Below are 55,748 nucleotides of genomic sequence, written 5' to 3' on the forward strand. Positions count from 1 at the left end.
GCGAAAGAGTTCGAGGCGCGGGGAATTGAGCTGCTGATCGCACACTGACCGCGACGGGGGGCCGCGGCGGGGGATCGGGTCAAAAAGCGAAATGGGCCGAAGCATAAGCTCCGGCCCGCCACTCGCTAAACTCACAAAAATACTCGCACCCCGAACCCTACAGGTCCGTCACGAGGCCGTCACCAATCGCCCTTGACGACATGGGAAAAACCTTGCCCCTGCCGTGCCTTTGCGGACAATTGGAATGCCCTGCTCCACTCACACATCAAGTTAGTCGCGCGAGAGCGGCGGATGGTTCAAAGAAAATCAGCAGCCGTCTGTACGAACCAGACCATAGCCGAATGCTGTATCGCGGCCCGGTGCTCCCAGATCCTCGACCTGACTGCGCAGTTGCTGGACCACAGCCGCACGCCCACGCGCACCCCGTGCGCTTTGCTGCCCGGCAAGTGCGGTCACGATGCCCGCCGCAAAAGAGGTGCCGGACTGATAGCCAAAGCCCCCCGGCGCGGGCAGATACAAATCTACCCCCGGTGCGGAAAAATCTGTCTGGCTTCCCTGGTTTGCGCGCGAATAGAGGCGCCTTTTCGCATCAAGCGCCGTCACCGCGATGACATGAGCATCAGCGGCGGGAAAGCCCACGACGCCTTGCCCGTTGTTTCCAACCGGCGCAATCATCACGGCACCTTGCGCATCGGCCAGGCCAAGGACGGTTGCCAGTATATCGTTCTGCGGCCCGGTGAATGGCAGCCCGATCACCGGAACCTGCTTGCCCAAAAGCCAGTCCAGCCCTTCGGTGATAGTGTCAACCTGCGCCAGATCGCGACTGCCAGAGGCACCAAAAGCGGTTACAGCGTAAAGCTGGGCACCAATGGCAAAACCCGCACTGCCCGGCCCACCCGGTGGCGCGACAATCAGGCTGGCCACGGCGGTTGCGTGGTTTGTGCTTCCGGCAGGCTCTCCGGCGGGCAGAACCGAATGGGTCACAATGTTTGCGCCCCGCAAGGCGGAAGCATCCAGGGGGCCATCGATCAGGCCGATCTTTTGCGCCTTTGGCAATTTGCAGCCGGCGCGGTTGTCTGACCCGATCAGATCGCCCGCATAAAGCCTCGGCTCTGACGATTGCGTATAAAGGGTGTTCCAGCCGGATTTGACGGCAATCTCCGCTTTCCGCAGCTTGCCTTGCAGACTGGCCAGCGAAAATTGCCCGCCACTGTCCAACGCCAGCGTGCCAATGCCAAGGTTGCCATGCGCTTTCCGACGCAGAACCACCCCGCCCATGTCGGCGGCCAGCGCAGAGGCTGCATCCAGTTGCGCCTTGCTGCCAGCCAGCAGGATTTCGGGGTTTCCGCTAGGCGCAAGAACAGCTTGCCCGGCCCGCAAAACCGAACCGCCCCCGCCCGCAGTTCGACCGGCACCCTCGCCCGCCTCGCGGGCAAAACCGCGTGGCGGTTTTTCAGGGTCTGGCGGGGTATCTGGGTCATCGTCCTCTCCTGTCGGATCGGGAGAAACGGTCGATTGTGCCAGAACAAGGTCTGATCCCTGAGCAAGGTCAGACACATGCGGCAGGCCGCCGCCAAAACTCGTCAGGAATGCCAGGATCAGGGCAAACGAAGTCATTCAGGTAAGCTCACACTTTCGACAAGGCTTTGCATGGCGCGCAGCTTGTCGGCAATGGCATCGAGATTCGCCCCCGCGGTCACATCCAGCCGATAAAGGCCAATTGCCGACGGGCCATCTACGATTTCCAGGTTATTATTCTGGAGAAGGTCCGTCACCTCGGCAAGAGTTGCGCCAGGGACGAAGGCAACGGTCAGGTCACCGCGCCCCGGATCCCCAGAGGCCTGCTGATACTCTGTCTGGCCAGGGGGCAGAACCAGCATAACGGCAAGGGCGATTGCGGCGGCGGCAACGGCACCACCTGCAAGCTGCCACCTACGCGTGCGCTGCGCGGACGCCTCACGGTCAATGTCGCGCATCAGCCGGGCCAGCCCGAATTCGGCGGGCGATGCCGGCTGTGGCATGGCTTTCATGGCGTCGCGCAACTGGCCAAGCAGGGCTGCCTCGGCGGCCAGTGCCGGATCATGGCGCAGGCCCTTTTCAACGCGCGCCCGATCTGGCCCTGCAAGCGTGCCATTCACCAGAAATGGCAAAAGCTGCTCGACAGGTTCCTGCATTCCGGCTGTGTTACTGGTCATCGCGCTTCATCCCAAGTTTGGTTGAGAGGCAGCGCAGCAATAGCTGCTTGGCATGAAACACGCGCGACTTCACCGTCCCCTCGGGAACGCCCGTGATTTCTGCCACCTCTGGATAACTCATGTCTTCCATGAACGTCAGCTCTATTGCAGCCCGGTGGCTGGGACTGAGGGTTTCCAGGCACTGCCGGACGGCATCCCTGTTTTCCATCGCCAGCACGCAGGCCTCGGGGTTCGGGCTTTCATCGGCGCTTTCTGGCACGTCTTCACCAAAAACCAGCCGGTTCTCTCGTCTGTAAACATCAACCACCTTCCTGTAGGCCATGGCGAAAAGCCATGTTCGAACCTTGGACCTTCCCTCGAAAGCCCCGGCATCGCGCCAGACCTGCAAAAAGACGTCATGGGTTATGTCGGATGAACGCTGCTGATCGTTCAATCGCGACGAGACAAATCGGTAAAGCGGGCTTTCCATCTCGCGGTAAAGTTGCGCGAAGGCGCCGCGGTCGCCCGATGCGATGCGTTTCATCAAGGCGGCTAGGACAACATCACTCATACAAGCCAATTACGCTGCGCCCGCCGTCCTGACCAGCCCAAGCAGATTTAGCAGGCGGAATCGAACGCAGCGTGACTGCATGTGGTTGTGACGCCCGTTTCCGGCTAGGCGAAAGCGAGACGTCCAGCTAGCCTTGGCCTGAGATAGGGGAGAAAGAACCATGGATATGTGGGCGCGTTTGGGGGCGGTTGTCGGCGGTGCCATGGTGCTGTTGCGGCGGCTGGGGGCGCCCAGCATGGCGGCGGTGGGCACGGCCCCAACAATTCCCGAGGCGCGCAAGCAAGGGATCATGACGCTGAAGATGCCGACGGCCCAAGGTTGGGGGCCGGGCCAGTTGCCGCAGGCCGCACAGGGGCTGAAGGTGAACGCCTTCGCCAGCGGGCTGGAGCATCCGCGCTGGATCGAGGTGCTGCCCAACGGGGATGTTCTGGTGGCCGAGGCGCTGTTGCAGACCGACCCGCCAAAAACGGTGATGGACCGGGTGATGCAAGCCACCATGCGCCGCGCCCGCGCGCTGGGCCACAGTGCAAACCGCATCAGCCTTTGGCGCGATGCCGATGGCGACGGCGTTGCCGAACAACGCGAGGTCTTTTTGGAAAACCAGAACCAGCCCTTCGGGATGGCGCTGGTGGGCGATACTTTCTACGTTGGCAATACCGACGGCATCGTCGCGTTTGAGTATCAGCCCGGATCGACGCGCCTGAACGGGCCGGGGAAAAAGCTGGTCAGCTTTAAACCCGCCGGGCATTGGACCCGCAGCCTTATCGTCTCACCCGACCGCAAGCGGATCTATGCGGGGGTGGGGTCACTTTCAAACATTGCCGATGAGGGCATGGAAGCGGAAGAGGGCAGGGCCGCAATCTGGGAGCTGGACCTTGTGACAGGTCAGGCGCGGATCTTTGCCGGCGGCCTGCGCAACCCCGTCGGCATGGCGTGGGAGCCGGTCGGGGGCAAGCTGTGGACTGTGGTGAACGAACGTGACGGGCTGGGCGATGAAACGCCGCCCGACTATCTGACCTCGGTTCAGGACGGCGGGTTCTATGGCTGGCCCTATTGCTATTGGGGCCAGACGGTTGATGACCGGGTGCCACAGGATGCGGCCTTGGTCGCGCGCGCGGTTACGCCCGACTATGCTCTGGGCGGGCATACGGCATCGCTTGGCCTGTGCTGGATGCCTGCGGGCACGCTGCCGGGCTTTGGCGACGGGATGGTGATTGGCCAGCACGGGTCATGGAACCGCTCGAAACTCAGTGGGTATCGCGTCATCTTCGTGCCATTCCGTGACGGCCACCCAAGCGGCCCGCCGCGGGATATTTTGTGGGGATTTCTCTCGCCGGATGAAAAGGTTTCCTACGGGCGCCCGGTCGGTGTGGCAATCGGGCCAGACAAAGCCTCTATTCTTGTGGCCGATGATGTGGGCGATGTGATCCTGCGGGTCACCGGGGCCTAGAACGGCGCGCCTTTGGTGTGCCCTTGCAGTGGTCAGTTTAAAACGGCGCATCCCCTTTCTGGTGCTGACCAATTGAGGTTGCAGGTTTCGTTTGTGCGGAGCGGGCCCCAAACGGTTGCGTCGCTGTGCGTTTTCGCAGATTGATTATAAGCGTGCTTATTATATGTCGCGCTTATGGAAAATCGTAACGACAGTCTGGGAATCCTTTTGCACGAAGCGGCGCGCGCCGTGCGCAAGGCGTTTGAACGCCGGGTCAGTCGCCATGGCCTGTCGTCCGCCCAATGGCGGATGCTGGTCACGGTGACCAAGTGCGCCGAGGCGACAACGCAGGCCCGGCTTGCCGACCTGCTGGAGATCGAGCCGATCAGCGTCTCGCGTCTGGTGGACCGGATGGAAGCTGCTGGCTGGGTAGAGCGCCGTCCCGATCCGCTGGACCGTCGGGTCAGGCTGGTCGTGCCGACAGACCGTGCCCGCGCCGTTCATGCCGAAATCCGCGCCATGGCCGATGAGGTTTATGGCGAGGCGCTGGGCGGCCTGACGGGCGAACAGCGTCAGGCGCTGCTGGGGGGGCTTTCCCGCGTGATCGCCAATCTGAATGAAGCTGCCGGGCAGGTGGCGCAAGGAGTTGAGCAAGATGACAACCGATAACGCGGCCCCCGCTGATGCTGTGTTGCCGCAGCGGCGGTCACGCCTGAAGCGAAACCTGCTGATGGCCAGTGTGCCGCTGGTTCTTCTGGTGGCTGCGGGCGGCTGGTGGATGACATCGGGTGGCAAAGAAAAAACCGACAACGCCTATCTGCATCAGGCGCGCCTGTCGGTTGCGCCGCAACTTGGCGGGCGGGTGATTGCGGTCGAGGTGGCCGACAATCAACCCGTCAAGGCCGGGGATCTGCTGTTCCGCATCGACCCCGAGCCGTCGCGGATCGCGCTACGGCGCGCCGAAGTGGGCTTGGACGCCGCGCGGCTGGATGTACAGCGCTTGAAGGCCGCTTATGCAGAGGCAGTGGCGCAGGCCAAACTGGCCCATGACACTGCGGATTATCAGGCAAGCAATCTGACCCGGCAATCTGCCTTGGCAACCAAAGGTGTCGCGACCGATTCCTCGCTGGATGACGCCCGCCACGCAGCCAAAGCGGCGGCAGAGCAGGCCGCAGCGGCGGATATTGGCGTGCAAGCCGCCCTTGCCGCCCTTGGCGGTGACCCGCAGGCTGCCGTGGACGACCACCCCGAAGTGCAGGCCGCTTTGGTTGCCCGTGAAGGCGCCGCCTATGACATGAAACAGACAGAGGTTCATGCGCCCGCCGATGGCGTGATCTATCAGGCCTCGTCCTTCCGCACGGGTCAGATGGTTTCGTCTGGTCAGACGGCCTTTACTCTGGTCGAGACTGGTGAGACTTGGGTCGAGGCGAATTTCAAGGAAACCCAACTGGCCGATATCCGTGTTGGCCAGCCGGTCGAGGTGGTGCTGGACGCCTCTCGTGGAACGCGGCTGGAGGGCAAGGTGATGGCGATCGGTGCCGGAACGGGGTCGGAGTTTTCGCTGTTGCCCGCCCAGAATGCGACGGGAAACTGGGTCAAGGTTGAACAGCGCGTGCCGGTGCGCATTGAATTGACAGATCTGTCAAATGCGCCGCTGCTGGCTTCTGGCCTGTCGGCAGAGGTGGTGGTGAACACCAGTTCGGTTGATGCCCCGGCCGGAGCCGCCGTTGCAGGTGCCGTGACGCAATGAGTGCTGCTGCCGACCAAACCCCTGCCGAGGTTCCACACAAGGGCCTGATCACGCTGGCAATCATGCTGGCCACGATCATGCAGGTGCTGGACACGACCATCGCCAATGTGGCGCTGCCGTCGATGGTGGGTGATCTGGGGGCCTCGCAGGATACGATAAGCTGGGTTCTGACCAGCTATATCGTGGCGGCGGCGATCATGACACCGGTGACAGGCTGGCTGTCGGACAGGATCGGCAAGCGAGAGCTGTTTCTGGTTTCCATCGTTGGCTTCGTGGTCGCCTCGGTCGCCTGCGGTCTGGCGTGGAGCTTGCCATCGATGGTGCTGTTCCGCGTGTTGCAGGGCGTGTTCGGGGCCGCCGTGGTGCCGCTGTCGCAGACCTTCCTGCTGGACATCAACAGCCGCGAAAAGGCCGGTCAGGCCATGGCGATGTGGGGCGCCGGCATCATGGTGGGGCCGATTGTCGGCCCGGCGCTGGGGGGCTGGCTGACCGAGTTTTACAACTGGCGCTGGGTGTTTCTGATCAACCTGCCGCTGGGGTTGATCGCCTTTCTGGGCAGTGCGGCCTATCTGCCACGCAGTGTCGTGCGGTTGCGGCGGTTTGATATCATGGGCTTTGCCATGCTGTCGCTGGGCATTGGGGCCCTGCAAATGATGCTGGATCGCGGTGGCGAGGTTGACTGGTTCAACGCCTATGAAACCTGGATCTGGTTGTTCCTGTCTGTGGTGGGCTTTTGGGTTTTTGCCGTCCATATCCTGACGACCGACCAGCCCTTCCTTGATCCACGCATGTTTGCTGACCGCAATTTCGTGACCGGGCTGGTGTTCATCTTCATCGTCGGCATCATCCTGCTGGCCAGTCTTGCCCTGTTGCCACCGATGCTGTCGCGCCTGTTTGGTCATTCGGCACTTCAGACCGGGTTGGTGATGGCCCCGCGCGGGGTGGGCACGATGATTTCAATGCTGGTCGTGGGGCGGCTGGTGCGGCTGATCGACCCGCGCTTGCTGGTCTCGGCGGGGCTGGCGCTGATTGCGGTCTCGCTTTGGGTGATGATCGGGTTTACGCCGCAGATGGATGATCATCTGATCGTGGTTTCTGGCGTTGTGCAGGGGTTGGGTCTGGGTTTGGTGTTTGTTCCCTTGTCCACCGTGACATTCGCCACCATCGAGGTGCGGTTCCGGGCCGATGCGACCAGCCTTTACAGTCTGGTCCGCAATATCGGCTCTTCCATCGGGATTTCCGTGGTGACCTTGATGCTGACGCGGAATGTTCAGATCAACCATATGGAGCTTGCCGGGGCCTTGACGCAAACCAGCCCGGCCCTGCGGCAGGCTTTGCCCGGCGCGCTGGTTGGGGATGCCCAGTCGTTGCAGATTCTGGATAACATGGTGAATGCGCAGGCGGCGATGATCAGCTATATCAACGATTTCAAGCTGATGCTGATCATGACACTGGCGGCCATCCCGCTGGCCCTGACCCTGCGGCGACCGGGGGCACAATCTGGTCCGGCCCCGGCTGTTCACGCCGATTGAAAAACGGGGCCTTTCGGCCCCGTTTTGTCAGAAATCCAGATTTTCCACCGTCAGGGCATTGGCCTGAATGAATTCCCGTCGCGGTTCGACCACATCGCCCATCAGCTTTGAGAAGATGTCGTCCGCCTCGGCCAGATCATCAACCTTGACCTGCAACAGAGTGCGCGCCTCCGGGTCCAGCGTGGTTTCCCAAAGCTGTTCGGGGTTCATCTCTCCCAGACCCTTATAGCGTTGCAGGGTCAGGCCCTTTTCGCCTTCGGTCAGAATCGATTTCAAGAGGTCGATCGGGCCGTGGATCAGTTGCTCACGCTCTTTGCGCACCAGACGGGCCGGGTCACGATAAATGTCTCGGCTTTGCCCGGCGATCTGGCCCAGCCTGCGCGCCTCGCCGCTGCGCAGGACGGCACCGTCCAGTGTGCGCAACTCTTCCACGCCGCGCAGCACGCGCGACAGGCGGATGCCATGATCCTGCGTGATACGGCCAGCCCAGCCCGTTTCATATTCAACCGCAACAAGATCCAGCCGATGCGCAACAGATTGCGCCACAGCCGCCAGATCATCATCGGCGCGGCCCGGGTCAAAGGCACCGGCCAGTGCCGCCTGTTCCAGAATGCCGCGCGGATAATGGGTCGGAAAGGCATCCAGCACCCGGCGAAAGCTGCGTGCGCCTTCGACGACGCGCGCCAGATCTTGCCCGGCGATCTCTTCGCCGTTCGACAGGCGCAGCACCGCGCCCTCCAACCCCATTTCGATCAGATAATCATCCAGCGCTGCTTGGTCCTTAAGGTAAACCTCGGACTTGCCGCGCGCCACTTTGTACAGCGGCGGCTGCGCGATATAGAGATAGCCGCCCTCGATCAGTTGCGGCATCTGCCGGAAGAAAAAGGTCAGCAACAGCGTGCGGATATGCGCGCCGTCCACGTCGGCGTCGGTCATGATGACGACCTTGTGGTAACGCAGCTTGCCGATGTCGAACTCATCCCGGCCAATGCCGGTGCCAAGCGCGGTGATCAGGGTGCCGATTTCCTGGCTGCCCAGCATCCGGTCAAACCGCGCGCGTTCCACGTTCAGGATTTTCCCGCGCAGGGGAAGAACGGCCTGATTGGCGCGGCTGCGGCCCTGTTTGGCAGAGCCACCGGCGGAGTCACCTTCGACCAGAAACAGTTCCGATTTTGCGGGGTCGCGTTCCTGACAATCGGCCAGCTTGCCGGGCAGGCTGGCCACATCCAGCGCGGTCTTGCGGCGCGTCAACTCGCGCGCCTTGCGGGCCGCCTCACGCGCCAGCGCTGCCTCAACGATCTTGCCAACGATGATCTTGGCGGGCCCGGGGTTCTCCTCGAACCATTCGTTCAGCTTTTCGTTGACCAGATTTTCCACCGCCGGGCGCACTTCGCTGGAAACCAGCTTGTCCTTGGTTTGGCTGGAGAATTTTGGGTCCGGCACCTTGACCGACAAGACGCAGGTCAGCCCTTCGCGCGCGTCATCGCCGGTGAAATCAACCTTTTCGCGCTTGGCGATGCCGGAGGTTTGGGCATAGCCGGTGATTGTGCGGGTCAGCGCGCCGCGAAAACCGGCCAGATGGGTGCCACCATCACGCTGCGGAATGTTGTTTGTGAACGGCAGTACGGTTTCATGGTAGCTGTCGTTCCACCACATCGCAACCTCTACCCCGATGCCGTTCTTTTCGCCGACCATATAGATCGGTTCCGGCATCACGGCCTGTTTGGACCGGTCAATGAATTTGACAAACTCGCGCACGCCACCGTCATAAAACAGCTCGACCCTTTGTGGCTCTGCGTGGCGCTCATCCTCAAGGATGATGCGGACACCAGAGTTCAGAAAGGCCAGTTCGCGCAGGCGGTTTTCCAGTGTCTTGAAACTGTAGTCGAGGTTGGAGAACGTGCCGTCCACGCGGTTGACCTTGGAGCTGGCCAAAAACCGCACGCGGGTGCCACGCTGGCCCGGCGCGGAGCCAACCTCATGCACATGCACAGTGCATTCGCCATCCTCAAACCGGGCGTTATACTCGGTATCGTTGCGCCAGACGGTCAGTTCCAGCCATTCCGACAACGCGTTGACCACCGAAACGCCCACACCGTGCAAACCGCCAGAGACCTTATAGGCATTGCCGCTGTCATCGGTGTTGTTGAATTTGCCGCCCGCGTGCAACTGGGTCATGATGACCTCGGCCGCCGAAACGCCCTCTTCCTGATGGATGTCCACCGGAATGCCGCGCCCGTTGTCGCGCACCGAAACGCTGTCATCGGCGTGGATGATCACCACCACTTCGGTGGCGTGACCGGCAAGGGCCTCGTCGATGCCATTATCGACGACTTCGTAGACCATATGGTGCAGGCCCGACCCGTCGTCCGTATCGCCGATATACATGCCGGGGCGTTTGCGAACCGCCTCCAACCCCTTGAGAACTTTGATGGAATCGGCGCCGTATTCGGCTGGCTTCATGGGCGCGCTGGCCATGCGTCGGGAACCTCTGATATTGCTCGCGACTTATAGCGGTTGGGGCATGGAATGTCACCCCTTCGACACAAGATTTGGGGTCACAGGAAGGGGATTACAGCCGCCACGCAAAGCAGAAGGCAACCGGAGATCATGTTCAACCGACGCACACTTTGCGGGCTGGACAGCAACTGCCGGGCGCGGTCCAGAAACAGCGCAAGGCCCAGGTTGCCCAGCATCGGTACAAAGGCCGAAATCGCGATGATTGCGGTGATGTCGAAGGCGGTCAGCTTGCCCAGATCGAAGAATCCGGGCAGGGCGCCCATATAGAACAGGATGGCCTTGGGGTTGCCGATCACCGCCGCAACACCCACCGAAAAGCCCGCCCAAAGGCCGGGCTTGGTCAGGCGGCTGTCGGCGTTCATGGTGGCTGCGGGTTTGCGCACCAGCATGATCCCCATAATCAGGAATACCGCGGCGGCGACCCAGCGCAGCAGGCTGAGGAAATCGCCATAGACACTTTCGATCCAGCTTAGCCCCAGTATCGCTGTCAGCGGCCAGACCAGATCGCCAAGCGCCACGCCAACGGCCAAAGGCCAGGCAGCACGAAACCCGCCCGACAGCGCCCGCGCTGTCAGCGCAACCCAGACCGGCCCCGGAACAGCCCACAGGCCCGCCATGCCAAGTGCATAGATCGCCAGTTGATGCAGCGAGATATTCATTCGGCGCTGTCCGGCAAGGTCAGGCTGCCATCTGCGGCCATGGGCCAGAACGGGTTCATCGCCACCTCCCACACATGGCCCCAAGGGTCGGCCCAATAGCCCGAGTATCCACCCCAGAATACCTTTTGCGGGGCCTTGAGTGCCGTTCCGCCAGCGGCAAGGGCGGCGGCATAAGCGGCATCAACCTCCGCCTCAGTTGCAAAGTTCTGGGCCAGCGTTGCTGCGCCCGTGCCCAAAGTGGCCTCTGGCCGACCCTGATCCGCAGCCAGATCGGCCAGCCCGAACAGGGCCAGAACCGCGCCGTGCATCTGATAGAAAGCCACCCCCACCTGACCCTTGCCATGCTCTTGCCAGCCCAAGGCGGCATAAAAGGCCTTGGCGGCGGCCAGGTCGGTGACGCCAAGGGTGATCAGGGTCACGCGCTGCGGAGTCATGGGGAAATCCTTGATATGCCGTCGATGTCTTCAACCGAAATGGTTTGCGCCCGGTCGCCAAGCGCCTCAAATAACGCGGCCTCGGTGCCGGTCATCAGGGCCTGAGCGCCAAGGTCGCAGATCTCGTCATATAGCGCAGCCCGGCGATCGGCGTCGAGATGGGCCGCAACCTCATCCAGCAGTAGTACCGGCGCTTTGCCCAGATCGGCCGCCAGTGCGCGGGCATTGGCAAGGATCAGGCTGATCAGCAGGGCCTTTTGCTCTCCGGTGGAACACTGGTCTGCGGGAATGCCCTTGCTGGCGTAAAGGGCGCGCAGGTCACTTCGATGCGGACCCGACAGCGTTCGCCCCGCCGCCATGTCGCGCCGTCGCGTTTCGGCCCAGATTGCTGGCAAGTTGGCGGGGTCAGGGTCTTCGGCACCCTCTGGTCCCGATAGGGCCAGATCGGCGCGGGGAAAACGGCTTTCGACGCTGGCCTGCGCTTGTGCCAACCGCATCAGCGCGGCGCGGCGATTGTGGCTTATGGCCGTTGCGGTCTCGGCCATTTGCCCTTCAAGCACGGCGTACCAGCGGGCGTCGGCAACCTCGTCCTTAAGCATACGGTTGCGTTCGCGCATCGCTTTTTCATAACCAAGCGATTGTTCGGCATGGTCGGGAAAAAAGGAAAGCGTCATCCGGTCAAGAAACCGCCTGCGCCCCTCGGCCGCTTCTATCCATAGCCGGTCCATCGCGGGCACCAGCCAAAGCACGCGGCAAATGCGGCCCAAGGCCGATTGCGGGGCCGCTTTGCCGTCAATCCGCAGGCTTCGCGCCTCTGCCTTGTCCGCGCCGGTTTCAATCAGGTGATCGGCGGTCATGCCGCGCAGATTGGCCTCGATCCGCCAGCCAAGCGCCTCTGGCCTGCGGGCCAGATCATCCCCGGCAGCCCGGCGCAAACCGCGGCCCGGCGACAGGAGCGACACCGCCTCTAGGATATTGGTTTTTCCCGCGCCGTTCGGCCCGACCAGGGCAACGGGGCGGCCATCAAATTCCAGCCGCGTTGCGCGGTGGCTGCGGAAATGCCCCAGTTTCAAAGAGGTGATCGCGAGACCAGCCAACGCCAGCCCCTTTCATCGGTTCAAGGTGCGGCCCGCTCAGACGCGCATCGGCATGACGACATAGACCGCCGAAGTGTCATTGCCTTCGCGCATCAGCGTCGGATCGGCGGCAGAGTTGAACAGGAAAACGGCATTCTCCCGGTCAACCTGGCTGGCGATTTCCAGCAGGTACTTGGCGTTGAAGCCAATCTCCAGATGTTCATCGCCATAGGCCACGGCCAGCTCTTCTTCGGCAGCGCCGGAATCCGGGGCGTTGACCGACAAGACCAGGCGATCCTCATCCAGCGTCAGCTTGACGGCGCGGCTGCGTTCGGACGACACGGTGGCCACGCGGTCCACCGCCTTGGCAAACTCGCTGGCGTCCACTTCCAGCCGACGGGTGTTGTTCTGTGGAATGACACGGGTGTAATCGGGGAAGGTGCCGTCGATCACTTTCGAGGTCAGCATGATCGCCGGCGTGGCAAACCGAACTTTCGTTTCGGAAACTGAAACCGCAATCGTGGCATCGTCATCATCCAGCAGCTTGCGCAGCTCGTTCACCGTTTTGCGTGGTACGATCACGCCCGGCATTCCGGTGGCACCATCGGGCAGGGCGGCATCAATCCGGGCCAGTCGGTGGCCATCGGTGGCCACGCAGCGCAGAACCGGGCCATTCTCGCCGGTCGAGGTGTGCATATAGACACCGTTCAGATAGTACCGCGTTTCTTCGGTTGAAATCGCGAACTTTGCCTTGTCGAACAGACGGCGCAGATCGGTCGCCTTGGCCGAGAAATTCGTGGTATATTCAGACGTGGCCATCACCGGAAAATCTTCTTTCGGCAATGTGGCCAGCGAAAAGGTTGACCGGCCTGCCGTGACGGTCAGCCGACCCGCAGCGCCATCTTCGGTCAGGTTAACCAACGCGCCATCGGGCAGCTTGCGCACAATCTCATGCAGCATGACCGCCGAAACGGTTGTCGCCCCGGTCCGTTCGACCATGGCGGCGGCACGGTCCACCACCTCGATATCCAGATCGGTGGCGCGGAACGAAACCTGCGCGCCTTCCGCCTCGATCAGCACGTTGGCCAGGATCGGAATGGTGTTGCGCCGTTCCACCACCGACTGGGCCTGAGCCAGGGCTTTCAGCAGCGTCCCGCGTTCAATCGAAAGTTTCATCATCATCCCCCTGCCGGGCCCACAGGGTGACACCGACACAACCGGCAATCGCCGGGTCCAAGCATTTTGCCCGACTTTGTGGGCCTTTCATCGGGCAGTCAAGGGCAGGCTGGCGCCGGCCCCCTGCGGCAAACCTTTTGCACAAGATTTGCGGGACTCTTTCAGGATTCCAGCCTGCTATCCTTGCAGCAGGCGGCGCAGCAATTGCAGATCATCACTTAGCTGGCTGTCAATCGCCATCAGCTCTTCGATCTTGCGGATGCCGTGCATGATCGTGGTGTGATCACGACCTCCGAAACGCCGCCCGATTTCGGGCAAGCTGCGCGGAGTCAGGTGCTTGGCCAGATACATCGCCACCTGACGGGGCCGCGCAATGGTGCGCAGGCGTTTTGGCCCGATCAGGTCGGACAGGCGGACGTTGTAATGCTCGGCCACCTTGCGTTGAATTTCTTCGATGGTCAGCTTGCGATCGCTGGCGCGCAGAATATCGGCCAGACAGTCTTGCGCCAGATCCAGCGTGATCTCGCGACCGACAAGGCTGGCGAAGGCAAAGAGCCGGGTCAGAGCGCCTTCCAGCACGCGGACGTTGGTTGTGATGCGGTGCGCCAGAAACTCCAGCACGCCATGGGCGATTTGCAGGCCCTTGTACTGCGTGCGGTAGAATTCGGCCTTTTGTTGCAGGATACCAAGGCGCAGTTCGTAATCGGTCGGGTGCAGGTCCACCACCAGGCCGCATTGCAGACGCGACTTGATGCGTTCTTCCAGATCCTTGATTTCGCCAGGCGCGCGGTCGGCGGAAATGACGATCTGCTTGTTCTGGTCTATCAGGGCGTTGAACGTGTGGAAAAATTCTTCCTGCGTTGAGTCCTTGCCCGCGATGAACTGCACGTCATCGACCATCAGCACATCGACCGAGCGGAACATCTCTTTGAAGTCCATGATCTGCTTGTCACGCAGAGCTTGAACAAAGCGGTACATGAATTGTTCTGCCGACAGATACAGCACCCGCAACTCAGGCTGACGGGCCTGCAATTCATGCGCGATGGCGTGCATCAGGTGCGTTTTGCCCAGACCCACGCCGCCATAAAGGAACAGCGGGTTGAAGGTGACGGGGCCGCCTTCGGCAACGCGGCGGGCGGCGGCATGGGCAAGCTCGTTCGGCTTGCCGACGACAAAGCTGTCAAAGGTAAAGCGGGCATCCAGCGTGGCGCCGGGCAGCTCTTCATCCGAAGCGCGGCTGCGGGCGACGGCGCGGGGCGCGGGTTTTTTCGCGACCTCGCCAGCAGGCGCACGGGTTCTGGCTGGTACGAAAAACTCAAGCCGGGAAACCGCGCTGTCCCCAGCGGACAGGTGACTAATGATATGGTCGCCAAAATTGCGCGACACCCAATCGCCAAAGAAGGTGGTCGGCACTTCGAACCGGGCAACCTCACCCTCGAGCGAAGCGAGCCGGATCGGTTCGATCCAGGTGGTGTAGTTGTTCTTGCCGATCCGAGTGATCAACTGCTCGCGCACCCTGCCCCAGGCGTCTTTGGTCATCTGTCCATCCGTCCCCGGATACCTTGCCAGCAGCGGCGGCATCCTGATTATCGTTCCCACGACGAACGTCATTCTTGGGTGCCGTGCAACCCTTGGCCCCCTTAGGCGATTGCCAAGGATGCCAAAGGCCGGTCTGGCCTGACAGGTCAATGGGAACTCCTGCCGAAAAGACAGGCGAACCCTTGAATTTCCCTATGTGCTGCACAATGGTGCAGACAACATAACCAACTGATCAGGAACAGTATTATTTGGCGTTCGGGTTTTTTTATGCGGCAGCATTACCCGTTGGCCCCTGTCTCTGATCGCGTCATGTCCCCCAAGACGAAGTGAATCGCATCTCGACGCTAGCCTGCCTCTGCACGGCTTCGCAACTGAACTATCTGCTTGACAGGGGTCCGGTCTGGCGAATCCGCCGACCTGTGCAAATTGGCAACGGCGGCAGGCGTCAGAGGTTTGAAAATGAAAAGGGCGCGACCTGGCGGCCGCGCCCTGAGCGTCCTGTCAGATCAGGATCAGGCCTTGACGGTCAGCGCCTTCACGCGCGAGGACAGGCGCGAGATTTTGCGCGAAACGGTGTTCTTGTGAAGCACACCCTTGGTGACGCCGCGGGCCAGTTCGGGCTGGGCGTTCTTCAGGGCTTCGGCAGCCGCGGCAGAATCACCCGAGGCGATTGCTTCTTCGACCTTGCGGACGAAAGTGCGGATGCGCGAGCGGCGCGCCTTGTTGATGGCATAACGCGCTTCGGACTGGCGGGCGCGCTTTTTGGACTGTTCGGTATTGGCCATGGGCTCTCTCGAAGGTTTTCTGTGTTACGGTCGTGCGAAAACCCCAAGGCCCCGTTCAAGAGAACGGGAATCATATTGCCTAAGCGGGCCCACGCGCATGTGGCGGGGCGCTTACCGCGCCCTGCCCATAATTGCAACGGGAATCAGCGGTCGCGGAACTGGGGCTGCCGCTTTTCGACAAAGGCGGCCATGCCTTCTTTCTGATCTTCGGTGGCAAACATCGCGTGAAAACTGCGGCGTTCGAACAAAAGACCCTCGCGCAGCGTGGCTTCAAAGGCGCGGTTGACCGATTCCTTGACGGCCATCGCCGTCAGCATCGACTTTTCGGCGATCTTGGTCGCCGATTTCATCGCCTCGTCCTTCAACTGGGCCAATGGCACCACCCGGCTGACAAGGCCGGACCGCTCGGCTTCGGCCGCATCCATGAAACGACCGGTCAGGTTCATATCCATCGCCTTGGCCTTGCCGACGGCGCGGGTCAGGCGTTGGGTGCCACCCATGCCCGCCACGATGCCAAGGTTGATTTCCGGCTGGCCGAATTTCGCAGTATCCGCCGCAATGATGAAGTCGCACATCATGGCAAGCTCGCAGCCACCGCCCAGACAATAGCCTGCGACAGCGGCGATAACCGGCTTGCGCACGGCGGCAATCGCCTCGGCCTCTGCGCCGAACAGATTGTCGAACAGAATGTCGGCATAGGATTTGCCCGCCATTTCCTTGACATCGGCCCCCGCAGCAAAGGCTTTGTCCGACCCGATCAGAACGATGCAGCGCACCTTGTCGTTCCGGTCAGCGGCAGTCATCGCGACAACCAGTTCGCGCATCAGCGTGCTGTTCAGGGCGTTCATCGCATCGGGGCGGTTGAGGCGGATGAGGCAGATGTCATCCTCGATCTCGACGATCAGCGTCTCATAGGCCATGCGGCGTCTCCTTTTGCTTGAGCCTGTCCTAGCATCAAGCAGGGATGGATCAAGTCATCTCTGGCAGTCGGGACAATGGAACGAAGACCGCCCCGCCTGCACGGTTCGCGTAATTGTGCCGGTGCAGCCGGGGGTGGGGCAGGGGGTGCCCTCGCGGTCATAAACCCTGAAATTATGCTGGAAATATCCCAGCTCACCATCTGCCTGCCGGTAATCGCGTAGCGACGATCCGCCCGCCTCGATCGCCTCGCCCAGCACATCGCGGATCAGCGGCACCAATGCGCCCGACTCGCGTGACGTCAGGTCACGCGCCAGACGCAGCGGGCTGATCGCGGCGCGGTGCAGCACTTCGCTGACGTAGATATTTCCCAAACCTGCAACAACATGCTGATCAAGCAGCGCCGATTTCACCGGCGTGGCCTTCCCGGCCAGACGGCGGACCAGATATTCCGGTGAGAATTCATTGCCGAATGGCTCTGGTCCAAGACTGGCCAGCAGGGGGTGGCTGGCCTCGGCTTCGGTCGCCATCAGGTCCATCGCGCCAAAACGGCGGGCATCGTTGAAGGTGACGCGCCCGCCCCCCTCCATGGTCAACACCACATGGTCATGCTTTTGCGGCGCCGGATGGTCGTGGTGAAACTGGCCCAATTGCGCACCCGAAATCAGCATGCGCCCCGACATGCCCAGATGGATCAGCAGGGTTTCATCAGTGGAAAGGTCGGCAAGAATGTATTTTGACCGCCGCCGCAGGCCCAGCACCGTGGCACCTGTCAACCGCGCGCTCATGCGGGCGGGAAAGGGAAACCGCAAGCCGTCGCGGTTCACCTCGGCGCGGCTGATCACCCGCCCTTCCATCACGGGCAACAGCCCGCGGCGGACGGTTTCAACTTCTGGCAGTTCAGGCATGTGACACAATCGCAGTTGGCGGGACGCAGGTTGAGATGGCTGGGCACCCGCCCTATAAGGTGGGCCGACAGCCAAGGACAACAAGCCAGATGAGCGACCAAAGCACGACCCATTTCGGCTTTCAGACCGTACCGGAGGGCGACAAGGCCGGAATGGTGCATGGGGTCTTTACCCGCGTTGCCTCGAAATACGACATCATGAACGATGTGATGTCGATGGGAATTCACCGCGTCTGGAAGGATGCGATGATGGACTGGCTGGCCCCTCGCCCCGGTCAGCGGCTGCTGGATGTCGCGGGCGGGACGGGCGATGTTTCGTTCCGTTTCCTTGGCCGGGCAGCGGGCGCGCATGCCACTGTCTGCGATATGACCGAATCGATGTTGGTCGAAGGGCGCCACCGTGCCGAGGCCGACCGCATGGCCGACAGTCTTGATTGGGTGGTCGGCGATGCCATGGCGCTGCCCTTTGCCGACAATTCGTTCGACGTTTACACGATCAGCTTTGGCATCAGGAACGTCACCCGCATTCCCGACGCCCTGCGCGAAGCCTACCGCGTGCTGCGCCCAGGTGGCCGCTTGATGGTGCTGGAGTTCAGCCAGATCCCGAACGAAGGGCTGCAATGGCTGTATGACCGCTACAGCTTCAATGTGATTCCGGTGATGGGCCAGATCATCGCCAAGGATCGCGACAGCTATCAGTACCTGGTCGAATCCATCCGCAACTTCCCTGAACAAGAGACGTTCGCCGGAATGATCCGCGTTGCCGGCTTCGGTCAGGTCAAATACCGCAACCTGACCATGGGCATCGCGGCGCTGCATTCCGGCTGGAAGATCTGATGCGCGGTCCGCACAACATCCTGCGCCTGATCCGCACCGGCGCGACCTTTGAACGCAGCGGAGCAATGGCCGTGGTGCTGGAGGCGATGAGCGCCCCGCCCCGTCTGCGGTTTGCCGCGCGGCTTTTGGGCTGGCCGTTCAAATGGCTGGGCGTCAAGGGCGACCCGGCTTTGCCACCCGTGACCCGCGCGATTACCGCGCTGGGCCCGGCCTATATCAAATTCGGTCAAATCCTATCGACCCGGCCCGACATCGTGGGCGCGGAACTGGCCGAGCAGTTGAAGTACCTGCAAGACAAACTGCCGCCCTTCCCGATGGAAGAGGCCCGCGCGATGATTGAGGCAGAACTGGGCGCGCCGGTCGAGGAGCTGTTCAGCGCCTTTTCCGAACCCGTCGCGGCGGCCTCGATTGCGCAGGTTCATCGTGCTATGGTGGCAGAGACGGGGCGCGATGTTGCGGTCAAGGTACTGCGCCCGGGCATTGAAAAGGCCTTTCGCCGCGACATTGACGCCTTTTACTTTGCGGCCCGCACCATCGAATTTCTGGCCCCCTTTTCGCGTCGCCTGCGCCCGGTGGATGTGGTCGCGCATTTCGAAGGTGTGGTTCTGGGAGAGTTGGACCTGCGGCTAGAGGCCTCTGCCGCGTCGGAATTCGCGGTGAACACCAGGAACGACGCCGGATTTCAGGTGCCAGAGCCGGTCTGGCCGCTGTCGGCCCGCGCGGTTTTGACGCTGGGCTGGGCCGAGGGGATTTCGCTGGCCGACAATGACTCGCTGGATGCGGCGGGCCATGACCGGGTGGCGCTGGCGGCGCGGGTGCTGTCGCTGTTCTTGTCCCATGCGCTGCGCGACGGGCTGTTTCACGGCGACATGCATCAGGGCAACCTGAAGGTGGCTGCAAATGGCGACATCATCGCCTATGATTTCGGCATCATGGGGCGGATCGACGAATACACCCGCCGGGTTTACGCCGAGATCCTCTATGGCTTCATCAAGCGTGATTACCGGCGCGTGGCTGAAGTGCATTTCGAGGCGGGCTATGTGCCTGCCGACCGCAACATCGATGAGTTTGCCCTGGCCCTGCGCGCCGTGGGAGAGCCGATCTTCGGGATGGAGGCCAGCCGTGTTTCCATGGCCCGCCTGCTGGCCTTCCTGTTCGAAGTCACCGAAAAATTCGGAATGCAAACCCGGACCGAGCTGATCTTGCTGCAACGCACCATGGTTGTGGTCGAAGGGGTCGCCCGCTCGCTTGATTCGCATATCAACATCTGGCAGGTCGCGCGCCCGGTGGTCGAGGGCTATATCAGCCGCAATCTTGGTCCGCTGGCGATGTTGCGCGATCTGGCCAAGACGGCGCGCGTTCTGGGTCGGTTCGGGCCGCGCCTGCCGCGCATGGTCGAAGATGCCCTGATCGCGCGGGCGACGAGCTTGCCACCCTTGCAGCGCAGCCTCGCCCCGCGCAGAGCGGTTCTGGCGCTGGGCATTGCGGCGGTTTTTGCCTTGGGTATTTGGTTGGGCCACAGCGTTTTTTAGCGTGATCTTAGGCAGGCGGTTGCCGCAGGGCGGTGATTTTGGCAGAGGCAACCTCTACCCCGCCTTTCAGGATAAGGGTTGCGCCATCAGCTCCTTGGCGCGCTTCGATGATTGTGGCGTAGCTTTGCACCTCTGACGTGCCAAGCAACTGCTCCCCTCGGTAGTTTTCGACCGACAGCGTGTAAAGCCCCTGAGGCAGGGCACCGCCGCTGGCGGTGGCCGGCGTCCAGTCCATCTGCCCGCCCGCCGCGGGCAGATCCTCTCGCGCGGCGGTGTTGCCGTTCATATCCTTGACCACAAGAACCGCGCGGTCGGCCCCAGTGGCGGCGGTCACATCGATGGTGACTGTGTTGCCATTCACGAACACCGGCCCAGGGCTGCGCGCCTCTTGCCCGACCCAGCCCGCCAGTTGCGCCATGCCCAACAGCGCCATCTGGCTGCTCAGGCCTTGCAGCAGGCTGTTGGTCTTGGTTTGCTGCTCCACTGCCGAAAACTGTGCCAATTGCGTGGCGAACTGGGTGGAATCAACCGGATTCAAAGGGTCCTGATTGGTCATCTGCGTGGTCAGCAGTTTCAGGAACGTGTCGAAATCCGACGTGATCTGGCTGGTGGTGTTTTGCGTCGCTGTTGGCGTTTGTGTCGTGTTCGTCGTGATCGCGGTGACCATGGCTGTGTTCCTATAAACGAAGGTCCAGCCCGTCGGTGGCGACGGGGTTCTGAAAGGCGGGTGAGGGCTGAGGCTCTGGCAATGCGGGGGCCAATTCAGCGAATGTCTCAAAGGCGGATGTGGTATCCGGCTGTTCGGATGCAGGGTGACGGCCACCAGAGCCTGCAAAATCCAATGTCGCGCCGCCGTATCCGGCGGCGGCCAGTTCCGATCGCAGGTCACTGGCGTGACGGCGCATCAGTTCCAGCGTTTCGGGCCGGTCGGCCGTCAGCGTGACAACCAGCGTATCGCCATGCTGGCGAATATCGAACTTGATGCGCCCCAATTCTTCGGGGGCGAGTGTCAGTTCGCTCCTGTTGGCATGTGTGGCAAGCTGCGCGCCGGTTTCGGTCAGCAATTTTGTCAGATGGCCCGCCGCCTGCTTGTGCGGTGCAAGCAAAGCCAGATCTGCTTGGCGTTGTTCCAGGCGAGGCTCCGAAATCGGTGCACCCGATAGGGGCACGTCACCGGAGGTATCGGTTCTGAGTGCGGCAAGGTCATCTGCCGCAGGCTCTGCCGCTGCGTCCAGCCGAAATCTTGCGGCGCTTTCCATGGCGCCGCGGGTTAAGTTTGGCAGGGCTGCGGCCTCTGTGGTGGCATCTTCCGCCACCAGGTCAGGCGGGGCAGTCGTGGGCAACCCTTGCCGCAACCCCTGCACAGGCGCAGAGGTTGCGGCCCCGGATGCTTTCGCTGGCGGACGCGACGCGCCAGTCGTCAAAGCAGCCATCTGCTCCGCAGCATCGTGCGGCAAGTGCGAATCGCCTTGTTGCGTAAGGGACTTCGAGACTTCGGGTTGCAATTCGGCGGCGGCAACGCCTTCGCCGGGTTTGACCGGTAGCGGGACGGGCATCATCGGCAGGCCCATGAACATGGCCATTGCGGCGTCAGAATCGGCAGGGTCCGGGATTTCCTGATCCTGCGAATGCTTTTCCCCCGTGGCGTTATCGGTGGCCTCGTCAGTGGCTTTTTCGGTGGTCTCGACCGCGATTTCGCCGGTGGCTTCAGCCACGGCACTTGTGGGTTCCGGCGTCTTTTCTGGTGTATCCCCGGCAACAAGCCCAAGAAAAGCCCCTGCCATTGCTGATTGGGTGTCGGGCACCTCGACCCTACCGGGTCCGGGTGTAGGAGGGGCAAGGGAAACAAGGGTCAGCATGGTATCCAACTTCTGTCGGGGCACGCGCAGTCTACCAGCCGAAAGTTACCGGCTGTTTACCGCCATGGGGCCATGATCGGAAAATCCAGAAGGAGACCGACATGGATATTTCCCTTTCGCCCGCCGCCAGGCTGGCTACGCCGCAAGACCGCGCGCTCTGGGCCAAGGCACAGGAGCTGGAGGCAACCTTTCTCTCTGAAATGTTGAAGGATACCGGCCTTGGCAAATCCGAAGGTAGTTTTGCAGGCGGCATAGGAGAGGAGCAGTTCGGCTCTTTCCTGCGCGATGAGCAGGCAAAACTGATTGTCGGGCGTGGCGGCGTTGGCCTGGCAGAGCAGATTTTCCGCAGCCTTCGCCAAGGAGGGGCAGGATGACCGGAGCCGCATTGTACGTCTTGCTGGACCGCGTCGATAATGCGGTCACCCGCGCCGATCTGGGGGATCTGGCAGAGCTTGCCACCTTGATGGAAGCAGCAGTGCAGGATTTCGACCCGGCGATTGATGCCAACACATCGCGCATGTTGTCCGACCGCGCCGCCCAGGTCACCACCCGGCTGGACGCTGCTCGGCGCGGTGTGCAAGCGGCCCGCCGCCGCATGCAGGAAATTCGCGCCGCATGCGAGTTGCGCACCTATGACCGCGCAGGCCAGGCACACAATCTGGCAGCAGGCCCGAACCCCACGCCCCACCGGTTTTGAAGAAATAGATCAAATGCTGTGCAAACGGGGGGTGACGATTAGGAAAGCCTTAGAACCTGATAGTCTTCAATCAACCTGCATCCCATGAGGGGGTGGCGCTGCGGTCCTGCCGCAGCACAGGCCGAACAGCCCTATGGTCAGCCTTGCGGCTGACAGAACCCGCCGGACGGAAAATTCCGGCAGAAGACTGAGGTATCGGACATGTCGTCCATTCTGACCAACACCAGTGCCATGGTTGCTCTTCAGACTATGAAGGGCATCAACGCCAGCATGAACAAGACCCAGAACGAAATCTCGACCGGCAAAAGCGTGGCGACCGCCCGCGACAACGCCGCAACTTGGGCGATCTCGAAAACGATGGAATCGGACGTCAAGGGTTTCAAGACCATTTCGAGCAGCCTCGCCTTGGGCTCCTCGACGGTTGAAGTGGCGCGTCAGGCCTCTGAAAAGGTCAACAGCCTGCTGACCGACATCAAGGGCAAGATCGTCGAAGCGCAAGACAGCAACAAAGACCGCACCAAGATTCAGACCGATATCGTCGCCTTGCGTGACCAGATCACCTCTGTGGTCGGTGCGGCGCAATACAACGGGTTGAACCTGGTCAATGGCTCGGTCACCTCGATGGATGTTCTGGCCTCGCTGGACCGCAATGCAACCAGCGTCTCGTCCTCGTCGATCACGGTTTCGGCTCAGAACCTGTCAACCGGTGGCTATACAGCGAACGATGTGTTCGGTGCCACGACCGGCGGCACGGTTTCGACCGACGCCGACACCTTTGTTCTGGCGCTGGATCAGGGCGGTGGCACCGATGATATCACCATCCAGGATGGTGCTACAGCCTGGGCTGCGGGCGACCGCATTTCGATCCGGCTTGGTGACAAGACGGCATCCTACACCGTCTCCGACAGCGATGTGACCAGTGGCGCGAACTCGATCGCTGATCTGGTGGCCGTGGGGCTGAAGAACTCGATCGACGCGCTGGGGATCAGCGGCCTGACGGTCGATTACGACTCGGCAGCGCCGGGTCAGATCGCGTTCACCAACAACGGCACTTCCGACCTGTCGGTTTCGGGGCAGTTCAAGAACGCCGGATCGGGCGGCCTGAGCGCGCTGTCCTCGATTGACGTGTCGACCTCGGCAGGGGCGACGGCGGCTCTGGCCAGTATTGATGCGCTGGAACAGACAGCCATTGATGCGGCCTCGTCCTTCGGTTCTTCGCAGAACCGGATCGACATCCAGAAGGACTTTGTTGGCCAGTTGACCGACGCCCTCAAGGCGGGGATCGGCTCGATGGTGGATGCCGATATGGAGGAAACCTCGGCCCGCTTGCAGGCTTTGCAGGTGCAACAACAATTGGCGACCCAATCGCTGTCGATTGCAAACCAGGCGCCGCAAAGCATCCTGTCGCTGTTCAGGTAAGCAGACCGGGGGCGGGACTATCCCGCCCCTTCCCTCACCGCCCCTTGACCCCTCGATTTGCCGGAGAACCCTTCCGTGTCAGCCCTTTCCGTGGCGGCGCAGGCTGCCTATTCCCGCCCCACCCCGAATGTCCTCAGTCCGCGCGCTGCGGAATATGACCTGCTTGGCCGCGTCACGCGCCGATTGTCAGACGGCTGGCGCAAGCGCGAGACCGATCTGGCAGGCCTTATGGCTGCCGTTGATGAGAATGAGCGGGTCTGGTCTACCCTCGCGCAAGAGGTGGCCGATCCGGCCAATGCGCTGCCCTCAGAGCTGCGTGCAAAGCTGTTTTACCTCTATGAATTCGCTCGCCATCATGGGCAACTTGTCCGGCAGGGCAAGGCATCGGCCGAGATACTGGTGGAAATCAACACGGCGGTGATGCGCGGCTTGCGCGGGCAGGTGCCGGCATGAGCGGCCTTGTCCTGAAGCTGGGTCCGCATGAGCGGGTTCTGATCAATGGCGCGGTGATCGAAAACGGCGAAAAACGCTCTCGTCTTGCGGTGGTCTCGCCGAATGTGAACATCCTGCGCCTGCGCGATGCCATTCACCCGGAACAGGTCAATACGCCGGTTCGTCGGGTGTGCTATATCGCGCAGCTTGTGCTGTCCGGCGATGCCGATCCGGCCGAGGCGCGCTTGCAGTTGTTGCGCGGTATTGAGCAGCTCAGCCAGGTTCTGGTTGATTATGACAGCCGCAGCTTGCTGAATCTGGCCACCGCTGCGGTGCTGGAAGATCAGCATTACCAGGTGCTTAAACACCTGCGCGCCCTATTGCCGCGCGAAGAGCGGCTTATGGCGGCGCATCGCGCATGACCTATACCCCCGCTCTGCCCCTGACCGGATATGCAGGGTGGGCCCTGCTGAAGCGCACTATGGCTGTGCAGCAAAAGGCCTATCTCGCCCAGCCACAGATCACGCGGGATGAGGATTACTTCAAGGCAAAGATCGGTCAGGTGAAAACGGCCGAACAACTGGTCTCGGACCGGCGGTTGCTAAAGGTCACCTTGGGGGCCTTTGGCCTTGAAAGCGATCTGAACAGCAAGTTCTTCATCCAGAAAATCCTGGAAAGCAGCACGATAGACCCCAGTTCTCTTGCCAGCCGCCTGTCTGACAAGAAGTATCTGCAACTGGCTTCTGCCTTCGGTTTTGGTGACTATTCCACACCACGGACCCAGCTTTCGACCTTTCCGCAAGAAATCTTGTCATCCTACGAAACCCGCAGTTTCGAAACCGCGGTTGGCGAGCAGAATGACAATATGCGATTGGCGATGAACGCAGAACGAGAGCTGGGCAAGCTGGCCGCGAAATCCTCGTCTGAAAACACCAAGTGGTTCACCGTTCTGGGTGATACGCCGCTGCGCACAGTGTTTGAAAAGGCGCTGGGCTTGCCAACCTCCTTTGGGCAACTGGACGTTGACAAGCAGTTGGACATGATCCGCCAAAAGGCCGAGGCGCAATTGGGCAGCGGGGCGATTGCGCAGTTCACAGACGCGGGGGCGGTCACAAAGCTGATCCACCGCTTTCTGGTCCGCTCTGAAATCAGCCAATATGCCACGTCGGGCAGCAGCGCACAGACGGCGCTGACCCTTCTGCAAAGCCGATTGCGTTAGGCATCAGCCGCCCCCAAGGCTGGCCAGAATTGCGGCCAGACGGGCAAAGCTTGCCTCTACACCGCCGGTCGGGGCATCCTCACCGATGAAACCATCCAATGCGGGCCAAATCTGCATTGCACGATCCACCACCGGATCGGTGCCCTTCACATAAAGGCCCGCCTGAATCATCAGCTCCGCCCGATCCCAGGCGCCAAGCAGCTTGCGCACCTCTGCGATCAGACCATTTTCCTCCTCGGTGGCGGCCTCTGGCAGACTGCGAGAGACGCTGCGCAGCAGGTCAATCGCCGGAAACCTGCCACGCTCGGCAATCTTGCGGTCCATCACCACATGGCCATCCAGCACGCCGCGAAGGATGTCTGCCACCGGCTCGTCCATGTCTGATCCGGCGACCAGAACCGAGAAAATCGCGGTGATGTCGCCAACGTCTTCCGGCCCCGGCCCGGCCCGCTCGGCCATGGCCATGATGGTCTGGCCAAGTGACGGCGGATAGCCACGCAGCGCGGCGGGTTCACCTGCGGCCAAGGCCACCTCGCGATGCGCTTCGGCAAAGCGGGTGACCGAATCGACCAGCAACAGCACATGAAGACCCTGATCGCGGAAATGTTCGGCCACTGCCATCGCGGTCCAGGCGCAGCGGCGCCGTGTCAGCGCGGAAAGATCCGAGGTTGCCGTGACAATCACCGAACGGGCCATCCCTTCGGTACCCAGAACGCGCTCCGTGAACTCTCGCAATTCGCGGCCCCGCTCGCCCACCAGGGCGATGACCACGACATCGGCATCAACCTTTCGGGCGAATTTCGCCAGCAGCGACGATTTTCCAACCCCAGATCCGGCGAAAAGCCCGATCCGTTGGCCGCGCACCAAGGGCAGCATGGTGTCAAACACCGCCACGCCGGTGGAGAGCCGCGCGCCCAGCCGCTTGCGTCGCGCGGCCAAAGGTGCGTCGGTGCGAATCGGCCGAAGGTTTGGCCCCTGTTGCAAAGGTTTGCCATCCAGCGGCTGGCCATAGGGATCAACGATCCGCCCGATCCAGCCATCATGCGGGGCGATGCCCCCCCGGCCCGCCGCCTCGACGGTCTGACCAATGGTCAAACCGTCGGCGGAACCATCTGGCAGAACCACAGTTTCATCGGGTTTCAGGCCGATGACCTCCCCCCCCAAGGCCCCCATTTCCACCCGGTCACCCAGAGAAAGGGCGGCCTCCAGCCCCGTTACCCGCACCGTTCCGGCCTCAATTCGGGCGATGCGGCCAACGGGGAAAACCACCGGGGTTCGGGCAATTTCGGCACGCAGAGCAGCGAAAATATCCGTCATCTGATTCCCCCTTTCTTCATGCTTACCGTTTCTAAAGGAATCACCCTTAAGCCTTGATGAAGCAGGTCACGGGAGAAGCCCGGATGTTCGAATCCTTGAAACTGACTGCCATGGCTCAGGCCATGGCCGCCCATGCCGGAAGCCGCATGGGTCTGATTGCGCGAAACGTGGCAAATGCCGATACGCCCGGTTATCGGGCGCTGGATATTCCCAGCTTTTCTGAAATCTATAAGGGGGGCGGTGCCTTTGACGCCGGTTCCCTTGCTGACATGAAGGCGGGCAAAGCCCTGCCGTTCATTGCGCCGGGTGATGTTGAACCGAACGGGAATTCGGTTTCGGTCGAGGTGGAAATGGTCAAGGCCGCCGAAGCGCGGCAAGAGCAGGAAATGGCTCTGGCCATCTATCGCAGTGCCTCGGGCATCATCCGCGCCAGCCTTGGCAGAACGTGAAAGGGCGCCGGATATGAGTGAACTTCTTCAATCCTTGTCCTACTCGGCCTCGGGGATGCAGGCGCAGGCCACCCGGTTGCGCCATGTATCGGAAAACATTTCGAACGCCGATACGCCGGGCTACCACCGCAAGCTGATTTCCTTTCAGGAGCAATTGGACAGCGGTCAGGTCACGACAGGGCCGGTCAGTCTGGATCAAAGCCCTCTGCAAAGCACTTACGATCCCAGCAACCCCCTGGCCGATGACACCGGGCATTTCGACGGCTCGAATGTCGATCTTGTGACGGAGATGGCTGACGCGCGCGAAGCGCAGCGCAGCTACGAGGCCAATCTGCGAATTTTCGATCAGGCCCGCACTATGACCCTCAGCCTGTTCGAACTGCTGAAACGATAGGACCACCCCATGGATATCAAGACCACCCTTGCCACACAGGGCTATTTTCAGGCGCGCAGCGTTGCGGCACCGCAGCCGGCGTCTGCCGAAGAAGGGTTTGCCAATTTCGTCTCGGGCTTTGCAGCCACCCTGTCCGAAGGTGAGGCAACTGCCCGCGCCGCGATGGTGGGCGGTGCCGACCCCCACGCATTGGTGCGGGCGCTGGCTGACAGTCAACTGGCCGTCGAAACGGTTTCGACCGTGCGCGACAAGGTGGTCGAGGCCTATCAGGAAATTCTGAGGATGCCCGTATGACGCAGGAACTGCTGTATGACGTCTTGCGCCAGGGTCTGTGGGTTGCCGTTCAGATCTCTGCTCCGCTGCTTTCCGTGGCCCTGGTTGCGGGTGTCGTCATCGGGCTGTTCCAGGCGCTGACCTCGATTCAGGAAATGACGCTGACCTTTGTCCCCAAAGTGGGGGTGATGCTCGCGGTCTTCTGGGTCTCGATGAGTTTCATGACCGCGACGCTGGTTACCCGCCTGCGCCGCCTGATCGCCGACCGGCAGACCGAATCGGTCGAAATCCTGCGGGGCTGGATGGAACTTGAGGAGGAGAAGAGCTGATGGCAATCCGGCTGGAAGTCTTTGAAACCGGCAGAAAAGATGATCCGTCGGAAATGGTCGTGACCGACAGTGGCCATTTTGAGGAAATGAAACTGGCCTCGTTCGAAGAGGGATATTCAGCGGGGTGGGAGGACGCAGTTGCGGCCCATTCCGGCGATCAGACCCGGATGCGTGACGATCTGGCGAGAAATTTCCAATCGCTGGCCTTCACCTATCACGAGGCCCGCGAGCATATTCTGCAATCAATCGAGCCGCTGATCCGCGAGATGGTCTCGCGTGTTCTGCCAAGGGTCGCGCAGGCATCGCTTGCGCCGCTTATCCTTGAAACCCTACGCCCCATTGTTGCCGCAGCCTCCAATGCGCCAATGGTGCTGGTGATCAACCCGAATGCGCGCCCCGCGGTTGAAGCCGTCTTGACCGGCGACAAGGCAATTCCCCTTCAGATTCAGGATGAACCCTCGCTGGGCGAAGGGCAGGCCTACATCCGTTTTGCGCGGTCAGAAACCCGGATCGATCTGGACAGGGCGCTGGCTGCCATCGCGGCGGCCTTGGAAGATTTCTTCAAACTCGCACTCACGGAGACCGAACATGGATGAGACCACAGACAGCAACCCTTTCGCGCAGGTTCCGATAGAGGTGACCATTTCTGTTGGAAGAGCCAGACCTTTGGTGCGCGACCTGCTGCGCTTGGCGCGCGACGCCGTTCTTCCCCTGGATCGCCGGGTGGACGACCCGGTCGAGCTTTATGTCGGGGATCGCCTGATTGCGCGTGGCGAGTTGCAAGAGCTGGATGGTGATGCGGCGGGTCAGTTGGCAGTTCGTCTGACAGAAGTCGCCAACCTGCGAGGCGGGTTGTGAGGCGGATCACGGCGCTTGCCATCTGTCTGGCTTTGGCAGCGGCCCCGGCATTCGCGCAAAATCTGTCTGTCGATCTGAACGCGGCGCTGGGTGACGGGTCGCTTGCGGGCCGGGCGGTTCAGCTTTTTTTGCTGGTGACGGTTCTTGGCCTTGTGCCGGGCCTGTTGCTGATGGTGACCTGTTTTCCTTTCATCGTAACCGTGCTGTCCATCTTGCGGCAGGGAATCGGTTTGCAGCAATCGCCCCCCAACATGCTTATTGTCAGCCTCGCGCTGTTTTTAAGCTGGTTCGTGATGGACCCGGTGCTAACGGAAGCCTGGGTCAAGGGGATTGAGCCTTTGACCGCAGGGAAGATCACCCCAGAGCAGGCCATTCCTGCGGCCCTTGCACCGTTTCGCGCCTTCATGGCCGGCCGATTGGACCCAGAGACTTTCACCGCCCTACAGGCCTTGCGCCCTGCGGCAGTTGTCGTGACGCCCCCCGAGGCGCCGCTTTCGCTTTTGGTGCCGTCCTTCATCCTGTCCGAAATTCAACGGGCCTTCGAGATCGGATTCCTGGTCTATCTGCCATTTCTCATCATCGACCTCGTGACTTCGGCGGTCCTGATGTCTATGGGCATGATGATGGTCTCGCCAGCGGTGGTCTCGCTCCCGTTCAAACTGGCGTTTTTTGTTGTCGCAGATGGCTGGACGTTGATCTCCAGCGCGCTTGTTCGCAGCTATCTGTAGTGGAAACTCTTGCGAGGGGTACCTGCCTGTCGGCAGGGGAATAACGCCAATAATCACCAACTCTGGCGTCGTAGCAGCCGCTCATCGCGGGTCCATCACAAGTCAAGGGCGCAGAGTGCAGCGGGTTCAGCCGCGTGCCACTTTGTGATCCCCCCACTTGCCCCTTCAAGGAGCCGCTCAGTTGACCACGAACTCGGCGTGCAGGGCACCCGCTGCGTTGATGCTTTTCAGGATGTCGATCATGTCGTGGGGCGATACTCCCAAAGCGTTGAGCCCCGCCACGACCTGCGACAGGGATGTTCCGCCAGTCACTTCTGCCAGCCCTGTGCCCGGCGCGTTTTGCACATCGACCTTGCTTTGTGGAACAACAACCGTCTCGCCTTCGGAAAATGGGTTCGGCTGAATAACCGCAGCGCCTTCTTCGACCCGCAGCGTCAGGTTGCCTTGGGCAACCGCGACCCGGCTGATCCTCACGTCCTCGCCCATGACGATGGTGCCAGAGCGCTGGTCCACAACCACCCGCGCCCGCGATTGTGGTTCGACCGGCAGGTTCTCGATTCGCGCCAGAACATGCGCGGGTGAGGCCGCGCCCGTTGCCGCCAAATTCAAGGAGACGGTGCCTGCATCCAGCATCGTGGCCGCGCCGCGCCCCAACTCCTGGTTGATGACCCCTTCAATTCGGGCCGCGGTGGTGAAATCCGGGCTGCGCAGGGCAAGGCGCATCTGCTCCAGACCCGCAAAATCGAAATCGACCTCGCGCTCCACATGTGCCCCTGCCGGTATGGACCCTGCCGTCGGCACGCCCTGCACAACCCGCGCGGCCTCGCCCTCCGCCGAAACACCGCCCGCGATCACGGTGCCCTGTGCCACGGCATAGATCTGGCCGTCAGCGCCATTCAGAGGGGTCATTACCAGCGTTCCGCCCAGCAGGCTTTTGGCATCGCCAATGGCCGAAACCGTCACATCAACCCGCCCCCCGGCTCTTGCAAACGGCGGTAGGCTTGCGGTCACAAAAACCGCAGCCACATTTTTGGGGCGCAGATCCTCTCCGGTGACGTTGACGCCCAGCCGTTCCAGCAGGTTCGACATCATGTCTTCAGTATAAGGCGTGTTGCGCAGGCCGTCCCCGGTGCCATTCAGCCCGACGACAAGGCCGTAGCCAACCAGATCGTTGCTGCGTACGCCATCAAATTCGACCAGATCCTTGATCCGCACCGCCCCGCCCCAGGCGGGCATGGCCAAAGCGACAACCAGAACAACGGCGAAACGGCCGATCATCGTAGGTACTCTACAAGGCTGAGGTTCGATAGCCGCGCGGTCAGGGCATAAAGCAACTGCAACTTTTCCTCGGCAGCGGTGAGCTGGGTCGATGCCTCATAGGAATCGACGCCGACAAGATCAGCGCGGGCAAGGCCTAACGCTGTGATTTCGGTGCCGTTGCGGGTTGCCGCATTGGCGATGCGAGCCTCGGTCACTCCAAGATCGGCGGCCAGATAGGTCATGCCGGACTGCGACGATAGCATTGTCTTGCCGGCCAGTCCCGCAAGGTCACGGCGGGTCTCGGCTTGGCCGGCAAAAAGCCCGCGGTCCAGTAAGGCCCCCATTGCAAGACCCTTCATATAGTCACGGATTGCCGTGCTCCCGGCGGTCAGCGAGACGGTAGCGGTTTCGCCCTCGGCAACCGGAACGGCATCGACGGCGGGGCCACCCAAATAGCCGGTGCCGGCATAACCTGCTGGATCATCGAACCAGTTTGCCACCAAGGCCGCGGCATCTGCTGCGGAGGTCGCCGGCGCCACGGCGGTTTCCAGTGAGGCCATCATCGTTGCGAAATCGACCATGGCTGGTCCGCTTAACCGGGTTCCGGCAAACAGGCTGCGCTCACCAAAGCTGCTGTTCAGCGTTGAAATCACACCTTCCAGTGCGGTTCTGGCGGCCAATGCGCCGCTATCAACCTGCGCGACCGAGGCGGTTCCGACGCTGATCAGCAACGCTGACCGCGCGCCTTCGCCAAACGCGGTTATGGTGCCGAGTGCGCTTTGAGTTGCTGTCGCCAGAGAGCCCAGCTCATTCGTGGCCGTCTTGAAGGCGGAGAGCTGGGCGAGGCTGCTGTCAACTGCGTTGATCTGCCCAAGATTGCCAGATAAGTGCCGAACCGTGTCGCTGCTGACGCCGGTTGTCACCTCTTGTTGCAGTCGGGTGATGGCGCTTTTTGCCGTGCTGGTGGTGTTGGCCAGCAAAAGCGTCTGGGCAAGGTCGCCATAGCGTATCTGAACCATTTTCTACATCTCCAGCAGGCGGTCGATCATTGAGCCGAGGGCAGAGATCACCTTGGCATTTGCCGCATAGGCCTTTTCCATCACCAGAAGGGCCTGCATTTCCTGATCGGAATCGACGCCGCCCGCAGCCTCTTGAGTGCTCAGGGCAAGGGCCTTGGCCGCAGCAAAGCCCTGTTCGGATTCAGCCGTCAGACGGTCAGAACCGACCCCCGATACCAAGTCGGAGGCAAGAGCTGCAAAGCTGCGTTGTCCGGGCATGAAGCCGCCAGAAACCGGCAGGCGCTGGGCCTGCAAGGCACCGCGATAGGCCACAAGCAATCGGGTCGCCCCACTGTCGCCGCTGCTGGCACTCCCCAGACCATCCCGAATTCGCCAGATTGCGCCGCCCTGTTCGAGGTCGGCTGCGGGGTTGAGGGTCAGACGTTGCGCCAGCCCGGTTTCATCTGCGGGGTCAAATGCCTGACCGGAATCGGTGAACAGCCCTGCCGCGCCACCAGGCAGGGTGTCATCAAGGCCCGGCGTGGCAAAGCGCTCTACCAGATCGCGTGCAACGGCATCGAGGCGCCCCTGCACCTCGACCGCGATCTCGTCGCGCACGGTGAACTGGGCGATCAGCGCCCCACCCGCCAGCGGGCTGTCGTCGGAGGCGGTACTGATCGGACGGCTGTTCAGCGTCAGGCCTGACAGGGTTCCACCTGCCAGACTAAGATCTGCGGTGATGAACCCGGTTGCCGTGAACCCGAAGGTCGAGGCGGTGCCGTCCAGCAGAACGGCACCGCCGGTGCCGAACAGGGCGACTGCACCATTGTCGCGCTGGATGACCCGAACCGGCAGGTCATTGCTGATCTGGTCGATCAGTTGCTGACGCTGATCCATCAGCGCCGAAGGGTCATTGCCGCCAGAACTCACCATCCGGATCTGGCTGTTCAAATCGACGACGCGGGCCAGAGAGGTGTTCAACCCTTCGACCTTGCTGGCAATCGCGGCATCAGCTTGTGATCGCAGGGTCTGGGTTTTTGTCGCCGCCGACCCGATCTGCTCTGTCAAGGCGCGCGCAGCACTGACCACAGCTTGCAGCCGGGCCTCGCTGTCGGGGCGGCTGGCGGCTTCGATCAGGCGGCTGTCGAAATCTGCGATGCGCGATTGCAGCGAAATGGTGCTGTCTGTCGTGCCAATGGCCTGCTCAATGGTTTTCAGGGCATTGGCTGTCACCGAATTTCCGGCATCCGCTGCCGCTGCCACCCGGCGGTCATTTTGCAGGGCGAGGTCGATCTGACGGCTGACACCGATGATCCGCACGCCCAGACCCTGGCCGCCTGCCGACCAGGCGGTGGTCACCAACTCTCTTCGGCTATAGCCGGGAGTGGTCGCATTGGCGATATTGTTCGAGATGACCTCGACCTGTTTGTTGACAGCCGTCAACCCAGAGATGGCGCTGGCGAACCCTGCCGAAAGTGACATTGCCTACCCCCTAGCGTTTCAGATTGGCGGTTTCTTGCAGCATCTCGTCCACGGTCTGAATGACCTTGGCGTTTGACGAATAGGCGCGCTGCGTTTGGATAAGCTGGGTCAGTTCGGCAGCGACATCGGTGGTCGATTCCTCGCGCGAATAACCCACAACCTTGCCAACCGGGCCGGTGCCTGCATCCCACAGACTGATCGCGCCTGAATCGGGAGATACCTTGTACGTCTGGCTGCTGGTCGAGACGAGGCCGTTCGGATTGGGCACGCTGACCACAGGAATCTGAAACAGCGTCCGGGTGAAACCCTGATTGTAGACGGCCAGAAGATTGCCCTTGTCGTCCAGCTCCAGCGAGGCAATCGTCGCAACAGGAGAGCCATTCTTGGTGACATTGACGGGCGAGAAATTGCCGTCCAACTGGCTGATGCCGCCGGTGACGCCCAGCTTGCCGATATCAAGTGCGATGGTGCCGCCGCCCACTGTGATGGGAATAGATCCGGTTGCGCCGTCATAGGCCGCGCCGCTGATCGTGGTCACGCTGGCCAGCGTGCCGCCGCCAGTCTGCGCATTGCTGAAGGTCAACTGATACTCGCCCACCACAGCGCCGCCAGAGGCACTGTCGGTGATCGTCATGGTCCAGGTGTTGGAGGCACCACTTGCCGCGACTGTTGGCGTATAGGTGACATCCAGCGTTTCTGAATTGCCAAGATTGCCGAAGTATTCAACAGACATCGCCTCTACCGTGCCGCTGGCCCCGGCTTTGGTTGACGAGAACGGCAGATTTACCCCAAAGCCGACTTTGGTGGTCGGGTTGGCGACGGCCTGATTTTCGTTGATCTGAACAGGGACCAGTCCCGAAAAACTGTCCCGCGGAAAGGTGCCCATCGTGCCATCGGCATTCGCGGGCCAGCCCATCAGAACCTGCCCCATCGACGTGCGCAGAATGCCGTCCTCATCCTGGCGGAAAGATCCGGTGGTCATCAGTGAAATCGGAAAGTTGCTGCCCGCTGGCATGGCCGAAATATCGGTGACGGCGATAAAACCGCGCCCGTCCACCGCCAGATCTGTCGAATTGTCAGAGCCGATCAGCGGCCCCTGATCATCGATCATCCGCACCGATGACGTGCGCACCCCGCCCGCCGTGTAAGAGCTGCTGCCCGCCCCCTGCACGACGAAAGAGAAAAAATCCGTCTCTGCCCGCTTGTAGCCATAGGTTGACGAGTTCGCGATGTTGTCGGCGATGCCCGCCAACTTGTTGGCATTGGCATTCAGCCCCGCCACCCCCGCTTGCAGCGAAGAAGAGATCGTCATCGGATACGCCTTTCTACAGTGTCTGACCTGTCAGGGGTCACACTGCGTCCGGCGGGTTAAGATGCGGCTAATGGCGATCGCGATTTCTAGTCCGCTGCTCTGTCACGGCTGGTTTCGCAGCAAGATCAGCTCGATACGGTTGTTTCGCAGGGCAATCGGGTCCGCCACGGCAGGCTTGCGGTCGGAATGCCCGGTGATCCGGGCGATTCGATTTGCCGTGAAACCCTTGCCCTCCAACAGAGTGCGAAAGGCTTGGGCGCGGTCTGACGACAGGGTCCAGGCGGGGTTGTGGATCAGCGTCACAGGATAGGCATGGACATAGCCGTCGACCGAAAGTTGATTTTCGGTCACCGCCAGTACCTCGGTCAGAAGGGCTGCAATCTGGCGCGCCTCATCGGTCGGCGCGGCGGTATTCAGATCGAACAGGGGCTTGCCTTCGATGTCGAACACCTCGATCACCAGCCCTTCGTCGGTGATGCGGGTGGTCACATGACGCAACAGGCGTGCCATGATCATGCTTTCGCCGCCAAGGGCGGTCAGTTGTTTTTCAACCTTCCGCTGCTCTTGCTCATCCCCCTTGCGGCCATTTTGCGCGCCCGCCTCCGAACTGGTGCCGCTGTCGCCGCGCGCCTTTTGGCTGTCAGACGGGTAAAGATTCGATGCCCCGGTGCCGTTTTGTGCCAGCGTATCTTCGGTCATCACGGAATCGCCGCCAAAGGCACCATCACCGCCGCCTGAAATGCGGCTGACCGGGATTGTCGGATTGAAGTAATCCGCGATGCCCTTGCGTTGTTTTTCCGTCGTCGCGTTCAACAGCCACATCAGCATGAAGAAGGCCATCATGGCCGTCACAAAGTCAGCATAGGCCACTTTCCACGCCCCACCGTGGTGCCCGCCGCCGACAACGATCTTCTTCCGCTTGATGATGACTGGCGCGGCATTCGTCTGCCCGGCCATTCACACACCCAGTATTTCACACCCGGCTTCAGCCTGCCTGAACGCGATTTACAGAGGCTTAAGGTCCGGCATTTTAGCTATTTGGCGCAGAGATGGCATTTGCGGGTGTGGCAGGGGGGCGGTCTCGGCGAATAAGCGTTGATCCGCCGCAGAACGCCATGTGGCAGAGTTGCTTTAGCGCCCGCCCCTCTGTATCCCGGAAATGTCAGCCCGAGGAGCGTCATGTCAGCTATTCGTCCGATTGCCTTCAGTCTTGCCCTTTTGGCGCTTGCGGCCTGCCAGAACAGCGATCTTGCAGAGCCTCCGGCACCGCTTGGTCCGTTCCGGCTGGGCCTGAACATCGCGGTGGCCGACAATATCCAGAAGGTTCCGATCTCGCGCGAGGCGACAAAGGAGCAATGGGAAGCGGCGATCGAGAAAGCCGTGCAAGACCGCTTTGGCCGCTATCAGGGCGAAAAGCTCTATGACATAGGCATCGCGATCGACGGCTATGCCCTGGCGCCGCCCGGCATTCCCGTGGTGCTGAAGCCCAAGTCGATTCTGGTGATCACGGCGAACATATGGGACGATGCCGCCAAGAAGAAGCTGAACCCAGAGGGCAAGCAGATCATGGTGTTTGAAAAGGCCTCGCCAGAGACCTTCATCGGATCGGGTCTGACGCAATCCAAGGAAAAGCAGATGGAGGTTCTGAGCTACAACGCGGTCAAAAAGGTCGAACAGTGGCTTCTGACGAATCCCGAATGGTTCGGGCTGCCCCCTAAGGGAACAAAAGCTGCGGCGACGCCAGAGGTCACCACGCCCGCTGCTGTGGCCGCCCCTGTTGCGGCCCCTGCCAAGGCCCCGGTGGTTCCCGCAGCGCCGGTCAAGGCGGCGCCAAAGGTCACCCAAAGGGCCGCCGCCAAGCCCGCAACGCCGCCTGTGCTGTTGCCCAATCCGGCGGGAACGGTTCCCTGAGCCAACGGGCCCTTGATTTTCCCTCTGCCACCAGATAAGCCGCCGCGCGTGTAGAATAGGGCCCGGTTGCCGGGCCCCCAAAACCGAGGGCGCCATCATGGCAAAGGCAAAGTTTGAACGTAACAAGCCGCATGTGAACATCGGGACCATTGGTCACGTTGACCATGGCAAGACGACGCTGACGGCTGCGATCACGAAGTATTTCGGTGAATTCCGGGCCTATGACCAGATCGACGGCGCGCCGGAAGAGCGTGCTCGCGGGATCACGATCTCGACGGCTCACGTTGAGTATGAGACGGAAAACCGTCACTATGCGCACGTCGACTGCCCCGGCCACGCCGACTATGTGAAGAACATGATCACCGGTGCGGCGCAGATGGACGGCGCCATTCTGGTTTGCGCCGCTTCGGACGGCCCGATGCCGCAGACCCGCGAGCACATCCTCTTGGGCCGCCAGGTGGGTATCCCCTACATGGTGTGCTACATGAACAAGGTTGACCTTGTTGATGACGAAGAGCTGATCGAGCTGGTCGAGATGGAACTGCGCGAGCTGTTCTCGTCCTACGAATACCCCGGCGATGACATTCCGATCATCAAGGGCTCGGCCCACCAGGCGATGATCGGCGAGCGCAAGGACATCGGCGAGGATTCGATCCGCGCGCTGATGGCTGCGGTTGACTCGTATATCCCGACCCCGGCACGCGCTGTTGACCAGCCGTTCCTGATGCCGATCGAAGACGTGTTCTCGATCTCGGGCCGCGGCACGGTTGTTACGGGGCGTATCGAGCGTGGCGTGATCAACGTCGGCGACGAAGTTGAAATCGTCGGCATCCGCGACACCAAGAAATCGACCTGCACGGGCGTGGAAATGTTCCGCAAGCTGCTGGATCGTGGCGAGGCTGGCGACAACGTCGGCATCCTGCTGCGCGGCATCGACCGTGAAGGCGTGGAACGTGGCCAGGTGCTGTGCAAGCCGAAGTCGGTGAACCCGCACACCAAGTTCGAAGCCGAAGCCTACATCCTGACCAAGGAAGAAGGCGGCCGCCACACCCCGTTCTTCGCGAACTACCGCCCGCAGTTCTACTTCCGCACGACGGACGTGACCGGGACGGTGAAGCTGCCGGAAGGCACGGAAATGGTGATGCCGGGCGACAACCTGAAGTTCGAGGTTGAGCTGATCGCTCCAATCGCGATGGAAGAAAAACTGCGCTTCGCCATCCGCGAAGGCGGCCGCACCGTCGGTGCAGGCGTCGTCGCAAGAATCATCGCCTGATCTGTCAGTCTATTGAAAACAAAAGGGCCGCCCCTCGGGCGGCCCTTTTGCTGTCCGAAAGCACTGTTGACCTTTGGGCTGGACCTCTTAACCTTTGGTCCGGGGAGGAACCCAGCCATGTGCCAGATATTCGCCGGACAAGACCCCAGCCGCTATGAATCCGTGACCCGCCGGTTGCGGCTGAACGGTCAGTCCACCTCGATCAGACTTGAACGCGCCTTTTGGGGCATTCTTGATCATATCGCCGCGAAAGAAGGGGTTTCGACCCCTGCTTTCTTGTCAAAGCTGCATTCCGAAGTGTTGCAGCAACAGGGAGAGGCGACCAATTTTACCTCGCTGCTGCGCTGTGCCTGCACCATCCATCTGGGCGAATACGACCGGATCGCACGGCCCATCGCGGCAGAGTGACAAAGTGGCGATGTAGTAGCAGCCTACTACCCGCCCTTAAAATTGGTTCTGTAACCTTACCAAAACTGCGAAGTTCTGGAGGGTTCTATGGCCAAGGCAGTCCATTCGATGATCCGCGTGCTGGAAGAAGCGCGCTCGGTGGTGTTTTATGATCAGGCCTTTGGGTTAAAGATCGCGGATCGGCTGGATTTCGAAAGCTTTACGCTGATTTACCTTTCGAACGCCGAAAGTGGGTTCGAACTGGAACTGACGGTCAACAAGGGCCGGATCGAGCCATACAATCTGGGCGATGGCTACGGCCATTTCGCGGTCACCGTTGCCGATGTCGAAGCTGAACACGCGCGGCTGACCGCAGCGGGCCTTGCGCCGCGCAAGCTGGTCGATTTCCGCAACGGGGATGTTCAGGTCGCCAAGTTTTTCTTCATCGCCGACCCCGATGGTTACCAGGTCGAGGTCATTCAAAGGGGCGGGCGATACGCCTGACCCTCAGCCACGTTTCAGTCTTAGGGAGGAGACCATGAAACATAGCCACGCCACCCGGCGCCCGCCCCTGCGGGAGCCGTCGCCCGAACTTGCCGGGATCAGCCGCCGCGAGTTGCTGAGACGGGCCTTTGCTACCGGGGCCATGACAGTGATCGGGGCGGGCTTTATCGCCGCCCCCGATGCCGCCTGGGCCGCCGAGGTCACCGTGATCACGCCAGAGCAGATGGCAACGCTGGTCCAGATGGCCCGCGATACCTATCCGCACGACCGGATTGCCGACAAATTCTATGTCGTCGCCGTCAAGGGGTATGACAGCGAGGACAACAAGGCCATGGTCGCCGAGGGCACCGCCGCGCTGGACGAGGCCGCCAAGGCCCAAGGGCATGAGAATTACGCCTCGATCGGCTGGGAGGAAGATCGGGTCAAGGTTCTGCAAGCCGTTGAAGGAACTACCTTCTTTCAAACCGTGCGCGCCGGTCTGGTGACCGGGCTTTATAACCAGAAGGACATCTGGCCGCTGTTCGGCTATGAGGGCGAGTCCTTCTCGAAAGGCGGTTATATCAACCGCGGCTTTGACGACATCGACTGGCTTTAAGAGGAGGCGGCAATGGTTGCGAAATTCGATCTGAACGACGACAGCGTTGTCGTCATCATCGGCACGGGTGCCGGTGGCGGGGTATTGGCCCACGAACTGGCGCAAAAGGGCGTCAAGGTCGTGGCGCTGGAGGCGGGCGGGCGGTATCTGCCCGAAGACTTCATCAACGACGAATGGGACAGCTTTTCCCAGCTTGCCTGGACCGATGCGCGCACCACCACGGGCAGTTGGCGCGTCCACAAGGACTTTGCCGGGTTGCCGGCATGGATTGTGAAAGCGGTTGGCGGCACCACCACGCACTGGGCCGGGGCCTCGATCCGGTTTCAGGAGCATGAGTGGAAGGCGCTGAGCACCTATGGCAAGGTCGACGGGGCCAATCTGCTCGACTGGCCGATTGACGGGTCCGAAATGGCCCCCTGGTACGAAAAGGCCGAAACCAAGCTGGGCGTGACGCGCACCGGCGACCGGGCCGGCCTGCCGGGCAACAACAACTTCAAGGTGTTCGAGAAGGGCGCGAAGGCGCTGGGCTATAAAGAGGTCCACACCGGGCGCATGGCGATCAACTCGTCGGAATATGATGACCGGATGGCCTGCCAGCAGACGGGTTTCTGCTTTCAGGGCTGCAAATGGGGGGCCAAATGGTCGGCCGCCTATACCGACATTCCGCGCGGCGAAGCGACCGGCAATCTGGAGGTGCGCGACCGCAGCCATGTTGCGCGCATCCTGCACGACGACGCAGGCAAGGCCACCGGGGTCGAATATTTTGACAAGGACGGCAATCTGCAAATGCAGAAGGCCCGCATCGTCTGCGTCGCCGGAAACTCGTTCGAAAGCCCGCGTCTGCTGTTGAACTCTGCCTCGTCCATGTTCCCGGACGGGATGGGCAATTCCTCGGGTATGGTGGGCAAGAACTACATGCGCCACACCACCGGCTCGGTCTATGCTGTGTTCGACAAGCCGGTGCGGATGTGGCGCGGCACCACCATGGCCGGGATCATGCAGGACGAGGCGCGGCACGACCCGTCACGCGGTTTTGTCGGCGGGTATGAGCTGGAAACCCTGTCGCTGGGCCTGCCGTTCATGGCGGCTTTCCTGAACCCCGGCGCATGGGGCAGGGGGTTCACAACCGCGCTTGACAGCTATGAGAACATGGCAGGCATGTGGATCGTGGGCGAGGATATGCCGCAGCTTGGCAATGGCGTCACCCTGTCGGAAACCAAGGACCAGCACGGTCTGCCGGTGGCCAACGTCAACTTTGACGACCATCCCAATGACGTAGCCATGCGCAACCACGCCTATGCCCGGGGCGAAGAGATCTACAAGGCCGTTGGGGCAACCCGCACCTTCCCCACGCCGCCCTATCCCAGCACCCACAACCTTGGCACCAACCGCATGTCGGAAAAGGCCGCGGATGGTGTGGTCAACAAGCACGGCCAAAGCCACGATATCGCGAACCTGTTTGTCTCGGACGGATCACAGTTCACTTCGGGCGCGTCGGAAAACCCGACACTGACCATCGTGGCTTTGGCGATCCGGCAGGCGGACCACATTGCGCGTGAGATGAGTGCCAAGAACATCTGACAGCGTGAAAATACCTTGGGGCAGCCGACAGGTTGCCCCTTGATTTCCCCTGCCCGGTGGCTTAACCCCCCGGCTCAGGCCTAGGGGTATAGCTCAGCTGGTAGAGCGACGGTCTCCAAAACCGTAGGTCGCGGGTTCGATCCCTGCTGCCCCTGCCAATCTTCCGCATATGAATGACAATGCCGCCCGGCACAGGCGCGGAAGCACCTTGAATTCGCGGGGCCATGGGCGTATCTGGCCACCAACCGCAGCATTGGAACCGACATGGCCACCAAGACCAACCCGATCCAGTTCATCCAGCAGGTCCGCGCCGAAGTCGCCAAAGTTGTCTGGCCGACCCGGCGTGAGGTTATTTTGACCACCATCATGGTGTTCATCATGGCTGCCCTTGCCGCGACGTTTTTCAGCTTGGTGGACATTGTGATCAACTTTGGTCTGCACCAGTTGATCGGCGCCAAATAAGCGCTGGTCTGGCGGGCCTTGATGCAAGGCACTTGAAATAGCGGGCGGGTGCGGCTATCCCGCGCCCATCCAAGCGGAACCCGGCGCGCATCGATTCGAGATGCGCGCTGTTTTTTGTTCCCGAAAGGGTGGCGCGCCACCCGCAATCGAACGAACGGGCATGGCCCGAAACAAGGTGGAAGCGGCATGGCCAAGCGTTGGTATTCGGTAAGCGTCCTCTCGAACTTCGAGAAGAAGGTTGCCGAGCAGATCAGAACGACGGTCGAAGAGAACGGCCTTCAGGACGAGATCGACGAGGTTCTGGTTCCGACCGAGGAAGTGATCGAGGTGCGTCGCGGCAAGAAGGTGACCTCCGAGCGTCGCTTCATGCCGGGCTATGTGCTGGTGCATATGGAAATGACCAGCCGCGGCTATCACCTGATTTCCTCGATCAACCGCGTCACCGGCTTTCTTGGCCCGCAGGGCAAGCCGATGCCGATGCGTGACAGCGAAGTGAACACCATTCTGAACCGTGTCGAAGAAGGTCTGGAAGCCCCGCGCAACCTGATCCGGTTCGACGTGGGCGAAAAGGTCAAGGTAACCGACGGCCCGTTCGAGGGCTTTGACGGTATGGTTGAAGACGTGGACGAGGCGCACAGCCGCCTGAAAGTGTCCGTCTCGATCTTCGGGCGCGCGACGCCTGTGGAGCTGGAATTCACTCAGGTGGCCAAGGGCCTTTGAGTGCATCGCGTGGGAGGTGACCCCAAGGGGAACCCGGACCACTAAACCGCGCCATTTGGCGCTGTGACAAAGGAGAGGCCAGATGGCCAAGAAGATTATCGGCAGCCTCAAGCTGCAAGTGAAAGCGGGCCAAGCCAACCCGTCCCCGCCCGTCGGCCCGGCACTGGGTCAGCGCGGCCTGAACATCATGGCCTTCGTCAAGGAATTCAACGCGAAGACCGCTGACATCGCGCCGGGCACCCCCACCCCCGTGATCATCACCTATTATCAGGACAAGTCGTTCAGCCTCGAGCTGAAGACGGCCCCGGCCTCGTTCCTGATCAAGCAGGCTGCTGGTCTGCCGCCCGTCGGCAAGCGCAACCGCGCCAAGGGTTCGGTCAAGCCGGGCCGTGAAGTGGCTGGCACGATCACTGCGGCGCAGGTCCGCAAGATCGCTGAAACCAAGATGAAAGATCTCAACGCCAATTCGATCGAAGCGGCGATGAACATCATCCTTGGCTCGGCCAAGTCCTGCGGCATTGATGTGAAGGGCTGAGACCATGACCAAGATCGCAAAGCGCGTGAAGAAGGCGCAAGACCTGTTCGTCGGCAAGGCCAACCTGTCGGTTGAAGATGCTGTCAAGCTGATCAAGGACGCCGCGTCGGCCAAGTTCGACGAGACCCTTGAAATCGCTATGAACCTGGGCGTTGACCCGCGTCACGCCGACCAGATGGTCCGTGGTGTGGTGCAACTGCCGAACGGCACGGGTAAAACCGTGCGCGTGGCCGTGTTCGCCCGTGGTGCCAAGGCTGATGAAGCCAAGGCCGCCGGTGCGGATATCGTTGGTGCGGAAGACCTGCTGGAAATCATCCAGGGCGGCAAGATCGAGTTCGATCGCTGCATCGCCACCCCGGACCTGATGCCGCTGGTTGGCCGTCTGGGCAAGATCCTTGGCCCGCGCAACCTGATGCCGAACCCCAAGGTCGGTACCGTGACCATGGACGTCAAGACTGCGGTCGAAGCGGCCAAGGGCGGCGAAGTCCAGTTCAAGGTCGAAAAGGCCGGTGTGATCCATGCCGGGATCGGCAAGGTCTCGTTCGGCGACGACAAGCTGGCGCAGAACGTCCGCGCCTTTGTTGACGCGGTGACCAAGGCCAAGCCGTCGGGCGCCAAGGGCACCTATGTCAAGAAAGTGTCGCTGTCCTCGACCATGGGTCCGGGCGTGTCGCTGGATCTGGCTTCGACCGCCAACGCCTGAGATTGGCAAAATCGATATGAAACGGCCGCCCTTCGGGGCGGCCGTTTTCATGAGGGGCTTGGAAATGCCGTTTGGAACGACTAACTAGCCCCTTGTGTCTGCTCTTTCGTGATTCGTCACGGGGGTGGTCATGCTTTGTCCGAGACGGTGGGTGGCGCGCAAACGCCTTAATATTTCCCTGCCTGAGATGGGGTTCGAGACGAATTTCTCCGGGGTTTCCTCGGGTGATCTGGCTCTCGGGACATCATCGTGGACCCGACGTGGCGGGTACTAACCCCTCACGAAACATGAGCCGGGGGGAAACCCCCACACTTGGAGTGAAACTGTGGATAGAGCCCAGAAAGAGAAAGTGGTCGATGAACTCGGCCAGATCTTCGAAAGCTCTGGCGTCGTGGTGGTTGCCCACTACGCGGGTATGACGGTTGCACAGATGCAGGACCTGCGCGCGAAAATGCGCGAAGTAGGCGGGTCCGTACGCGTTGCCAAGAACAAGCTCGCCAAGATCGCCCTTGAAGGTAAACCCGGTTCTAAGATGGGTAACCTGCTTACGGGCATGACCGTACTTGCCTTTTCGGAAGACCCTGTCGCTGCGGCGAAGGTCTCTGAGGCCTATGCCAAGGGGAACGACAAGTTCGTTATCCTCGGCGGGACCATGGGCGGTGAGGTTCTGGACCAGGCTGGTGTGAAAACCGTGGCCTCCATGCCGTCGCGCGAAGAGCTTATCGCTCAGATCGTGTCGTGCATCGGTGCGCCCGCGTCGAACATCGCCGGGGCCATTGGCGCGCCTGCTGCAAACATCGCTGGCATCCTTTCGACCATCGAGGAGAAGGCTGCGGCCTGATCTTCGGACCCGCGTGAGAAAACTCACGTCGTTGGAACCCATCTTAACCTTACGGAATGAGCAAAATGGCTGATCTGAACAAACTCGCCGAAGACATCGTCGGTCTGACCCTGCTGCAAGCGCAGGAACTGAAGACCATCCTGAAGGACAAGTATGGCATCGAGCCCGCCGCTGGCGGCGCTGTCATGATGGCTGCTGGTCCGGCTGCTGCTGCTGAAGCTGCGGAAGAAAAGACCGAATTCGACGTCGTCCTGACCGACGCCGGCGCCAACAAGATCAACGTGATCAAGGAAGTGCGCGCGATCACCGGTCTGGGCCTGAAAGAAGCCAAGGACTTGGTCGAAGCCGGTGGCAAGGTCAAGGAAGGCGCTTCGAAGGCTGACGCCGAAGCGATGAAGAAGAAGCTCGAAGAGGCTGGCGCCAAGGTCGAGCTGAAGTAATCGGTCCGGGATGCAGATCGCATCCTGACAGGTTTTCTGGCTGGGTCGGGGATTTCTCCGGCCCAGCTATCTGCGTCTTGGAAGGGGCTTTCGTGAAAGTCTCTCCTTGGGCGCGGTAGAAGGCTCGGGAGCCACCTGACGGGACAGGTGGCAGGTATGGAGCCCAAACCCCCTTCCTGCCCAGTGGCGCGCCTTCGTGACCCGACGAAGCGCAGCCGCCGCGAAAAGAAGAAAGGTTAAGACGAGCATGGCTCAAGCTTACGTAGGCCAAAAGCGGATTCGCCGGTATTTCGGCAAGATCCGTGAGGTTCTGGAGCTGCCGAACCTGATCGAGGTTCAGAAATCTTCCTATGACCTGTTCCTGCGGTCGGGCGAAGGCCCGAAAGCGGCGGATGGCGAGGGTATCCAGGGCACGTTCCAGTCGGTCTTCCCGATCAAGGATTTCAACGAAACCGCCGTGCTGGAGTTCGTCAAGTACGAGCTGGAAAAGCCCAAGTACGACGTTGACGAATGTATGCAGCGAGACCTGACCTATGCGGCACCCCTGAAGGTGACGCTGCGTCTGATCGTGTTCGATGTCGATGAGACCACCGGTGCCAAGTCGGTCAAGGACATCAAGGAACAAGACGTCTACATGGGCGACATGCCCCTGATGACGCTGAACGGCACGTTCATTGTGAACGGCACCGAACGTGTGATCGTTTCCCAGATGCACCGGTCGCCCGGCGTGTTCTTTGACCACGACAAGGGCAAGACCCATTCTTCGGGCAAACTGCTGTTCGCCTGCCGCATCATCCCGTATCGCGGTAGCTGGCTGGACTTTGAGTTTGACGCCAAGGACATCGTGTTCGCGCGTATCGACCGCCGCCGCAAGCTGCCGGTCACGACCCTGCTTTATGCGCTTGGCATGGATCAGGATGGCATCATGGATGCCTATTACGACAAGATTTCCTTCCGCTATGTGAAGAACAAGGGCTGGGTCACCAAGTTCTTCCCGCAGCGCGTTTCGGGCACCCGCCCGGCCTATGATCTGGTCGATGCCGCCACCGGCGAAGTCATCCTGAAGGCTGGCGAAAAGGCCACGCCGCGGATGGTGAAAAAGTGGAAGGATGAGGCTGTCGTCACCGAAGTTCTGGTGCCGTTCGACCACATCCTTGGCCGCTATGTCGCCAATGACATGATCAACGATGAAACCGGTGAGATCTGGGCCGAAGCCGGCGACGAACTGACCATGGAATATGATCGTGACGGCGAGCCGAAGGGCGGCACCGTCAAGGTTCTGCTGGATCAGGGCATCACCGAGATCATGGTGCTGGACATCGACAACGTGAACGTCGGTCCCTACATCCGCAACACCATGGCCGCAGACAAGAACATGGGCCGCGATACCGCGCTCATGGATATCTACCGCGTCATGCGTCCGGGTGAGCCGCCAACGGTTGAGGCCGCAACCACGCTCTTCGAAACCCTGTTCTTCGACAGCGAGCGCTATGACCTCTCGGCCGTTGGCCGGGTAAAAATGAACATGCGTCTGGATCTGGGCAAGCCCGATACCCAGCGCACGCTGGACCGCGACGACATCATCGCCTGCATCAAGGCGCTGACTGAACTGCGCGACGGCAAGGGCGAGATCGACGACATCGACCACCTCGGCAACCGCCGGGTGCGCTCGGTTGGCGAGCTGATGGAAAATCAGTATCGCGTCGGCCTCTTGCGCATGGAGCGGGCGATCAAGGAACGCATGTCGTCGGTGGAAATCGACACGATCATGCCGCAAGACCTGATCAACGCGAAACCGGCTGCGGCTGCGGTGCGTGAATTCTTCGGCTCTTCGCAGCTGTCGCAGTTCATGGACCAGACCAACCCGCTGTCCGAAGTGACGCACAAGCGCCGCCTGTCGGCCCTTGGTCCGGGCGGTCTGACGCGGGAACGCGCTGGCTTTGAAGTCCGCGACGTTCACCCGACCCACTATGGCCGGATGTGCCCGATTGAAACGCCGGAAGGTCAGAACATCGGCCTGATCAACTCGCTGGCCACCTTTGCCCGCGTGAACAAGTATGGCTTCATCGAGACCCCGTATCGCAAGGTTATTGACGGCAAGGTCACCGATGAGGTGATCTACATGTCGGCGACCGAGGAAATGCGCCACACCGTGGCGCAGGCCAACGCCGCCCAAAGCGCCGAAGGCAAGTTCACCGATGACCTGATTTCCAGCCGGAAAGCAGGCGAATTCATGCTGAACCCGCCGGATGCCATCGACCTGATTGACGTGTCGCCGAAGCAGTTGGTTTCGGTTGCGGCCTCGCTGATCCCGTTCCTGGAAAATGACGACGCCAACCGCGCCCTGATGGGCTCGAACATGCAGCGTCAGGCGGTTCCGCTGCTGCAATCCGATGCGCCTTTCGTGGGCACGGGGATCGAGGCCGTGGTGGCGCGCGATTCCGGGGCTGCCATCATGGCGCGCCGGGCCGGTGTGATTGACCAGGTGGACGCGCAGCGTATCGTTATCCGCGCAACCGAAATGCTGGAACCGGGCGAGCCGGGCGTGGACATCTACCGTCTGCGCAAGTTCAAGCGGTCGAACCAGTCGTCCTGCATCAACCAGCGCCCGCTGGTGAAGGTGGGCGATACGGTGGCCCGTGGTGAAGTTGTGGCCGACGGCCCCTGCACCGATTTTGGCGAACTGGCCCTGGGCCGGAACGTCATCGTCGCGTTCATGCCGTGGAATGGCTACAACTATGAAGACTCGATCCTGATTTCGGAACGTATTCTGAAAGACGACGTGTTCACCTCGATCCATATCGAAGAATACGAAGTCGCAGCGCGTGATACGAAGCTGGGGCCGGAAGAGATTACCCGCGACATCCCGAACGTCGGTGAAGAGGCGCTGCGCAACCTCGACGAGGCTGGCATCGTCTATATCGGCGCCGAGGTGAACCCGGGCGACATTCTGGTTGGCAAGATCACCCCCAAGGGTGAATCGCCGATGACCCCGGAAGAAAAGTTGCTGCGCGCCATCTTTGGCGAAAAGGCATCGGACGTGCGCGACACCAGCTTGCGTCTGCCGCCCGGCGCCTTCGGCACCATCGTGGAAGTTCGTGTTTTCAACCGCCATGGTGTGGACAAGGACGAACGCGCGCTTCAGATCGAGCGGGAAGAAGTGGAACGTCTGTCGCGCGACCGCGACGACGAGCTGACCATTCTGGAACGCAACATCTACTCGCGTCTGAAAGCGCTGATTTCCGGCAAGGTTGCCGTCAAGGGTCCGAAAGGCATCAAGTCCGGCTCGACCATTGATGACGAACTGCTGGGCACGCTGTCGCGTGGTCAGTGGTGGCAGTTGGCGGTTGGCGAAGAAGATCTCGCCAAGGAAGTCGAAGCCCTGCACGACCAGTTTGAGGCGCAGAAACGCGCCCTTGACCACCGCTTTGAAGACAAGGTGGAAAAGGTCCGCCGGGGCGACGATCTGCCCCCCGGCGTGATGAAGATGGTCAAGGTGTTCGTCGCGGTGAAGCGAAAGCTGCAACCGGGCGACAAGATGGCCGGTCGTCACGGCAACAAGGGCGTTATTTCCAAGGTCGTTCCGATCGAAGATATGCCGTTCCTGGCCGATGGCACCCATGTTGACCTGGTTCTGAACCCGCTGGGCGTGCCGTCGCGCATGAACGTCGGTCAGATCTTGGAAACCCACATGGGCTGGGCCGCACGCGGTCTGGGCATCAAGATCGACGATGCTTTGAAAGAGTATCGCCGGTCGGGCGACCTGACCCCGGTGCGCGAAGCGGTGCGTCTGGCTTACGGTGACGAGACCTACGAAGACGCCTTTGCTGAGCGTGATGAGGCCGAGTTCCTGGAACTGGCCGGCAACGTGACCAAGGGCGTGCCGATTGCCACCCCGGTGTTTGACGGGGCGAAAGAGGCGGATGTGAACGACGCGCTGCGTCGTGCGGGCTTTGACCAGTCGGGCCAGTCGGATGTGTTCGACGGCCGGTCGGGTGAAAAGTTCCAGCGCAAGGTCACCGTGGGCGTGAAATACATGCTCAAGCTGCACCACCTTGTCGATGACAAGCTGCACGCGCGTTCGACCGGGCCGTATTCGCTTGTCACTCAGCAGCCGCTGGGTGGGAAGGCGCAGTTCGGTGGCCAGCGTCTGGGGGAAATGGAGGTCTGGGCTCTGGAAGCCTATGGTGCCGCCTATACCCTGCAAGAGATGCTGACCGTCAAGTCGGACGACGTGGCAGGCCGGACCAAGGTGTACGAGTCGATCGTCAAGGGCGAGGACAACTTCGAGGCCGGCGTGCCGGAATCGTTCAACGTTCTCGTCAAGGAAGTTCGCGGCCTCGGCCTCAACATGGAACTCCTGGATGCGGAGGAAGAGTGAGGGAAACCGGAATTTTTGAAAATTCCGGGCCGGTTTCTTCAAGGAAACCGGCTCCCTCCATCCCCCGCCGCCCTCATTCTTAGGATTTGGTAATGAACCAGGAACTCTCGACCAACCCGTTCAACCCGGTTGCGCCGGTCAAGACCTTCGACGAGATCAAGATCTCTCTGGCCTCGCCAGAGCGGATTCTGTCGTGGTCTTACGGCGAGATCAAAAAGCCGGAAACCATCAACTACCGCACGTTCAAGCCCGAGCGTGACGGCCTGTTCTGCGCGCGTATCTTTGGCCCGATCAAGGATTACGAATGCCTGTGCGGCAAATACAAGCGCATGAAATATCGCGGTGTCGTCTGCGAAAAATGCGGCGTTGAAGTTACCTTGCAAAAGGTGCGCCGCGAGCGGATGGGCCATATCGAACTGGCCGCTCCGGTTGCCCACATCTGGTTCCTGAAATCGCTGCCCAGCCGCATCGGCCTGATGCTGGACATGACGCTGCGCGATCTGGAATCGATCCTGTATTTTGAAAAATATGTGGTGATCGAGCCGGGTCTGACCGACCTGACCTATCAGCAACTGATGACCGAGGAAGAATACCTCGACGCGCAGGACCAGTTTGGCGCTGACGCCTTTACGGCGAACATCGGTGCTGAAGCGATCCGTGAAATGCTGGCCAACATTGATCTGGACCAGACCGCCGAAACCCTTCGCGAAGAGCTGAAGGAAGCCACCGGCGAGCTGAAGCCCAAGAAGATCATCAAGCGGCTGAAGATCGTCGAGTCGTTCCTCGAGTCGGGCAACCGGCCCGAATGGATGGTGCTGACTGTTCTGCCGGTCATCCCGCCGGAACTGCGCCCACTGGTTCCGTTGGATGGCGGCCGCTTTGCGACCTCTGACCTGAACGACCTTTATCGCCGCGTCATCAACCGCAACAACCGCCTGAAGCGGCTGATCGAACTGCGTGCGCCCGACATCATCGTGCGCAACGAAAAGCGGATGCTGCAAGAGGCCGTCGATGCCCTGTTCGACAACGGCCGTCGTGGCCGTGTCATCACCGGCACCAACAAACGCCCGCTGAAATCGCTGTCCGACATGCTGAAAGGCAAGCAGGGCCGCTTCCGTCAGAACCTTTTGGGCAAGCGCGTAGACTTCTCGGGCCGTTCGGTCATCGTGACCGGCCCGGAACTGAAGCTGCACCAGTGCGGCCTGCCGAAGAAGATGGCCTTGGAGCTGTTCAAGCCGTTCATCTACTCGCGGCTGGAAGCCAAGGGCCTTTCCAGCACCGTGAAGCAGGCGAAAAAGCTGGTCGAGAAAGAGCGCCCCGAGGTTTGGGATATTCTGGATGAAGTGATCCGCGAACACCCGGTTCTGCTGAACCGCGCGCCGACGCTGCACCGTCTGGGCATCCAGGCGTTTGAGCCGATCCTGATCGAAGGCAAGGCGATCCAGCTTCACCCGCTGGTCTGCTCGGCTTTCAACGCCGACTTCGACGGCGACCAGATGGCTGTTCACGTTCCGCTTTCGCTGGAAGCCCAGTTGGAAGCCCGCGTTCTGATGATGTCCACCAACAACGTGCTGTCGCCCGCCAACGGTGCGCCGATCATCGTTCCGTCGCAGGATATGGTGTTGGGCCTCTACTACGTCACGATGGAACGCAAAGGTATGCCCGGCGAGGGCAAGATTTTTGCCGACATCGACGAGGTGGAACATGCGCTGGCCGCCGGTGCGGTCCATCTGCATTCGAAAATCACCGCGCGTCTGCGTCAGGTGGATGACGAAGGCAACATCGTCTGGAAACGGTTCGAAACCACGCCCGGTCGCTTGCGTCTGGGCAACCTGCTGCCCCTGAACGCCAAGGCACCGTTCGAACTGGTGAACCGCCTCTTGCGCAAGAAAGACGTGCAGACCGTCATCGACACCGTCTACCGCTACTGCGGTCAGAAGGAATCGGTGATCTTCTGTGACCAGATCATGGGTCTGGGCTTCCGCGAGGCCTTCCGTGCCGGGATTTCCTTCGGCAAGGACGACATGGTGATCCCGGATTCCAAATGGACCATCGTGAACGAGGTCAAGGAACAGGTTGCCGGCTTTGAACAGCAGTATCTGGACGGCCTGATCACCCAGGGCGAAAAGTACAACAAGGTCGTGGACGCCTGGTCGAAGTGCAACGACAAGGTGACCGAGGCGATGATGGCCACTATTTCGGCCGCCAAGTTCGAAGAGAACGGTGCCGAGAAGGAGCTGAACTCGGTCTATATGATGGCCCACTCCGGTGCCCGGGGTTCGGTCACGCAGATGAAGCAGTTGGGCGCGATGCGCGGCCTGATGGCCAAGCCGAATGGCGAGATCATCGAGACGCCGATCATCTCGAACTTCAAGGAAGGTCTGACCGTTCTTGAATACTTCAACTCCACCCACGGCGCCCGTAAGGGCCTGTCGGATACCGCGCTCAAGACGGCGAACTCGGGTTACCTGACCCGCCGTCTGGTGGACGTGGCGCAAGACTGCATCGTGCGTGTGCATGATTGCGGCACCGAGCGTGCGATCACCGCCGAAGCGGCTGTGAACGACGGTGAAGTGGTGCAAACCCTGGCCGAACGTGTGCTGGGCCGCGCCGCAGCCGATGACATCATCGCACCGGCAACCGGGGAAATCCTGGTGTCGCGCGGGGAGATCATCGACGAGCGCCGTGCGGATGCGATCCATGTCGCGGGCGTACAAAGCACGCGTATCCGCAGCCCGCTGACCTGCGAGGCCGAGGAGGGCGTTTGCGCCATGTGCTATGGTCGTGACCTGGCACGCGGCACGCTGGTGAACATCGGTGAAGCGGTCGGCATCATCGCCGCCCAATCCATTGGTGAACCCGGCACGCAGCTGACGATGCGGACCTTCCACATCGGCGGCGTTGCGCAGGGTGGCCAGCAGTCGTTCCTGGAAGCAAGCCAGGAAGGCAAGATCGAGTTCCGCAACGCGAACCTGCTGTCGAACGTTGTGGGCGAACAGATCGTGGTCGGCCGCAACATGTCGATCGCCATCGTCGATGAGGTCGGCGGCGAACGTGCTGTGCACAAGCTGAGCTATGGCGCCAAGATCCACGTCAAGGATGGCCAAGAGGTCAAGCGCGGCACCAAACTGTTCGAATGGGACCCCTATACCCTGCCGATCATCGCCGAAAAGGCGGGTGTGGCGCGGTTCAAGGATCTGATCTCGGGCATTTCGGTCCGCGAGGACACCGACGATGCCACGGGCATGACCCAGCGGATCGTGTCTGACTGGCGCTCGGCACCCAAGGGCAGCGATCTGAAGCCGGAAGTCATCGTGTTCGATCCGGCAACGGGCGAACCGGTGCGCGGCGACAACGGCAACCCGATCACCTATCCGATGTCGGTTGACGCCATTCTGTCGGTCGAAGACGGGCAAGAGATCAAGCCCGGCGACGTTGTGGCGCGTATTCCGCGCGAAGGTGCCAAGACCAAGGACATCACCGGGGGTCTTCCCCGCGTGGCGGAACTGTTCGAAGCCCGTCGTCCGAAGGATCACGCGATCATTGCAGAAGCCGATGGTTATGTCCGGTTCGGCAAGGACTACAAGAACAAGCGCCGCATTACGGTCGAACCCGTGGATGAGACGCTGCAAGCGCAAGAGTACATGATCCCCAAGGGCAAGCACATTCCGGTTCAGGAAGGTGATTTCGTCCAGAAGGGCGACTACATCATGGACGGTAACCCGGCTCCGCATGACATCCTGCGGATCATGGGGATCGAGGCGCTGGCCAACTACATGATCGACGAAGTGCAGGACGTGTACCGGCTGCAAGGCGTGAAGATCAACGACAAGCACATCGAGGTGATCGTTCGCCAGATGCTGCAAAAGCTGGAGATCCTGGACAGCGGCGAAACCACGCTGCTGAAAGGGGAGCAGGTCGAAAAGATCGAGTTGGACGAGGAAAACGCCAAGGCGCGCAACCGCGGCCAGCGCGAGGCCAAGGCCGAGCCGGTTCTGTTGGGCATCACCAAGGCCAGCTTGCAGACCCGCAGCTTCATCTCGGCGGCGTCGTTCCAGGAAACCACCCGCGTGCTGACCGAAGCTTCGGTTCAGGGCAAGCGCGACAAGTTGGTGGGCCTGAAAGAGAACGTCATCGTGGGTCGTCTGATCCCGGCGGGCACCGGCGGGGCAACCCGCCGCGTGAAGTCGATCGCTTCCGAGCGCGACAACACCGTGATCGAGGCGCGTCGCAGCGAGGCTGAAACCGCCGCCGCGCTGGCCGCTCCGATGGATGTGATGGAGACCGAGGTGGACACGGGTCTGGTTGACACCATCGAAAGCCGCGAAGAGTAATTCGCCGCAGTGAAACAAAAGGCCGCGCAGGGAAACCTGCGCGGCCTTTCCCTTTTGCCCTTGCCAAGTGCGGTTCGGCACAGCCAACTGTGGTGATGATCCGTTGCTTAAATATCCCGCAATCGCTGAAAATCGTGGCAGGTCCAGGCGCATGAATTTTAGCGATAATGCGCGTGGCATCCTGTTCATGTGCGGCTCGATGCTGGCGTTCACGGTGAACGACAGCTTCATGAAAGCGGCCAGCCAGACCCTGCCGCTGTTTCAGGCGATTGCCCTGCGCGGCATGCTGGCAAGTGTGGCACTGGTGGTGATTGCCCGCGTCACGATGGGTCATCTGCGACTGGTGCCGCTGGGCAAGGATGCGCCAAAGGTTGTCCTGCGCTCGATATCAGAGATTGCGGCGACAGCGACGTTCCTGATCGCGCTGACCAATATGCCGCTGGCCAATCTGTCGGCGATCCTGCAATCGCTGCCTCTGGCCATCACTCTTGGCGCGGCGGTTTTCCTGAAAGAGCCGGTCGGCTGGCGGCGTCTGTTGGCGATCCTGATCGGGTTCTGCGGCGTGCTGCTGATCGTCAAGCCGGGAACTGAAGGCTTTACCGTCTGGTCGGTACTGGGGCTGATCTCGGTCGCTTGCGTCGTGGTGCGCGATCTGACGACGCGCACGCTGTCGCGCGGAACACCTTCGGCTGCGGTGGCGGTCTGGGCCTCGGTTGCAGTGATGACGATGGGAGTTGCGATCACGACTTGGCACGGGTGGGTGGCCGTATCTGCGCAAGAGGCGCTGTATCTGGCGATTGCGTCGGCGGCTTTGATCTGCGGCTATATGTTTGCGGTCATGGTGATGCGGGTGGGTGATATCGGGCTGATCGCGCCGTTCCGCTATACCTCTTTACTTTGGGCGATCCTGTTTGGCTGGTTGCTGTTCGGGGCGTTGCCCGACAACATCACCCTGATCGGGTCAGCCATCGTAGTTGCAACCGGGCTATATAGCTTGCTGCGTGAGCGGATGCTGTCGCGCCGCCGTGCTGGCTGACCGCGCCGCGATTGCACGGGAAGTTCCTTGGCCCTATAGAGTCCAAAAGCGGGGGCGCGCCCCGCGAAGGCGCGTCCATGGTACAGATTTCCGTTATCATCCCTTGCAAGAACGAAGCTGACAATATCGTCACCCTTGTCGAAGGCATCGACCGGGCGATGACACCGCTGGCTCCGTTCGAGATTATCGTGGTCGATGACGGCTCGACCGACACAACCGCGGCTGTTCTGACCGACCGCGCCCGTACCATGCCACATCTGCGGCTGATCCGGCATGACCGTTCGGGCGGGCAGTCGGCGGCGGTGCATACCGGGGTGCGCGCGGCCCTTGCGCCGCTGTGTTGCACGCTGGACGGTGACGGGCAGAATCCACCGGAAGAGCTGCCAAAACTGGTCGCACCCCTGCTGGCCGATAGCATAGGGCTGGTTGGCTTGGTTGCCGGGCAGCGGGTGGGACGGCAGGACACCTGGTCGAAAAAGATCGCCTCGCGCTTTGCCAACCGCATCCGGGCTTGGGCTTTGAATGACAACACGCGCGATACCGGCTGCGGGCTGAAGGCGTTCCGCCGTGAAGGGTTTCTGGCGCTGCCCTATTTCGATCACATGCACCGCTATCTGCCTGCGCTGTTCGCCCGTGACGGCTGGCAGATCGCGCATGTCGATGTCAGCCACCGCCAACGCGGGGCAGGGCGGTCGAATTACTCCAACATCCAGCGCGCACTGGTGGGTGTGGTCGATCTGGCAGGGGTCGCATGGCTGCTGCGGCGGCGGAAAAAGTCGCGCGCCTTGCCGGAGAGCCGGACATGATGCACGATCTGTTGCAGCGCTTGGGTGCGGCAAATCCACTGGATGCCATGTGGCTTGCTGTGGGTCTTGTCGGTCAGTTGATGTTTACCGCCCGTTTCATCGTGCAATGGATCGCGTCAGAGCGGGCCGGGAAATCGGTGATGCCGGTGGCTTTCTGGTATCTGTCGATCTTTGGCGGCCTGATCGTGCTGGCTTACGGAATTCACAAGCTGGATCTGGTGATCATTCTGGGTCAATTGCCGGGGGTGATCGTTTACACCCGAAACCTGTGGCTGATCCGCAAGGGGCGCGCGCGTGAACTTGTCTGAAACCGGCTGGCTGCGCCCGGCGCTGGGGCTGGTGCTGGCGGTCGCGCTTCTGCGTTGGACCCTGCT

58 protein-coding genes and 1 tRNA gene (2 of these 59 only partly in view) are annotated in these 55,748 nt (G+C 61.2%); 39 read left to right on the forward strand and 20 right to left on the reverse strand.

All coding sequences use genetic code 11. From position 1 onward, the window contains the following. Positions 1-48: the 3' portion of a DeoR/GlpR family DNA-binding transcription regulator gene (locus JI744_RS09545; RefSeq protein WP_202660005.1), read on the forward strand. Its footprint begins 726 nt before the window's first position; the window shows 48 of its 774 coding nt (coding positions 727-774); the start codon falls outside the window, past its left edge; its stop codon occupies positions 46-48. A gap of 258 nt (positions 49-306) precedes the next feature. Here JI744_RS09545 and JI744_RS09550 read toward each other — a convergent pair whose 3' ends face one another. From JI744_RS09550 to JI744_RS09560, 3 genes are read right to left on the reverse strand one after another with little or no spacing between them, the layout of a single operon-like run. Continuing rightward, positions 307-1,617, reverse strand: a complete 1,311-nt coding sequence (locus tag JI744_RS09550; protein ID WP_202660012.1) for a S8 family serine peptidase — start codon at positions 1,615-1,617, stop codon at positions 307-309. Continuing rightward, entirely contained in the window at positions 1,614-2,195 is a 582-nt protein-coding gene (locus JI744_RS09555; protein ID WP_202660013.1) for a hypothetical protein, read from the reverse strand. Before JI744_RS09555 ends, JI744_RS09550 begins: the two co-directional genes overlap by 4 nt. Continuing rightward, positions 2,185-2,718, reverse strand: coding sequence for an RNA polymerase sigma factor (locus JI744_RS09560; RefSeq protein WP_202660014.1), 534 nt, complete (start codon positions 2,716-2,718; stop codon positions 2,185-2,187). Before JI744_RS09560 ends, JI744_RS09555 begins: the two co-directional genes overlap by 11 nt. A gap of 187 nt (positions 2,719-2,905) precedes the next feature. On the opposite strand from JI744_RS09560, the gene JI744_RS09565 reads away from it, so the two are divergent. The 4 genes from JI744_RS09565 (at position 2,906) to JI744_RS09580 (ending at position 7,456) form a co-directional block, all read left to right on the forward strand. Next, positions 2,906-4,195, forward strand: a complete 1,290-nt coding sequence (locus JI744_RS09565; RefSeq protein WP_202660016.1) for a PQQ-dependent sugar dehydrogenase — start codon at positions 2,906-2,908, stop codon at positions 4,193-4,195. A 174-nt stretch (positions 4,196-4,369) separates the two neighbouring features. After that, positions 4,370-4,843 carry a MarR family winged helix-turn-helix transcriptional regulator gene (locus JI744_RS09570; RefSeq protein WP_202660018.1) on the forward strand — a complete coding sequence of 158 codons (474 nt, stop codon included), beginning with the start codon at positions 4,370-4,372 and terminating at the stop codon, positions 4,841-4,843. Further along, positions 4,830-5,924, forward strand: coding sequence for an HlyD family secretion protein (locus JI744_RS09575; protein ID WP_236019362.1), 1,095 nt, complete (start codon positions 4,830-4,832; stop codon positions 5,922-5,924). Before JI744_RS09570 ends, JI744_RS09575 begins: the two co-directional genes overlap by 14 nt. Then, positions 5,921-7,456 carry a DHA2 family efflux MFS transporter permease subunit gene (locus JI744_RS09580; RefSeq protein WP_202660030.1) on the forward strand — a complete coding sequence of 512 codons (1,536 nt, stop codon included), beginning with the start codon at positions 5,921-5,923 and terminating at the stop codon, positions 7,454-7,456. Before JI744_RS09575 ends, JI744_RS09580 begins: the two co-directional genes overlap by 4 nt. A gap of 27 nt (positions 7,457-7,483) precedes the next feature. Here the strand turns inward: JI744_RS09580 and gyrB are convergent, their stop codons facing one another. The 9 genes from gyrB to mutM all read right to left on the reverse strand — a co-directional run bounded on the left by gyrB (position 7,484) and on the right by mutM (position 17,471). Then, positions 7,484-9,934: a DNA topoisomerase (ATP-hydrolyzing) subunit B gene (gene gyrB, locus JI744_RS09585; protein ID WP_202660032.1), complete on the reverse strand. Its 2,451-nt coding sequence runs from the start codon at positions 9,932-9,934 to the stop codon at positions 7,484-7,486. Positions 9,935-10,014: 80 nt separating this feature from the next. Continuing rightward, a complete protein-coding gene (locus tag JI744_RS09590; RefSeq protein WP_202660034.1) occupies positions 10,015-10,635 on the reverse strand; it encodes a LysE family translocator in 621 nt (206 codons plus the stop codon). Continuing rightward, positions 10,632-11,069: a VOC family protein gene (locus JI744_RS09595; RefSeq protein WP_202660036.1), complete on the reverse strand. Its 438-nt coding sequence runs from the start codon at positions 11,067-11,069 to the stop codon at positions 10,632-10,634. The genes JI744_RS09590 and JI744_RS09595 overlap by 4 nt, the downstream gene beginning before the upstream one ends. Further along, the gene (gene recF / locus JI744_RS09600; RefSeq protein ID WP_202660038.1) at positions 11,066-12,166 is read right to left on the reverse strand and encodes a DNA replication/repair protein RecF; all 1,101 of its coding nucleotides are present in this window, start codon (positions 12,164-12,166) and stop codon (positions 11,066-11,068) included. Before recF ends, JI744_RS09595 begins: the two co-directional genes overlap by 4 nt. 36 nt (positions 12,167-12,202) lie before the next feature. Next, positions 12,203-13,321: a DNA polymerase III subunit beta gene (dnaN, locus tag JI744_RS09605; protein WP_202660040.1), complete on the reverse strand. Its 1,119-nt coding sequence runs from the start codon at positions 13,319-13,321 to the stop codon at positions 12,203-12,205. Between the two features lie 177 nt (positions 13,322-13,498). After that, positions 13,499-14,860 (reverse strand): chromosomal replication initiator protein DnaA, encoded by a 1,362-nt coding sequence (dnaA, locus tag JI744_RS09610; protein ID WP_202660042.1) that lies wholly within the window; start codon positions 14,858-14,860, stop codon positions 13,499-13,501. Positions 14,861-15,372: 512 nt separating this feature from the next. Further along, entirely contained in the window at positions 15,373-15,645 is a 273-nt protein-coding gene (rpsT, locus tag JI744_RS09615) for a 30S ribosomal protein S20 (protein ID WP_202660044.1), read from the reverse strand. A gap of 143 nt (positions 15,646-15,788) precedes the next feature. Next, positions 15,789-16,565 carry an enoyl-CoA hydratase gene (locus JI744_RS09620; RefSeq protein WP_202660046.1) on the reverse strand — a complete coding sequence of 259 codons (777 nt, stop codon included), beginning with the start codon at positions 16,563-16,565 and terminating at the stop codon, positions 15,789-15,791. A gap of 54 nt (positions 16,566-16,619) precedes the next feature. Then, on the reverse strand, positions 16,620-17,471 hold the full coding sequence (mutM, locus tag JI744_RS09625) for a bifunctional DNA-formamidopyrimidine glycosylase/DNA-(apurinic or apyrimidinic site) lyase (RefSeq protein WP_202660048.1): 852 nt from the start codon (positions 17,469-17,471) through the stop codon (positions 16,620-16,622). A gap of 89 nt (positions 17,472-17,560) precedes the next feature. Between mutM and ubiE the strand changes: the two genes are divergently transcribed. Together ubiE and ubiB are read left to right on the forward strand one after the other, a co-directional pair. After that, a complete protein-coding gene (ubiE, locus tag JI744_RS09630) occupies positions 17,561-18,307 on the forward strand; it encodes a bifunctional demethylmenaquinone methyltransferase/2-methoxy-6-polyprenyl-1,4-benzoquinol methylase UbiE (protein WP_202660050.1) in 747 nt (248 codons plus the stop codon). After that, a complete protein-coding gene (gene ubiB, locus JI744_RS09635) occupies positions 18,307-19,839 on the forward strand; it encodes a 2-polyprenylphenol 6-hydroxylase (RefSeq protein ID WP_202660052.1) in 1,533 nt (510 codons plus the stop codon). Before ubiE ends, ubiB begins: the two co-directional genes overlap by 1 nt. A gap of 7 nt (positions 19,840-19,846) precedes the next feature. Here the strand turns inward: ubiB and JI744_RS09640 are convergent, their stop codons facing one another. Together JI744_RS09640 and JI744_RS19325 are read right to left on the reverse strand one after the other, a co-directional pair. Then, positions 19,847-20,506, reverse strand: a complete 660-nt coding sequence (locus JI744_RS09640; RefSeq protein ID WP_202660062.1) for a flagellar hook capping FlgD N-terminal domain-containing protein — start codon at positions 20,504-20,506, stop codon at positions 19,847-19,849. A 10-nt stretch (positions 20,507-20,516) separates the two neighbouring features. After that, a complete protein-coding gene (locus JI744_RS19325) occupies positions 20,517-21,644 on the reverse strand; it encodes a flagellar hook-length control protein FliK (protein ID WP_202660064.1) in 1,128 nt (375 codons plus the stop codon). Positions 21,645-21,799: 155 nt separating this feature from the next. On the opposite strand from JI744_RS19325, the gene JI744_RS09650 reads away from it, so the two are divergent. From JI744_RS09650 to JI744_RS09675, 6 genes are all read left to right on the forward strand, one after another. After that, positions 21,800-22,072, forward strand: coding sequence for a rod-binding protein (locus tag JI744_RS09650; RefSeq protein WP_202660066.1), 273 nt, complete (start codon positions 21,800-21,802; stop codon positions 22,070-22,072). Next, a complete protein-coding gene (locus tag JI744_RS09655; RefSeq protein WP_202660068.1) occupies positions 22,069-22,395 on the forward strand; it encodes a hypothetical protein in 327 nt (108 codons plus the stop codon). The genes JI744_RS09650 and JI744_RS09655 overlap by 4 nt, the downstream gene beginning before the upstream one ends. 201 nt (positions 22,396-22,596) lie before the next feature. Then, entirely contained in the window at positions 22,597-23,814 is a 1,218-nt protein-coding gene (locus tag JI744_RS09660; protein ID WP_202660070.1) for a flagellin, read from the forward strand. A gap of 75 nt (positions 23,815-23,889) precedes the next feature. Then, positions 23,890-24,267, forward strand: coding sequence for a flagellar biosynthesis regulator FlaF (flaF, locus tag JI744_RS09665; RefSeq protein WP_202660072.1), 378 nt, complete (start codon positions 23,890-23,892; stop codon positions 24,265-24,267). After that, a complete protein-coding gene (gene flbT, locus JI744_RS09670) occupies positions 24,264-24,668 on the forward strand; it encodes a flagellar biosynthesis repressor FlbT (protein ID WP_202660075.1) in 405 nt (134 codons plus the stop codon). The genes flaF and flbT overlap by 4 nt, the downstream gene beginning before the upstream one ends. Next, complete coding sequence (locus JI744_RS09675; protein WP_202660077.1) at positions 24,665-25,465, forward strand: DUF1217 domain-containing protein; 801 nt, start codon at positions 24,665-24,667, stop codon at positions 25,463-25,465. Before flbT ends, JI744_RS09675 begins: the two co-directional genes overlap by 4 nt. Positions 25,466-25,468: 3 nt before the next feature. Here JI744_RS09675 and JI744_RS09680 read toward each other — a convergent pair whose 3' ends face one another. Continuing rightward, a complete protein-coding gene (locus tag JI744_RS09680) occupies positions 25,469-26,782 on the reverse strand; it encodes a FliI/YscN family ATPase (RefSeq protein ID WP_202660079.1) in 1,314 nt (437 codons plus the stop codon). 56 nt (positions 26,783-26,838) lie between these two features. Here JI744_RS09680 and JI744_RS09685 point away from each other — a divergent pair, with 56 nt between their 5' ends. The 7 genes from JI744_RS09685 to fliP are packed head-to-tail and all read left to right on the forward strand — an operon-like array spanning position 26,839 to position 29,813. After that, complete coding sequence (locus JI744_RS09685) at positions 26,839-27,231, forward strand: FlgB family protein (protein ID WP_236019364.1); 393 nt, start codon at positions 26,839-26,841, stop codon at positions 27,229-27,231. Positions 27,232-27,244: 13 nt separating this feature from the next. After that, positions 27,245-27,625, forward strand: a complete 381-nt coding sequence (gene flgC, locus JI744_RS09690; RefSeq protein WP_202660081.1) for a flagellar basal body rod protein FlgC — start codon at positions 27,245-27,247, stop codon at positions 27,623-27,625. A gap of 9 nt (positions 27,626-27,634) precedes the next feature. Then, a complete protein-coding gene (gene fliE, locus JI744_RS09695; RefSeq protein WP_202660083.1) occupies positions 27,635-27,919 on the forward strand; it encodes a flagellar hook-basal body complex protein FliE in 285 nt (94 codons plus the stop codon). Next, entirely contained in the window at positions 27,916-28,227 is a 312-nt protein-coding gene (locus JI744_RS09700) for a flagellar biosynthetic protein FliQ (RefSeq protein WP_202660085.1), read from the forward strand. The genes fliE and JI744_RS09700 overlap by 4 nt, the downstream gene beginning before the upstream one ends. Next, positions 28,227-28,823, forward strand: coding sequence for a FliH/SctL family protein (locus JI744_RS09705; RefSeq protein WP_202660087.1), 597 nt, complete (start codon positions 28,227-28,229; stop codon positions 28,821-28,823). Before JI744_RS09700 ends, JI744_RS09705 begins: the two co-directional genes overlap by 1 nt. Next, on the forward strand, positions 28,816-29,085 hold the full coding sequence (locus tag JI744_RS09710) for a FliM/FliN family flagellar motor switch protein (RefSeq protein WP_202660089.1): 270 nt from the start codon (positions 28,816-28,818) through the stop codon (positions 29,083-29,085). The genes JI744_RS09705 and JI744_RS09710 overlap by 8 nt, the downstream gene beginning before the upstream one ends. Further along, positions 29,082-29,813: a flagellar type III secretion system pore protein FliP gene (fliP, locus tag JI744_RS09715; protein WP_407927553.1), complete on the forward strand. Its 732-nt coding sequence runs from the start codon at positions 29,082-29,084 to the stop codon at positions 29,811-29,813. The genes JI744_RS09710 and fliP overlap by 4 nt, the downstream gene beginning before the upstream one ends. Before the next feature lie 177 nt (positions 29,814-29,990). Here the strand turns inward: fliP and JI744_RS09720 are convergent, their stop codons facing one another. From JI744_RS09720 to JI744_RS09740, 5 genes are all read right to left on the reverse strand, one after another. Next, positions 29,991-31,091 (reverse strand): flagellar basal body P-ring protein FlgI, encoded by a 1,101-nt coding sequence (locus tag JI744_RS09720; RefSeq protein ID WP_202660091.1) that lies wholly within the window; start codon positions 31,089-31,091, stop codon positions 29,991-29,993. Continuing rightward, on the reverse strand, positions 31,088-32,053 hold the full coding sequence (locus JI744_RS09725) for a flagellin (protein ID WP_202660093.1): 966 nt from the start codon (positions 32,051-32,053) through the stop codon (positions 31,088-31,090). The genes JI744_RS09720 and JI744_RS09725 overlap by 4 nt, the downstream gene beginning before the upstream one ends. 42 nt (positions 32,054-32,095) lie before the next feature. Beyond that, the gene (gene flgK, locus JI744_RS09730) at positions 32,096-33,553 is read right to left on the reverse strand and encodes a flagellar hook-associated protein FlgK (protein WP_202660095.1); all 1,458 of its coding nucleotides are present in this window, start codon (positions 33,551-33,553) and stop codon (positions 32,096-32,098) included. Positions 33,554-33,563: 10 nt separating this feature from the next. After that, on the reverse strand, positions 33,564-34,865 hold the full coding sequence (locus JI744_RS09735; protein WP_202660097.1) for a flagellar hook protein FlgE: 1,302 nt from the start codon (positions 34,863-34,865) through the stop codon (positions 33,564-33,566). Between the two features lie 102 nt (positions 34,866-34,967). Beyond that, the gene (locus tag JI744_RS09740; protein ID WP_202660099.1) at positions 34,968-35,822 is read right to left on the reverse strand and encodes a flagellar motor protein MotB; all 855 of its coding nucleotides are present in this window, start codon (positions 35,820-35,822) and stop codon (positions 34,968-34,970) included. Between the two features lie 222 nt (positions 35,823-36,044). On the opposite strand from JI744_RS09740, the gene JI744_RS09745 reads away from it, so the two are divergent. From JI744_RS09745 to JI744_RS09835, 19 genes are all read left to right on the forward strand, one after another. After that, on the forward strand, positions 36,045-36,776 hold the full coding sequence (locus JI744_RS09745) for a hypothetical protein (protein ID WP_236019365.1): 732 nt from the start codon (positions 36,045-36,047) through the stop codon (positions 36,774-36,776). A 97-nt stretch (positions 36,777-36,873) separates the two neighbouring features. Beyond that, positions 36,874-38,049, forward strand: a complete 1,176-nt coding sequence (gene tuf / locus JI744_RS09750) for an elongation factor Tu (RefSeq protein WP_202660101.1) — start codon at positions 36,874-36,876, stop codon at positions 38,047-38,049. Positions 38,050-38,166: 117 nt separating this feature from the next. After that, the gene (locus JI744_RS09755) at positions 38,167-38,457 is read left to right on the forward strand and encodes a ribbon-helix-helix domain-containing protein (protein WP_202660103.1); all 291 of its coding nucleotides are present in this window, start codon (positions 38,167-38,169) and stop codon (positions 38,455-38,457) included. Positions 38,458-38,544: 87 nt separating this feature from the next. Beyond that, positions 38,545-38,940: a VOC family protein gene (locus JI744_RS09760; protein WP_202660105.1), complete on the forward strand. Its 396-nt coding sequence runs from the start codon at positions 38,545-38,547 to the stop codon at positions 38,938-38,940. A gap of 34 nt (positions 38,941-38,974) precedes the next feature. Next, positions 38,975-39,535, forward strand: a complete 561-nt coding sequence (locus tag JI744_RS09765) for a Twin-arginine translocation pathway signal (protein ID WP_202660107.1) — start codon at positions 38,975-38,977, stop codon at positions 39,533-39,535. A gap of 12 nt (positions 39,536-39,547) precedes the next feature. Then, the gene (locus JI744_RS09770; protein ID WP_202660109.1) at positions 39,548-41,116 is read left to right on the forward strand and encodes a GMC family oxidoreductase; all 1,569 of its coding nucleotides are present in this window, start codon (positions 39,548-39,550) and stop codon (positions 41,114-41,116) included. An 82-nt stretch (positions 41,117-41,198) separates the two neighbouring features. Then, positions 41,199-41,274, forward strand: a tRNA-Trp gene (locus JI744_RS09775). 106 nt (positions 41,275-41,380) lie between these two features. Then, on the forward strand, positions 41,381-41,578 hold the full coding sequence (secE, locus tag JI744_RS09780) for a preprotein translocase subunit SecE (protein ID WP_202660111.1): 198 nt from the start codon (positions 41,381-41,383) through the stop codon (positions 41,576-41,578). Positions 41,579-41,764: 186 nt separating this feature from the next. Then, entirely contained in the window at positions 41,765-42,298 is a 534-nt protein-coding gene (nusG, locus tag JI744_RS09785; protein ID WP_202660113.1) for a transcription termination/antitermination protein NusG, read from the forward strand. Positions 42,299-42,380: 82 nt separating this feature from the next. Next, complete coding sequence (gene rplK / locus JI744_RS09790; protein WP_202660115.1) at positions 42,381-42,833, forward strand: 50S ribosomal protein L11; 453 nt, start codon at positions 42,381-42,383, stop codon at positions 42,831-42,833. Positions 42,834-42,837: 4 nt separating this feature from the next. Further along, a complete protein-coding gene (rplA, locus tag JI744_RS09795) occupies positions 42,838-43,536 on the forward strand; it encodes a 50S ribosomal protein L1 (protein ID WP_202660117.1) in 699 nt (232 codons plus the stop codon). Between the two features lie 325 nt (positions 43,537-43,861). Further along, positions 43,862-44,377 carry a 50S ribosomal protein L10 gene (rplJ, locus tag JI744_RS09800; RefSeq protein WP_202660119.1) on the forward strand — a complete coding sequence of 172 codons (516 nt, stop codon included), beginning with the start codon at positions 43,862-43,864 and terminating at the stop codon, positions 44,375-44,377. A 65-nt stretch (positions 44,378-44,442) separates the two neighbouring features. Then, complete coding sequence (rplL, locus tag JI744_RS09805) at positions 44,443-44,817, forward strand: 50S ribosomal protein L7/L12 (protein WP_202660121.1); 375 nt, start codon at positions 44,443-44,445, stop codon at positions 44,815-44,817. Between the two features lie 247 nt (positions 44,818-45,064). After that, positions 45,065-49,198 carry a DNA-directed RNA polymerase subunit beta gene (gene rpoB / locus JI744_RS09810; protein WP_202660123.1) on the forward strand — a complete coding sequence of 1,378 codons (4,134 nt, stop codon included), beginning with the start codon at positions 45,065-45,067 and terminating at the stop codon, positions 49,196-49,198. A 92-nt stretch (positions 49,199-49,290) separates the two neighbouring features. After that, positions 49,291-53,532: a DNA-directed RNA polymerase subunit beta' gene (rpoC, locus tag JI744_RS09815; protein ID WP_202660125.1), complete on the forward strand. Its 4,242-nt coding sequence runs from the start codon at positions 49,291-49,293 to the stop codon at positions 53,530-53,532. Positions 53,533-53,683: 151 nt separating this feature from the next. Then, positions 53,684-54,568, forward strand: coding sequence for a DMT family transporter (locus JI744_RS09820; RefSeq protein WP_202660127.1), 885 nt, complete (start codon positions 53,684-53,686; stop codon positions 54,566-54,568). Between the two features lie 77 nt (positions 54,569-54,645). Continuing rightward, positions 54,646-55,374, forward strand: coding sequence for a glycosyltransferase family 2 protein (locus JI744_RS09825; RefSeq protein WP_202660129.1), 729 nt, complete (start codon positions 54,646-54,648; stop codon positions 55,372-55,374). Further along, complete coding sequence (locus JI744_RS09830) at positions 55,371-55,682, forward strand: lipid-A-disaccharide synthase N-terminal domain-containing protein (RefSeq protein WP_202660131.1); 312 nt, start codon at positions 55,371-55,373, stop codon at positions 55,680-55,682. The genes JI744_RS09825 and JI744_RS09830 overlap by 4 nt, the downstream gene beginning before the upstream one ends. Continuing rightward, a protein-coding gene (locus tag JI744_RS09835) for an ArnT family glycosyltransferase (protein WP_202660133.1) crosses the window boundary here: on the forward strand, positions 55,669-55,748 show its start. Its footprint extends 1,339 nt past the window's final position; the window shows 80 of its 1,419 coding nt (coding positions 1-80); its start codon is at positions 55,669-55,671; its stop codon lies beyond the right edge, outside the window. Before JI744_RS09830 ends, JI744_RS09835 begins: the two co-directional genes overlap by 14 nt.

It is taken from the genome of Fuscibacter oryzae (assembly GCF_016765795.1).
GTDB classification, from domain to species: Bacteria; Pseudomonadota; Alphaproteobacteria; order Rhodobacterales; family Rhodobacteraceae; genus Fuscibacter; species Fuscibacter oryzae.

Excerpts from the sequence above, each read along its gene's own strand:
- JI744_RS09550 (WP_202660012.1), bottom strand. The coding sequence starts at position 1,617 with ATGACTTCGTTTGCCCTGATCCTGGCATTCCTGACGAGTTTTGGCGGC.
- JI744_RS09555 (WP_202660013.1), bottom strand. The coding sequence starts at position 2,195 with ATGACCAGTAACACAGCCGGAATGCAGGAACCTGTCGAGCAGCTTTTG.
- JI744_RS09560 (WP_202660014.1), bottom strand. The coding sequence starts at position 2,718 with ATGAAACGCATCGCATCGGGCGACCGCGGCGCCTTCGCGCAACTTTAC.
- JI744_RS09565 (WP_202660016.1), top strand. The coding sequence starts at position 2,906 with ATGGATATGTGGGCGCGTTTGGGGGCGGTTGTCGGCGGTGCCATGGTG.
- JI744_RS09570 (WP_202660018.1), top strand. The coding sequence starts at position 4,370 with ATGGAAAATCGTAACGACAGTCTGGGAATCCTTTTGCACGAAGCGGCG.
- JI744_RS09575 (WP_236019362.1), top strand. The coding sequence starts at position 4,830 with ATGACAACCGATAACGCGGCCCCCGCTGATGCTGTGTTGCCGCAGCGG.
- JI744_RS09580 (WP_202660030.1), top strand. The coding sequence starts at position 5,921 with ATGAGTGCTGCTGCCGACCAAACCCCTGCCGAGGTTCCACACAAGGGC.
- gyrB (WP_202660032.1), bottom strand. The coding sequence starts at position 9,934 with ATGGCCAGCGCGCCCATGAAGCCAGCCGAATACGGCGCCGATTCCATC.
- JI744_RS09590 (WP_202660034.1), bottom strand. The coding sequence starts at position 10,635 with ATGAATATCTCGCTGCATCAACTGGCGATCTATGCACTTGGCATGGCG.
- JI744_RS09595 (WP_202660036.1), bottom strand. The coding sequence starts at position 11,069 with ATGACTCCGCAGCGCGTGACCCTGATCACCCTTGGCGTCACCGACCTG.
- dnaN (WP_202660040.1), bottom strand. The coding sequence starts at position 13,321 with ATGAAACTTTCGATTGAACGCGGGACGCTGCTGAAAGCCCTGGCTCAG.
- dnaA (WP_202660042.1), bottom strand. The coding sequence starts at position 14,860 with ATGACCAAAGACGCCTGGGGCAGGGTGCGCGAGCAGTTGATCACTCGG.
- rpsT (WP_202660044.1), bottom strand. The coding sequence starts at position 15,645 with ATGGCCAATACCGAACAGTCCAAAAAGCGCGCCCGCCAGTCCGAAGCG.
- JI744_RS09620 (WP_202660046.1), bottom strand. The coding sequence starts at position 16,565 with ATGGCCTATGAGACGCTGATCGTCGAGATCGAGGATGACATCTGCCTC.
- mutM (WP_202660048.1), bottom strand. The coding sequence starts at position 17,471 with ATGCCTGAACTGCCAGAAGTTGAAACCGTCCGCCGCGGGCTGTTGCCC.
- ubiE (WP_202660050.1), top strand. The coding sequence starts at position 17,561 with ATGAGCGACCAAAGCACGACCCATTTCGGCTTTCAGACCGTACCGGAG.
- ubiB (WP_202660052.1), top strand. The coding sequence starts at position 18,307 with ATGCGCGGTCCGCACAACATCCTGCGCCTGATCCGCACCGGCGCGACC.
- JI744_RS09640 (WP_202660062.1), bottom strand. The coding sequence starts at position 20,506 with ATGGTCACCGCGATCACGACGAACACGACACAAACGCCAACAGCGACG.
- JI744_RS09650 (WP_202660066.1), top strand. The coding sequence starts at position 21,800 with ATGGATATTTCCCTTTCGCCCGCCGCCAGGCTGGCTACGCCGCAAGAC.
- JI744_RS09655 (WP_202660068.1), top strand. The coding sequence starts at position 22,069 with ATGACCGGAGCCGCATTGTACGTCTTGCTGGACCGCGTCGATAATGCG.
- JI744_RS09660 (WP_202660070.1), top strand. The coding sequence starts at position 22,597 with ATGTCGTCCATTCTGACCAACACCAGTGCCATGGTTGCTCTTCAGACT.
- flbT (WP_202660075.1), top strand. The coding sequence starts at position 24,264 with ATGAGCGGCCTTGTCCTGAAGCTGGGTCCGCATGAGCGGGTTCTGATC.
- JI744_RS09675 (WP_202660077.1), top strand. The coding sequence starts at position 24,665 with ATGACCTATACCCCCGCTCTGCCCCTGACCGGATATGCAGGGTGGGCC.
- JI744_RS09680 (WP_202660079.1), bottom strand. The coding sequence starts at position 26,782 with ATGACGGATATTTTCGCTGCTCTGCGTGCCGAAATTGCCCGAACCCCG.
- JI744_RS09685 (WP_236019364.1), top strand. The coding sequence starts at position 26,839 with ATGAAGCAGGTCACGGGAGAAGCCCGGATGTTCGAATCCTTGAAACTG.
- flgC (WP_202660081.1), top strand. The coding sequence starts at position 27,245 with ATGAGTGAACTTCTTCAATCCTTGTCCTACTCGGCCTCGGGGATGCAG.
- fliE (WP_202660083.1), top strand. The coding sequence starts at position 27,635 with ATGGATATCAAGACCACCCTTGCCACACAGGGCTATTTTCAGGCGCGC.
- JI744_RS09700 (WP_202660085.1), top strand. The coding sequence starts at position 27,916 with ATGACGCAGGAACTGCTGTATGACGTCTTGCGCCAGGGTCTGTGGGTT.
- JI744_RS09705 (WP_202660087.1), top strand. The coding sequence starts at position 28,227 with ATGGCAATCCGGCTGGAAGTCTTTGAAACCGGCAGAAAAGATGATCCG.
- JI744_RS09710 (WP_202660089.1), top strand. The coding sequence starts at position 28,816 with ATGGATGAGACCACAGACAGCAACCCTTTCGCGCAGGTTCCGATAGAG.
- JI744_RS09720 (WP_202660091.1), bottom strand. The coding sequence starts at position 31,091 with ATGATCGGCCGTTTCGCCGTTGTTCTGGTTGTCGCTTTGGCCATGCCC.
- flgK (WP_202660095.1), bottom strand. The coding sequence starts at position 33,553 with ATGTCACTTTCGGCAGGGTTCGCCAGCGCCATCTCTGGGTTGACGGCT.
- JI744_RS09735 (WP_202660097.1), bottom strand. The coding sequence starts at position 34,865 with ATGACGATCTCTTCTTCGCTGCAAGCGGGGGTGGCGGGGCTGAATGCC.
- JI744_RS09740 (WP_202660099.1), bottom strand. The coding sequence starts at position 35,822 with ATGGCCGGGCAGACGAATGCCGCGCCAGTCATCATCAAGCGGAAGAAG.
- JI744_RS09745 (WP_236019365.1), top strand. The coding sequence starts at position 36,045 with ATGTCAGCTATTCGTCCGATTGCCTTCAGTCTTGCCCTTTTGGCGCTT.
- tuf (WP_202660101.1), top strand. The coding sequence starts at position 36,874 with ATGGCAAAGGCAAAGTTTGAACGTAACAAGCCGCATGTGAACATCGGG.
- JI744_RS09755 (WP_202660103.1), top strand. The coding sequence starts at position 38,167 with ATGTGCCAGATATTCGCCGGACAAGACCCCAGCCGCTATGAATCCGTG.
- JI744_RS09760 (WP_202660105.1), top strand. The coding sequence starts at position 38,545 with ATGGCCAAGGCAGTCCATTCGATGATCCGCGTGCTGGAAGAAGCGCGC.
- JI744_RS09765 (WP_202660107.1), top strand. The coding sequence starts at position 38,975 with ATGAAACATAGCCACGCCACCCGGCGCCCGCCCCTGCGGGAGCCGTCG.
- JI744_RS09770 (WP_202660109.1), top strand. The coding sequence starts at position 39,548 with ATGGTTGCGAAATTCGATCTGAACGACGACAGCGTTGTCGTCATCATC.
- secE (WP_202660111.1), top strand. The coding sequence starts at position 41,381 with ATGGCCACCAAGACCAACCCGATCCAGTTCATCCAGCAGGTCCGCGCC.
- nusG (WP_202660113.1), top strand. The coding sequence starts at position 41,765 with ATGGCCAAGCGTTGGTATTCGGTAAGCGTCCTCTCGAACTTCGAGAAG.
- rplK (WP_202660115.1), top strand. The coding sequence starts at position 42,381 with ATGGCCAAGAAGATTATCGGCAGCCTCAAGCTGCAAGTGAAAGCGGGC.
- rplA (WP_202660117.1), top strand. The coding sequence starts at position 42,838 with ATGACCAAGATCGCAAAGCGCGTGAAGAAGGCGCAAGACCTGTTCGTC.
- rplL (WP_202660121.1), top strand. The coding sequence starts at position 44,443 with ATGGCTGATCTGAACAAACTCGCCGAAGACATCGTCGGTCTGACCCTG.
- rpoB (WP_202660123.1), top strand. The coding sequence starts at position 45,065 with ATGGCTCAAGCTTACGTAGGCCAAAAGCGGATTCGCCGGTATTTCGGC.
- rpoC (WP_202660125.1), top strand. The coding sequence starts at position 49,291 with ATGAACCAGGAACTCTCGACCAACCCGTTCAACCCGGTTGCGCCGGTC.
- JI744_RS09820 (WP_202660127.1), top strand. The coding sequence starts at position 53,684 with ATGAATTTTAGCGATAATGCGCGTGGCATCCTGTTCATGTGCGGCTCG.
- JI744_RS09825 (WP_202660129.1), top strand. The coding sequence starts at position 54,646 with ATGGTACAGATTTCCGTTATCATCCCTTGCAAGAACGAAGCTGACAAT.
- JI744_RS09830 (WP_202660131.1), top strand. The coding sequence starts at position 55,371 with ATGATGCACGATCTGTTGCAGCGCTTGGGTGCGGCAAATCCACTGGAT.